The organism is Streptomyces sp. NPDC090741, from assembly GCF_044769045.1.
Taxonomy (GTDB): Bacteria; Actinomycetota; Actinomycetes; order Streptomycetales; family Streptomycetaceae; genus Streptomyces.
On record NZ_JBIVXF010000002.1, the window covers coordinates 281050 to 337526 of the forward strand.

General features: G+C 73.6%; 48 protein-coding genes (2 of these 48 only partly in view). 21 read left to right on the forward strand and 27 right to left on the reverse strand.

Annotated elements, in window-relative coordinates; genetic code table 11:
• The 5 genes from ACIQU4_RS06595 to ACIQU4_RS06615 all read right to left on the reverse strand — a co-directional run.
• Positions 1–995: the 5' portion of a N,N-dimethylformamidase beta subunit family domain-containing protein gene (locus ACIQU4_RS06595; RefSeq protein ID WP_403726660.1), read on the reverse strand. 616 nt of this gene lie to the left of the window's left edge; 995 of the gene's 1611 nt are visible here — the first part of the coding sequence; its start codon is at positions 993–995; its stop codon lies off the left edge, out of view.
• 29 nt (positions 996–1024) lie between these two features.
• Positions 1025–3418, reverse strand: coding sequence for a polysaccharide lyase 8 family protein (locus ACIQU4_RS06600; RefSeq protein ID WP_403726663.1), 2394 nt, complete (start codon positions 3416–3418; stop codon positions 1025–1027).
• An 87-nt stretch (positions 3419–3505) separates the two neighbouring features.
• A complete protein-coding gene (locus ACIQU4_RS06605) occupies positions 3506–4345 on the reverse strand; it encodes a sugar phosphate isomerase/epimerase family protein (RefSeq protein WP_403726666.1) in 840 nt (279 codons plus the stop codon).
• A complete protein-coding gene (locus ACIQU4_RS06610) occupies positions 4342–5520 on the reverse strand; it encodes a dihydrodipicolinate synthase family protein (protein ID WP_403726668.1) in 1179 nt (392 codons plus the stop codon). The genes ACIQU4_RS06605 and ACIQU4_RS06610 overlap by 4 nt, the downstream gene beginning before the upstream one ends.
• Positions 5517–6641, reverse strand: a complete 1125-nt coding sequence (locus tag ACIQU4_RS06615; RefSeq protein ID WP_403727706.1) for a Gfo/Idh/MocA family protein — start codon at positions 6639–6641, stop codon at positions 5517–5519. Before ACIQU4_RS06615 ends, ACIQU4_RS06610 begins: the two co-directional genes overlap by 4 nt.
• A 251-nt stretch (positions 6642–6892) precedes the next feature.
• Here ACIQU4_RS06615 and ACIQU4_RS06620 point away from each other — a divergent pair, with 251 nt between their 5' ends.
• Entirely contained in the window at positions 6893–7969 is a 1077-nt protein-coding gene (locus ACIQU4_RS06620; RefSeq protein ID WP_403726671.1) for a LacI family DNA-binding transcriptional regulator, read from the forward strand.
• Entirely contained in the window at positions 7966–8784 is an 819-nt protein-coding gene (locus ACIQU4_RS06625; RefSeq protein ID WP_403726674.1) for a sugar phosphate isomerase/epimerase family protein, read from the forward strand. Before ACIQU4_RS06620 ends, ACIQU4_RS06625 begins: the two co-directional genes overlap by 4 nt.
• On the opposite strand, the gene ACIQU4_RS06630 is transcribed toward ACIQU4_RS06625, so the two are convergent.
• From ACIQU4_RS06630 to ACIQU4_RS06650, 5 genes are all read right to left on the reverse strand, one after another.
• Positions 8772–9758 carry a hydroxyacid dehydrogenase gene (locus ACIQU4_RS06630; RefSeq protein WP_403727708.1) on the reverse strand — a complete coding sequence of 329 codons (987 nt, stop codon included), beginning with the start codon at positions 9756–9758 and terminating at the stop codon, positions 8772–8774. The two genes, ACIQU4_RS06625 and ACIQU4_RS06630, sit on opposite strands and share 13 nt — an antisense overlap.
• A 59-nt stretch (positions 9759–9817) precedes the next feature.
• The gene (locus ACIQU4_RS06635; RefSeq protein ID WP_403726677.1) at positions 9818–10777 is read right to left on the reverse strand and encodes a carbohydrate ABC transporter permease; all 960 of its coding nucleotides are present in this window, start codon (positions 10775–10777) and stop codon (positions 9818–9820) included.
• Positions 10774–11622: a carbohydrate ABC transporter permease gene (locus ACIQU4_RS06640; RefSeq protein WP_403727709.1), complete on the reverse strand. Its 849-nt coding sequence runs from the start codon at positions 11620–11622 to the stop codon at positions 10774–10776. The genes ACIQU4_RS06635 and ACIQU4_RS06640 overlap by 4 nt, the downstream gene beginning before the upstream one ends.
• A 59-nt stretch (positions 11623–11681) precedes the next feature.
• Positions 11682–13007: an ABC transporter substrate-binding protein gene (locus tag ACIQU4_RS06645; protein WP_403726680.1), complete on the reverse strand. Its 1326-nt coding sequence runs from the start codon at positions 13005–13007 to the stop codon at positions 11682–11684.
• 137 nt (positions 13008–13144) lie between these two features.
• The gene (locus ACIQU4_RS06650) at positions 13145–14290 is read right to left on the reverse strand and encodes a substrate-binding domain-containing protein (RefSeq protein WP_403726683.1); all 1146 of its coding nucleotides are present in this window, start codon (positions 14288–14290) and stop codon (positions 13145–13147) included.
• A 240-nt stretch (positions 14291–14530) separates the two neighbouring features.
• Here ACIQU4_RS06650 and ACIQU4_RS06655 point away from each other — a divergent pair, with 240 nt between their 5' ends.
• From ACIQU4_RS06655 to ACIQU4_RS06670, 4 genes are all read left to right on the forward strand, one after another.
• Positions 14531–16339, forward strand: coding sequence for a beta-galactosidase family protein (locus tag ACIQU4_RS06655; RefSeq protein WP_403726686.1), 1809 nt, complete (start codon positions 14531–14533; stop codon positions 16337–16339).
• Between the two features lie 136 nt (positions 16340–16475).
• Positions 16476–17516: a galactose-1-phosphate uridylyltransferase gene (galT, locus tag ACIQU4_RS06660; protein WP_403726689.1), complete on the forward strand. Its 1041-nt coding sequence runs from the start codon at positions 16476–16478 to the stop codon at positions 17514–17516.
• The gene (galK, locus tag ACIQU4_RS06665) at positions 17513–18670 is read left to right on the forward strand and encodes a galactokinase (RefSeq protein ID WP_403726692.1); all 1158 of its coding nucleotides are present in this window, start codon (positions 17513–17515) and stop codon (positions 18668–18670) included. The genes galT and galK overlap by 4 nt, the downstream gene beginning before the upstream one ends.
• Positions 18671–18766: 96 nt before the next feature.
• On the forward strand, positions 18767–19708 hold the full coding sequence (locus ACIQU4_RS06670; RefSeq protein ID WP_403726695.1) for an aldo/keto reductase: 942 nt from the start codon (positions 18767–18769) through the stop codon (positions 19706–19708).
• A 90-nt stretch (positions 19709–19798) separates the two neighbouring features.
• On the opposite strand, the gene ACIQU4_RS06675 is transcribed toward ACIQU4_RS06670, so the two are convergent.
• From ACIQU4_RS06675 to ACIQU4_RS06685, 3 genes are all read right to left on the reverse strand, one after another.
• Entirely contained in the window at positions 19799–20530 is a 732-nt protein-coding gene (locus tag ACIQU4_RS06675; protein ID WP_403726698.1) for a carbonic anhydrase, read from the reverse strand.
• 129 nt (positions 20531–20659) lie between these two features.
• Positions 20660–21526 carry an ABC transporter permease gene (locus ACIQU4_RS06680; protein ID WP_403726701.1) on the reverse strand — a complete coding sequence of 289 codons (867 nt, stop codon included), beginning with the start codon at positions 21524–21526 and terminating at the stop codon, positions 20660–20662.
• Positions 21523–24282, reverse strand: a complete 2760-nt coding sequence (locus tag ACIQU4_RS06685; RefSeq protein ID WP_403726704.1) for an alpha/beta fold hydrolase — start codon at positions 24280–24282, stop codon at positions 21523–21525. Before ACIQU4_RS06685 ends, ACIQU4_RS06680 begins: the two co-directional genes overlap by 4 nt.
• A gap of 152 nt (positions 24283–24434) precedes the next feature.
• Between ACIQU4_RS06685 and ACIQU4_RS06690 the strand changes: the two genes are divergently transcribed.
• The 5 genes from ACIQU4_RS06690 to ACIQU4_RS06710 all read left to right on the forward strand — a co-directional run bounded on the left by ACIQU4_RS06690 (position 24435) and on the right by ACIQU4_RS06710 (position 28545).
• Positions 24435–25961, forward strand: coding sequence for an ATP-dependent DNA ligase (locus ACIQU4_RS06690; RefSeq protein ID WP_403726707.1), 1527 nt, complete (start codon positions 24435–24437; stop codon positions 25959–25961).
• Between the two features lie 78 nt (positions 25962–26039).
• Entirely contained in the window at positions 26040–26771 is a 732-nt protein-coding gene (locus ACIQU4_RS06695; RefSeq protein ID WP_403726710.1) for a helix-turn-helix domain-containing protein, read from the forward strand.
• A 34-nt stretch (positions 26772–26805) separates the two neighbouring features.
• Positions 26806–26928: a DUF6126 family protein gene (locus ACIQU4_RS06700; protein WP_037835509.1), complete on the forward strand. Its 123-nt coding sequence runs from the start codon at positions 26806–26808 to the stop codon at positions 26926–26928.
• A 58-nt stretch (positions 26929–26986) separates the two neighbouring features.
• Positions 26987–28069 (forward strand): dihydrodipicolinate reductase, encoded by a 1083-nt coding sequence (locus ACIQU4_RS06705; protein ID WP_403726713.1) that lies wholly within the window; start codon positions 26987–26989, stop codon positions 28067–28069.
• Positions 28066–28545 (forward strand): carboxymuconolactone decarboxylase family protein, encoded by a 480-nt coding sequence (locus ACIQU4_RS06710; protein ID WP_403726715.1) that lies wholly within the window; start codon positions 28066–28068, stop codon positions 28543–28545. Before ACIQU4_RS06705 ends, ACIQU4_RS06710 begins: the two co-directional genes overlap by 4 nt.
• Before the next feature lie 109 nt (positions 28546–28654).
• On the opposite strand, the gene ACIQU4_RS06715 is transcribed toward ACIQU4_RS06710, so the two are convergent.
• The 3 genes from ACIQU4_RS06715 to ACIQU4_RS06725 form a co-directional block, all read right to left on the reverse strand.
• Positions 28655–30310 carry a GMC oxidoreductase gene (locus tag ACIQU4_RS06715; RefSeq protein ID WP_403726718.1) on the reverse strand — a complete coding sequence of 552 codons (1656 nt, stop codon included), beginning with the start codon at positions 30308–30310 and terminating at the stop codon, positions 28655–28657.
• A 91-nt stretch (positions 30311–30401) separates the two neighbouring features.
• Positions 30402–31025: a DUF6629 family protein gene (locus tag ACIQU4_RS06720; protein WP_403726720.1), complete on the reverse strand. Its 624-nt coding sequence runs from the start codon at positions 31023–31025 to the stop codon at positions 30402–30404.
• Between the two features lie 12 nt (positions 31026–31037).
• Positions 31038–32543, reverse strand: a complete 1506-nt coding sequence (locus ACIQU4_RS06725; RefSeq protein WP_403726723.1) for an MFS transporter — start codon at positions 32541–32543, stop codon at positions 31038–31040.
• Between the two features lie 98 nt (positions 32544–32641).
• Between ACIQU4_RS06725 and ACIQU4_RS06730 the strand changes: the two genes are divergently transcribed.
• The 5 genes from ACIQU4_RS06730 to ACIQU4_RS06750 all read left to right on the forward strand — a co-directional run bounded on the left by ACIQU4_RS06730 (position 32642) and on the right by ACIQU4_RS06750 (position 39648).
• The gene (locus ACIQU4_RS06730) at positions 32642–36274 is read left to right on the forward strand and encodes a S8 family serine peptidase (RefSeq protein WP_403726725.1); all 3633 of its coding nucleotides are present in this window, start codon (positions 32642–32644) and stop codon (positions 36272–36274) included.
• Between the two features lie 188 nt (positions 36275–36462).
• Positions 36463–37197: a hypothetical protein gene (locus tag ACIQU4_RS06735; protein WP_403726728.1), complete on the forward strand. Its 735-nt coding sequence runs from the start codon at positions 36463–36465 to the stop codon at positions 37195–37197.
• Between the two features lie 123 nt (positions 37198–37320).
• Positions 37321–38523: a cytochrome P450 gene (locus tag ACIQU4_RS06740; RefSeq protein WP_403726730.1), complete on the forward strand. Its 1203-nt coding sequence runs from the start codon at positions 37321–37323 to the stop codon at positions 38521–38523.
• Between the two features lie 82 nt (positions 38524–38605).
• Positions 38606–39418: a hypothetical protein gene (locus ACIQU4_RS06745; protein WP_403726733.1), complete on the forward strand. Its 813-nt coding sequence runs from the start codon at positions 38606–38608 to the stop codon at positions 39416–39418.
• On the forward strand, positions 39415–39648 hold the full coding sequence (locus ACIQU4_RS06750; RefSeq protein WP_403726735.1) for a hypothetical protein: 234 nt from the start codon (positions 39415–39417) through the stop codon (positions 39646–39648). The genes ACIQU4_RS06745 and ACIQU4_RS06750 overlap by 4 nt, the downstream gene beginning before the upstream one ends.
• Here the strand turns inward: ACIQU4_RS06750 and ACIQU4_RS06755 are convergent.
• Positions 39634–41031: a gluconate:H+ symporter gene (locus tag ACIQU4_RS06755; RefSeq protein ID WP_403726738.1), complete on the reverse strand. Its 1398-nt coding sequence runs from the start codon at positions 41029–41031 to the stop codon at positions 39634–39636. The genes ACIQU4_RS06750 and ACIQU4_RS06755 overlap by 15 nt on opposite strands.
• 12 nt (positions 41032–41043) lie before the next feature.
• Complete coding sequence (locus ACIQU4_RS06760; protein ID WP_403726741.1) at positions 41044–41619, reverse strand: gluconokinase; 576 nt, start codon at positions 41617–41619, stop codon at positions 41044–41046.
• Between the two features lie 106 nt (positions 41620–41725).
• On the opposite strand from ACIQU4_RS06760, the gene ACIQU4_RS06765 reads away from it, so the two are divergent.
• The gene (locus tag ACIQU4_RS06765) at positions 41726–42442 is read left to right on the forward strand and encodes a FadR/GntR family transcriptional regulator (protein ID WP_403726744.1); all 717 of its coding nucleotides are present in this window, start codon (positions 41726–41728) and stop codon (positions 42440–42442) included.
• A gap of 73 nt (positions 42443–42515) precedes the next feature.
• Here the strand turns inward: ACIQU4_RS06765 and ACIQU4_RS06770 are convergent, their stop codons facing one another.
• The 3 genes from ACIQU4_RS06770 to ACIQU4_RS06780 form a co-directional block, all read right to left on the reverse strand.
• Positions 42516–43451, reverse strand: a complete 936-nt coding sequence (locus ACIQU4_RS06770) for an NAD(P)-dependent oxidoreductase (RefSeq protein ID WP_403726746.1) — start codon at positions 43449–43451, stop codon at positions 42516–42518.
• 37 nt (positions 43452–43488) lie between these two features.
• Positions 43489–43872: a VOC family protein gene (locus ACIQU4_RS06775; RefSeq protein WP_403726748.1), complete on the reverse strand. Its 384-nt coding sequence runs from the start codon at positions 43870–43872 to the stop codon at positions 43489–43491.
• Positions 43873–43936: 64 nt separating this feature from the next.
• Positions 43937–45841 carry an ABC transporter ATP-binding protein gene (locus ACIQU4_RS06780; RefSeq protein ID WP_403726751.1) on the reverse strand — a complete coding sequence of 635 codons (1905 nt, stop codon included), beginning with the start codon at positions 45839–45841 and terminating at the stop codon, positions 43937–43939.
• Positions 45842–46059: 218 nt separating this feature from the next.
• Here ACIQU4_RS06780 and ACIQU4_RS06785 point away from each other — a divergent pair, with 218 nt between their 5' ends.
• The gene (locus ACIQU4_RS06785; RefSeq protein WP_403726754.1) at positions 46060–48087 is read left to right on the forward strand and encodes an AMP-binding protein; all 2028 of its coding nucleotides are present in this window, start codon (positions 46060–46062) and stop codon (positions 48085–48087) included.
• Here the strand turns inward: ACIQU4_RS06785 and ACIQU4_RS06790 are convergent.
• Positions 48012–49898: a GNAT family N-acetyltransferase gene (locus ACIQU4_RS06790; protein ID WP_403726756.1), complete on the reverse strand. Its 1887-nt coding sequence runs from the start codon at positions 49896–49898 to the stop codon at positions 48012–48014. The two genes, ACIQU4_RS06785 and ACIQU4_RS06790, sit on opposite strands and share 76 nt — an antisense overlap.
• A gap of 126 nt (positions 49899–50024) precedes the next feature.
• Here ACIQU4_RS06790 and ACIQU4_RS06795 point away from each other — a divergent pair, with 126 nt between their 5' ends.
• The gene (locus ACIQU4_RS06795) at positions 50025–50447 is read left to right on the forward strand and encodes a DUF350 domain-containing protein (protein ID WP_403726758.1); all 423 of its coding nucleotides are present in this window, start codon (positions 50025–50027) and stop codon (positions 50445–50447) included.
• A gap of 31 nt (positions 50448–50478) precedes the next feature.
• Here the strand turns inward: ACIQU4_RS06795 and ACIQU4_RS06800 are convergent, their stop codons facing one another.
• From ACIQU4_RS06800 to ACIQU4_RS06815, 4 genes are all read right to left on the reverse strand, one after another.
• The gene (locus tag ACIQU4_RS06800; protein WP_403726760.1) at positions 50479–51690 is read right to left on the reverse strand and encodes an acyltransferase; all 1212 of its coding nucleotides are present in this window, start codon (positions 51688–51690) and stop codon (positions 50479–50481) included.
• On the reverse strand, positions 51687–52730 hold the full coding sequence (locus ACIQU4_RS06805) for an alpha/beta hydrolase (RefSeq protein WP_403726763.1): 1044 nt from the start codon (positions 52728–52730) through the stop codon (positions 51687–51689). The genes ACIQU4_RS06800 and ACIQU4_RS06805 overlap by 4 nt, the downstream gene beginning before the upstream one ends.
• Positions 52731–52843: 113 nt before the next feature.
• Positions 52844–53524, reverse strand: coding sequence for a response regulator (locus ACIQU4_RS06810; protein WP_403726765.1), 681 nt, complete (start codon positions 53522–53524; stop codon positions 52844–52846).
• Entirely contained in the window at positions 53521–54873 is a 1353-nt protein-coding gene (locus tag ACIQU4_RS06815; protein ID WP_403726768.1) for a sensor histidine kinase, read from the reverse strand. The genes ACIQU4_RS06810 and ACIQU4_RS06815 overlap by 4 nt, the downstream gene beginning before the upstream one ends.
• Before the next feature lie 90 nt (positions 54874–54963).
• Between ACIQU4_RS06815 and ACIQU4_RS06820 the strand changes: the two genes are divergently transcribed.
• Positions 54964–55911: an AEC family transporter gene (locus ACIQU4_RS06820; RefSeq protein ID WP_403726771.1), complete on the forward strand. Its 948-nt coding sequence runs from the start codon at positions 54964–54966 to the stop codon at positions 55909–55911.
• A 72-nt stretch (positions 55912–55983) separates the two neighbouring features.
• On the forward strand, positions 55984–56379 hold the full coding sequence (locus ACIQU4_RS06825) for a hypothetical protein (RefSeq protein WP_403726774.1): 396 nt from the start codon (positions 55984–55986) through the stop codon (positions 56377–56379).
• Here the strand turns inward: ACIQU4_RS06825 and ACIQU4_RS06830 are convergent.
• A protein-coding gene (locus ACIQU4_RS06830) for a hypothetical protein (RefSeq protein WP_403726777.1) crosses the window boundary here: on the reverse strand, positions 56333–56477 show its 3' end. 776 nt of this gene lie beyond the right edge of the window; the window shows 145 of its 921 coding nt (coding positions 777–921); its start codon lies off the right edge, out of view; the stop codon is at positions 56333–56335. The genes ACIQU4_RS06825 and ACIQU4_RS06830 overlap by 47 nt on opposite strands.

Consider the following 56477-nt stretch of genomic DNA (forward strand, 5'->3'; position numbering starts at 1 on the left):
CAGCAGTTCGCGCCGAGGACCGCGATGTTGGTCCCGGCGTCCCGGGCGGCGGTGAAGTGGGCCCGCTGCTCGGGCGACCAGTACTCGTCGTGGCCGAGGGAGACCACCGCCGCGGCCCCTTCCAGCAGCCGCTTCTCCCGCGCCACGTCGGTGGTCGTCGCGTAGGCTAGGGGTATGCCGAGCCGCTCGGCGAGGGCGATCAGCGGGGCCTCGTACACGAGGAACAGGCCGGCGCCGTCGTCGTACTCGTACGGACGGTCGAAGGTGACCGAGAGGGAGCGCGAGGCGTAGCCGCCGCTGGGGCCGTCGTAGCTGCTGTAGCCGCCCCACCGGTTGTAGGCCTGCCAGGTCGCCACCGCGTTCACCACGACCGTACGGCCGGCGCTCCCCGCCGAGCGGACGGTGAGCGGGACGAAGCGCTGGCCCTCGCCGCCCTGTGCGTCGAGCCGCAGCAGGTAGCACCCCTCGGGCCAGTCCTTGGTGTCGACGGTGGTCGTACGGGGCCACCGGGTACGGACCATCCGGGTCGCGGCATCCACCGTGTGCTCGGGCTGACGCACGCCGGGCAGCGCCTCGGAACGCCAGACCAGCCGGGCCCGGGCGCCGCCGTACCAGCCCATCCGGTAGGCGGAGACGGTGAACCGGGGCGCCGTGGTGGACACGTGCAGGCCGAAGGACTCGCCGGGCAGGACGCCGACCTTGTCGGCGAAGCCCTCGATGGCCCGAGCCGCCCCGGCTCTGGTCACACGCCAATCGGCATGCCCCGGCTTGGCGTTCTCGGCCTTGACGTCGAAGCCGACAGGTCCGCCCTTCCCCGCTGCCCCGCTGGGCGCCGCCCCCTTGCCGTCACTCTTCCCGGCTGCCCCGCCGGCCGCTCCGTTCGCGCAGCCGGCCACGGCCCCGAGCCCGGCGGCGGTGGCCGCTCCCGTCGCGATCGCGAGGAACCGCCGCCTGCCCGCGCCGTCGCCGGCCCCGGCTATGTGCTCATGATCCATGAAGCGCACGCTATGTCACCCTTGACGCCTCACCCCATCCGGACCACCACCTGCTGGCCGGCGCCCGCCGCCGCGGTGAGGTTCCCGAAGTCGAGCCGCAACCGGGCGCCCGTGGCCTGCGAGACCAGGCTCGGCGGGCGGGACAGCACCGCGGCGACGGGGCGGTTCCACACCAGCGTCAGCGAGGTCAGAGCCCGGGCCGGGTCCGCTACGCAGACCGCGGCCGTGCCGTCCGCTCTCTCCCGGACCGTCACCGAACAGGGTGCTTCCGCCTCCAGCGGACCGGCCGATCCGGCCTGCCAGAAATTGACCCCGGTGAAGCCCAGTGAGGGCACCGAGACACCTTGAGCCGTCTCCGAGTTGGCGAGTACGGAGAGCCACCCCGCGGCGGCGGCTCTGGCCGCGGTCCGGGCCACCGTAGCCCCCGGCAGCACCTGGTGGACGTACCCGGCGCCGGCCGGGTCCTTGCCGTGGTCGTACCAGAGGGTGAGGTAGCGCCGGGTCAGGGCCGTGGCGGAGCCGCCCCGGTTGATCTCGCTCCACCGGCCGGTGCGCGCCTCCCGCAGCGCCTTGAACGAGCCCGGGCCCGATATCACGTACCCGCCGAAGCCCGCCAGATGAGCCCAGCCGGGGGAGGGGAAGGCCGCCGACCAGCCGAGGGCGGCCGGCTGGACGGTGGCGCCCACGGTGAGGGCATGGGTGCCGGCGGCGCCCAGATTGCGGTTGTCGATCATCGTCTCGACCGCGGTCCCGTCCGAGCAGCGGATCCCGGCCCCCAGGCAGACGATCGTGTCGTCGAGGAAGAACCAGGACTTGCGGGCCGTGAGCGTGCTGCCCAGGCCCCGCAGGTGCTGGCCCAGGGACGCGAACTCCCCGTCGGTCGTCCCGCCCACCCAAGCCGCGTCGGGCCGGGACGCCCCCCAGTCACCGCCCGCCCCGTCGGCGAGCACCTTCCGCGACACCGTGGTCCCCGGCAGCCTGTACGGGTCCACCGTGGGCCAGAAGGCGTCCGAGTACTGGCCGTTGCCGTACGTGGCCCCCCACCAGGAGAGCATTCCGCTCCCGGTGTGCCAGCCGCGCAGGTTCTCCCCGTTGCCCGTCTCGTAGTGGGCGATCCGTTTCGAGGCCATGGACAGCGAGGCCGCCCAGCCGGGCCGCCGGTGCGTGGCCCGGTCCATGGAAGCGAACACGCGGTGCCCGACCGGCTCGGGCACCGCCGTGACCGACGCGTCGGACTCGACCTGCGCCAGGCGGGCGAGCGAGGACAGGGCGAGTCCCGTGTCCGCGAGGGGACGGCTGTAGTGGGCCCGGGCCATCCAGCCCTTCACCAGCCCCCGCCAGCGCGCCCGCTCGACGGCGCTCGCACCCTCCGCGAGGAGCAGGATCGCGGCGAGCACGGCATGCCCCCGGGCATGGTCGTCCTGCTGCACCTGCCGAGGATCGGCGACCATCAGACCCCGGCTCACCGCCCGCCCCGACACGGCGTCCATGACCAGCCCGTTGAACAGGAACGGCGCCCAGGCCCGCTCCACCGCGTCGAAGGCGATCTGCGCCCCGGGGTCCGTGACCTCCCACGCAGTGCCCCTCAGAAGAGCGAAGAGCATGCCCAGCCCGCCGAGCAGCACCGCCCCGTACGTCCCCGTGTACGGCACCCAGGTGTGCTGGACGAACGACCCGTCCCGGTAGAGCCCGTCGCCCGAGGTGACGTACGGGAACACCGGCGCGAGCGCGTCCCGGGCCAGGGCGATCTTCGCCGAGTCCCCGCCGACCACCCCGCGCAGCGCCAGCACCCGGCACAGGTCGACCCGGTTCGCCCCCGTACCGGTCCCGGTGTACGAGCCGACGACCGAGTCCGGGACGAAGTGGTCCACGGCCGCGCAGGAGTCGGCGAGCCGGGCGGCCGGCAGCTCCTCGTACAGCAGCACGCACAGGTCCAGCAGGGCCTGCGGGGCGCCGATCTGCCAGCAGTACCAGTTGCCGTACCGCACCTGGCCGGCGTGGTAGGCGTCCGTGTGCAGATGGTCCAGCCCGGTCAGCAGGGCCGAGCGCAGCCCGGCATCCCCGGTGAGCCCGGTCCCGGGCCGGGCGTAGGCCTCGGCCATCGTCCGCAGCCGGTAGTAGCTCTGCATCATCATCTCGGGGTCGCTGCCGTACCCCAGGTCGGGCCAGAGCGAGCCGGCCGCCGGGACCATGGCGGAGCGCCACCCGCCGGCCAGGGCGCCGAGATCGGCGAGTCTCGACCGGAACGGCTCGGCCGCGGCAGGGATGTCACCGCCGAGGAAGAGACCGCGCCACACCGCCCGCATGGCGTCGTGGACCTCGTCCGCCGGCGCGGCCCCCGCCCGCACGGCGGGCGCTCCCAGCAGGAGCGCACCCCCGCCCGCGGCCGAGAGGAAGGCGCGCCGACTCCACACGTCTGTCATCGCATGCTCCTTGTCCGAACCCGTACCGGCCCCCGCCGGCCCGTCACTTGCCCCACTCGGAATACGTCATGCCCCATGCCACGCGCCTCAGGCCACGTGCTCGCGGTATCGGTCGATCACCTCCCGCAGCACCTCGGCACCGTCTCGCGCCCACAACCCCGGATGGAAGATCTCCACCTCCACCGGGCCCCGGTAGCCGGCCGAGTCGGCCAGCTCCCGGAACGCCCGCAGATCGATACAGCCGTCGCCCAACTGCCCCCGCCCCAGCAGGACTCCTATGGGGAGCGGGGTCACCCAGTCGGCCACCTGGACCGACACGATCCGCCCGCCCGCACCCGCCCGGCGCAGATCGGCCGGCAACCGCTCGTCCCACCACAGGTGGTAGGAGTCGACGACCACCCCCACCTGTTGCGCCGGGAACCGCTCGGCGATGTCCAGGGCCTGGCCGAGCGTGGAGACCACGCAGCGGTCCGAGGCGAACATCGGATGCAGGGGCTCGATCCCCAGCCGTATCCCGTGTGCGGCCGCCCACGGGGCGAGCTCGCCCAGAATGTCGACGATCCGCCGCCGCGCCCCCACCAGGTCCCGGTCGCCGTCGGGCAGGCCCCCCGAGACCAGGACCAGCACATCGGCACCCAGCTCGGCGGCCTCCTCCACGGCCCGGCGGTTGTCCTCGAGGGCCGCCGCCCGCCCCGCCGGATCGGCGGCGGTGAAGAACCCGCCGCGACACAGCGAGCTGACCCGCAGTCCGGCTCCGGCGACCAGCTTCGCCGTCTCGCGCAGCCCGAACTCCCGCACCGGATCCCGCCACAGCCCGACCGCGCCCACCCCGGCCGCGACGCACCCGTCGACCAGCTCGGGCATCGACCACTGCCGGACCGTCTCCTGGTTGAGGCTGAACCGGGCCGGGGCCGGCCCCCGGCTCATGACGCCACCCCGTACACCGCGAGGAGCTGCCGCATCCGCGACTCGGCGAGCTCCGGATCGGGAAACAGGCCCAGCAGATCGGCTTGTTCGTACGAGGTGGCCAGATGGGGCAGCGGCCGGGCCGACTGGAGCCCGCCCAGCATCGTGAAGTGCTCCTGGTACCCCGCGAGCCAGGCCAGCAGCACCACCCCCGTCTTGTAGTAGCGGGTCGGCTGGCCGAACAGGTGCCTGGACAGGGACACCGTCGGATCCAGCAGCCCGCGGAAACCGGCGGGGTCGTCCCGGTCCAGCGCGAGCCCGGCCCGGGCGGCCAGCGGGGCGATCGGGTCGAAGACGCCCAGCAGCGCATCGCTCGCCGGATCTCCGGGCCCCTCCCCGGCGATCAGCTCGGGATAGTGGTAGTCGTCGCCCGTGTAGCAGCGCACACCCGGCGGGAGTCTGCGCCGGATGTCCTTCTCCCGCTCCGCGTCCAGGAGCGAGACCTTGATCCCGTCCACCTTCTCCGGGCAGTCGGCGATGACCTTCAGGAACACCTCGGTGGCCGCGTCGAGATCCGCGTGCCCCCAGTAGCCCGCCAGCTCCGGATCGAACATCGGGCCCAGCCAGTGCAGGACGACCGGCCGGCCGCTCTGCCGCAGCAGCCTCCCGTACACCTCCAGATAGTCCTCCGGGTCGCGCGCCGCGGCCGCCAGGGCGCGGGAGGCCATCAGCACGGCCCCCGCCCCGCACTCCTCGACGTGCGCGAGCTGCTCCTCGTACGCGGCGGTGATCGCGGCCGGAGTGTGCTCGCCGCCCGGGGTGAGTTGGTCGGTGCCCGCTCCGCAGACGATCCGGCCACCCACCGCCCGGGCCTCTGCGGCCGACCGGCGGATCAGCTCCGCCGCAGCCGGCCAGTCCAGACCCATCCCGCGCTGCGCCGTGTCCATGGCCTCGGCCACCCCGAGGCCCTGTGCCCACAGCCGGTGCCGGAAGGCCAGCGTCGCCTCCCAGTCCACGGCCGGGCCGGCCTGGGAGGCCGAGCCGCCGGAGCAGGCGGCGAGCGGATCCGCCACCACGTGCGCCGCCGCATAGAACCTGCGGCTGCGTGCCGGACCGCAGACCAGCGGTGCGAGCGGATCGGTACAGGGCCGGTGCAGGCGGTATCCGCCGTCCGCAGCCGGGAGCCGGATGCTCACAGGACCACCTCCGGCACCGGCAGCCGCCGCCCTTCCACCGAGGACCGCAGCCCCAGCTCGGCGAGCTGCACCCCGCGCGCCCCGGCCAGCAGGTCCCACTGCCAGGGCTCGTCGAGCACGACGTGGCGCAGGAACAGCTCCCACTGGGCTTTGAAGCCGTTGTCGAACGGGCCGTTGTCCGGGACCTCCTGCCACTGGGCGCGGAAGGCCTCCGTCTGCGGCAGATCGGGATTCCAGACCGGCTTGGGCGTCGCTCCCCGGTGCTGGATGCGGCAGCCGCGCAGCCCGGCCACCGCCGACCCGTGCGTTCCATCCACCTGGAACTCCACCAGCTCGTCACGGTGGACCCGCACCGCCCAGGAGGAGTTGATCTGCGCGACGGCGCCGCCCTCCAGCTCGAAGACCCCGTACGCCGCGTCGTCCGCCGTCGCCTCGTACGGTTTGCCTTCCTCGTCCCAGCGGCGGCCGATGTGCGTACGGGCCAGGGCCTGCACCGTGCGGACCCGCCCGAACAGCTCGTGCAGCAGGTACTCCCAGTGCGGGAACATGTCGGCGACGATGCCCCCGCCGTCCTGCGCCCGGTAGTTCCAGGACGGCCGCTGGGCCGGCTGCCAGTCGCCCTCGAAGACCCAGTACCCGAACTCCCCGCGTACGGACAGGATCTCGCCGAAGAAGCCGCCTTCGATCAGCCGCTTCAGTTTCAGCAGCCCCGGCAGGAACAGCTTGTCCTGCACCACCCCGTGTTTGACCCCGGCCTCCGCGGCCAGGCGGGCCAGCTCCAGCGAGGAAGCGAAGCTCAGGGCCGTCGGCTTCTCGCAGTACACGTGCTTGCCCGCCGCCACGGCCTGCCGGACCGCGGCCTCGCGGGCGCCGGTGACCTGGGCGTCGAAGTAGATCTCGACCTCGGGGTCGGCGAGCACGGCCGCCAGGTCCGTGCTGACCCGCTCCAGCCCGTGGTCTTCGGCGATGGCCCGCAGAGCCGGCTCCCGGCGCCCGACCAGCACCGGCTCGGGCCACAGCACCCGGCCGTCGCCCAGGTCCAGCCCGCCCTGCTCGCGCAGGGCGAGCAGCGAGCGGACCAGATGCTGGCGGTATCCCATCCGCCCGGTCACGCCGTTCATGGCGATCTTGATCGTCCTGCGCTCCACGGTGTCCCCTCTTTCGTGCTCGTTGCCTTCTTGCTCGTTCGTGGCCTGGCGGAAAGCGCGAGGGAAAGTCCGATAGAAAGCGCTTTCACTCTCATCAGGCTAGGGCCGGGAACAGCGGCGGCGCAACACTCGTTCGAGTGATGGAAAGCGCTTTCTTAATCGGGGAGTATGGAGATCCACACCCGGATGAGACGATGACCCGGGATGAGCAGGAGGGGTGCAACATGGCGGTGACTCTCGCCGAAGTGGCGGCGCACGCGGGCGTATCGCCCGCGACGGTCTCGCGCGTGCTCAACGGCGGATACCCGGTGGCCGGCGGCACCCGGACCCGCGTGGAACAGGCCGTCGAAGAGCTCGGCTACGTGGCCAACGGCCCCGCGCGCGCCCTCGCGGCCGCCACCTCCGACCTGGTCGGCGTCCTCGTCCACGACGTGGCGGACAGTTTCTTCGGCATCCTCGCCGGATCCCTGCAGAGCGCGCTCGCCCCGACCGGCCACGGCGACCCCCGCCGCCTCGCCGTCGTCTGCAACACCGAGGGCGCCCCCGCGGCCGAGCTCGCCTACCTCACTCTGCTGGAGGGCCAGCGCGCCGGTGGGGTCGTCCTGACCGGCGGCGCCGTCGAGGAGCCCGGGCACACAGCCGCCCTCACCGCCCGCATCACCCGAATCGCGGATGCCGGTGCCCCCGTCGTCCTGTGCGGGCGGCCCCCGCTGCCCGTACCCCCCGCACTGCCCGTCGCCACCGTCATGTTCGACGACCGCGGCGGCGCCTTCCGCCTCGCCGAACACCTGCTGTCGCTCGGCCACCGGCGCATCGCGTACGTCGCCGGCCCGCCGGGTCTGAGCACCACCCGGGAGCGGCTCGGTGGCCACCGCGAGGCGCTGCGAGGGCATGATCCCGGCCTGCCGGAAGCCTGCGACCCGCTCACCGTGCACGCCGGATTCGAGCGCTCCGCGGGCTACGACGCCACGCGCGAGCTGCTGCGCCGCGGAGCCCCGTTCACCGCCGTCGCCGCGGCCAACGACACCGTCGCCACCGGAGTGGCCGCGGCCCTGCGCGAGGCCGGCCTGCGCATCCCCGGGGACGTCTCCGTCGCCGGCTTCGACGACCTCCCGGTCTGCGTGGACACCGCCCCCGCGCTCACCACCGTCCGCGTACCGCTGCGGGAGGCCGGCATACTCGCCGCACAGCTGGTCACCGGCCGCAGACCACTTCCGCCGGGTGGCGTCACGACCCTGCCCACCGAACTCATGGTGCGCGGCTCCACCGCGCCGCCCCCGCCCGAGGGGAGCCGTCCGTGAGGTACGCCTTCTCCACGCTCGGTCTGCCCGGGGCGCCGCTCGACCGCAGCGCCGCCCTCGCCGCCGCCCACGGCTACGACGCCCTCGAACTGCGCGCACACCCGGAGGAGCCCCTGCACCCCGACAGCCCGCCGGCGGACCGGGCGGCGGGCCTGCGCACCCTCGCCGCCGCCGGGATCGCGGTCCTCGGGGTCGCGGGCTACGCCCGGGTGGCCGCCCCCGGCGCCGACGAGCCGGTCCTGGCCGAACTGCACACCCTGGTCCGGCTCGCCGCCGACCTCGAAGCCCCCTATGTCCGGGTGTTCCCGGGAGGCGCCGAGCTGCCCGAGTCCGCCGCCGATGCCCGTGCCGTGCGCCGGCTGGCCGCCGCCGCACCGTTCGCCGAGCGGCACGGGGTACGGATCCTGCTGGAGACGCACGACTCGCACCGGACCGGAGCCGCCGCCGCGCGGGTGCTGGACCGGGTCGGGCACGGTGGCGCGGGCGCCCTGTGGGACGTACTGCACACCTGGCTCGGCGGCGAGTCCCCTGCGCAGTCGCGGCGGGCGCTGGAGCGGCATCTGGGCTACGTACAGGTGAAGGACGTGGCGTCGGCGCAGGAGCTCACCCCCCTCGGGCTCGGCGCCGGGGTGCTGCCGCTCGCCGAGGCCGTGGCCGCCGCACCGCCGGACGGCTGGCTCTGCTGGGAGTACGAGAAACGCTGGTACCCCGGCGCCGCCGAGCTGCCCGGTCAGCTCGCGCGGGGCCGGGAGTACCTGGAACAGTTGGTGGCGAGGGGAGCGGGAACGGGCGGAACGGGGGCTCAGGCCGAGTAGGCGAGCCGGCCGCGGTCGACGGCGTAGCGGAAGTCCAGCCCCAGGGCGTACCGCTCCAGTTCCTCGACCGCCGTCGCCGCGAGCCGGTCCAGCTCCCCGCCCAGCGAACCCGCCACGTGCGGGGTGAGCAGCACGTTCGGCAGGTTGTACAGCGGGGAGCCGGCGGGCAGCACCTCGGGCTCGGTGTGGTCGAGTACGGCGTGCAGCCGTCCCGCCACCAGTTCCTCGGTCAGCGCCGCGGTGTCGACGAGCGAGCCCCGCGCGGTGTTGACGAGGGTGGCCCCGTCCGGCATCAGCGCCAGCCGGGACGCGTCCAGCAGATGGCGGGTCCGGGGAAGCGCGGGGGCGTGCAGGCTCACCACATCGCTGCGGCACAGCAGTTCGTCGAGCGCGCAGGACTCACCGCCCAGCGCGGCGAGCTCGCCGGGGTCGGCGTACGGATCGTGGACCAGCACCCGCAGGTCGAAGGGGCGCAGCAGCTCCATCACGCGCCGGCCGATGAGCGAGGCGCCGACGATGCCGACGGTGCGCTGGTAGTTGCCGACGGCCGGGTAGCGGCGCAGCAGATCGATCGGGCCGCGCGCCGCCCGGTACGCGTGGGCGGATTCCAGGACCCGCTTGTTTGCGAACAGGATGGCGGCGAGCGTGTACTCGGCGACCGGTACGGCATTTGCGGCGGCCGCGCTGGATACCAGCAGCCCGCGCTCCCAGCAGGCCTCCGTGACATGGTGTTTGACGCTGCCCGCGGCATGCACCACGGCGCGCAGCCGCGGCATCCGCGCCAGCGCCTCGGCGTCGAGCGGCGGGCAGCCCCACCCCGTGAACAGCACCTCGGCGTCCGCGAGGCGGCGCCGGAGCTCGGGCTCCTCGTGCCCGAAGCCGGTCAGCAGCAGGTCGGTGTCCACGTCGGCGACCCGGACCAGCTCGGGCAGCATGCGGCCGCTGAGGACGGCGGCCCGGGTGCCGGCGCTCATGGCGAGAACGGTGGCGGGTCGGCGCCGGTCGCCGGCCGCGGCGGGGAGGAGGCGGTGGGTCACTTGACGGCTCCTGCGGTGAGACCCGAGCGCCAGAACCGCTGCAGGCCGAGGAAGGCCAGCACGAGCGGGACGACGGCGACGAGTGAACCGGTGATCACCAGGGGATAGAGCTCGGGCTGCTGGTAGACGCTGCGGTTCCACATGAACAGGCCCAGACTGACGGGGTAGAGCCGCTCGTCGTTCAGCATGGTCAGCGCGCCGTAGAAGTTGTTCCAGATGGCCGTGAAGGTGAACAGGAAGATCGTCACAAACCCCGGCCACAGCATCGGGAACGACACGTGCGCGAAGAGCCGCAGTTCACCCGCGCCGTCGACGCGGGCGGCGGCAAGCACCTCGTCGGGGACGTAGCCCTCGGCGAACACCCGGGCCAGGTAGACGCCGAAGGGGTTGACCAGGGCGGGCACCAGGTAGGCCCAGTACGTGTTCACGGCTCCGGCGGCCGAGGCCATCAGGTACAGCGGCAGCTGGAGCACGGTTGCGGGGACCAGGATCCCGGCGAGGACGAGGCCGAAGAGCTTCTCCTTGTGCCGGAACTCGTACGCGTGGAAGGCATAGCCGCAGGCCACGCTGATGAGGGCGGACAGGGTGGAGCCCACGACGGTGTAGAGGAGGCTGTTGGTGAGCCAGCGGCCGAAGATGCCGTCGTTGTACGTGAAGAGCTCGCCGAGGTTGCCGAGGAGGCTGAAGTCCCCCAGCGCGTAGGGGTCGGTGGCGAAGAGGTCCCGGCGGTTCTTGGTGGCGGCCAGGACCAGCCAGGCGAGGGGCATCAGGGTGTAGGCGGCGACGAGGAGGAGGACGGCGTTGACGGCGGTACGGGAGAGCAGGGCGCTGCCGCGCGTACTGCGGGCCGGGGCCGGGGCCGGGGCCGCGGGCGGGGTCGAGGCGGCGGGGACCGGGGCAGGACCCGGGCCCGGGGCCGCGCTCGCTGCCTCGGCAGCGGCGAGTGAGGCGGTCATGCGGACCTCCAGCGGTTGCCGAGCTTGGTGACGACGTACGAGGCGGCTGCGGCGGCCAGGGCGAGGAGCAGCGCGCTCGCGGCCGCCAGCCCGTAGTCGTGGCCCTTGAACGCGGCGCTGAAGATGTACATGGTCGGGGACCAGGACTCGCCCATCTCGGTGGCCCGGAGCTGGAGCAACTGCGGGGCGTCGAAGAGCTGGACGGCGCCGACGCAGGTGAACAGGACGGTCAGGACGAGGGTGGGCCGGATGCTCGGCACCTTCACCTGGAGTGCGGTGCGGACGGCTCCGGCACCGTCCATGGTGGCGGCCTCCAGGGTCTCGCGGGGGATGGCCTGGAGCCCGGCGAAGAAGATGATCATGTTGTAGCCCATCCACTGCCAGGCCGAGATGTTGACCACGGACAGCAGGGCCTCGTCGCGGCCGAAGAAGTTCCAGGAGATCCCGGCCGAGTCGAGGACGTCGAGCACGGGGCTGAGACCGGGTGTGTACAGGTAGAGCCAGACCATCGCGGCGATGAGGCCGGGGACGGCGTGCGGCAGGTAGAAGGCGATCTGGAAGAACCGCCGGGCGCGGGCGAGGGCGGAGTCCAGGAGCAGGGCGAGGGCAAGGGCGCCGCCGACCATGACGGGGATGTAGAGCAGGCAGTAGACGGCGACGTGGCGGAACGAGGCGAGGAAGAGGGGATCGGCCAGAGCTTTGGTGTAGTTCCCGATTCCGCTGAAGACCTGCTGGGCTCCACCGAATCCGAGGCCGGACCGCTCCTCGTGGAAGAGGCTGAGCCAGGCGGCGTACCCGATGGGGGCGACGGTCACGAGCGCGAAGAGGAGGAAGAAGGGCGCCATGAACCCGGCCGCCGCGCCGGTACCTCCGGCGGTACGGCGGGGGGAGTGGGTGCGGGGCATCAGCCGGCCAGGCCCAGGCCGGCGTCCTTGACGGCCTTCTCGGCGGCCGACTGGCCCTCGCTCAGGGCCTTGACCAGGTCCGGGCCGGTCGCGTTCTGCGCCGAGTTGACCTGGAGGTGGACCGGGCCCCAGGTCCAGCCGGGCACGATGGTCGCCGCGGCCGCGCCGGCCAGGCCGTACGGGTCCTGCCCCTCGAAGTACGTCGTGTCGAACAGCTTCGCGGCCTCGGCCCGCATCTCGGCATTGGCCGGCAGGGCGCTGCTCGGCGACTTGAGCGAGCTGAGCCGCGCCTTGATCGCCTCCGGGTCGGTGGTGACCCAGGTGATGAACTCCGCCGCTGCCTTGGTCTGCTTGCTGCCCTTCGGCACGATGTACGAGGTGCCGCCGTACATGCCGGTGGCGGGCTTGCCGTCCCAGGTCGGCAGCGGGGCGATGCCCCACTTCCCCTTGAGGTCGGGGTAGTTCGCGAGGAACGTGCCGGCCGTCCAGGCGGCGCCGATGACGGTCGCGACCTGCCCGGATGAACGTTCCTTCGCCTCACCCTCGCCCCACAGCGGGGTCTTCGAGGCCACCCCGGAGTCCATCAGGCCGTTCCAGTACTCCGCCACCTTCTTCGAGGCGGGATCGTTGATCGCGACCTTCCACTTCTCGCCCTCGGTCCCGTACCACCGTGCGCCCGCCTGCCAGGAGAGGCCGGCCAGCACCGCCGGGTCGCCGCCGCCGAAGTTCGTGATCTTCACGGACGGGTCGGCCCCGTGGATCTTCTCCGCGGCCGACTTGTACTCGTCCCACGTCTTCGGCACGGCCACCCCGTGCTTCTCGAAGATGTCCTTCCGGTAGAAGAGTTCGAGCGGGGTGACGTCGAACGGCACGGCCCACGTCTTGCCGCCCAGCTTCACCAGCGACTGGACCGCCTCCGGGAACTTCTCCGAGACGAGCTTCCCGGAAGTCCCGCTCAGGTCCTCCAGGTTGCCGCCGCTCGCGAACTCCGGGAGCGCCGAGTAGTCCATCGTCGCGATGTCCGGTGCGTTGCCGCCCTTGACCGCGTTGGCCAGCTTCGCCGCCCCGTCCGGCCCGCCCGGCACCGCCGAGAACTGCACCCGGATGTTCGGGTGCGTCTTGTTGAACGCGTCGGCCGTCTGCTGCGCACCCGCGGACGAGGACCAGTAGGTGACGGTGACCGGCTGCTCCGGCGAACCGCCGGCCGCCCCGCCCCCGCCCGGCTTCGCCTCCCCGCCGCACGCGGTGGCGAGCAGGGCCACGGAGGCGACCGAGGCGGTCAGGACGAGTCGGGGCATGCGGGAGGAACGGAGGCTGCGCGACATGGAGTGGCTCCTACGGACGACCGCGGACAGCGGCGGATGGGAGAACGCGGCCCATCTTTTGTGCGAACAGGCACACCGTCAAGAGCGAATGCGCAACTCGATCGAAATGATCGCCCGGGGGAGTCCCTTCCTGTTCCTTATGAGCGGATCGTCAGTCGGGGGAGCAGCTCCACGTGCTGCCGCGGACCGTCACCGGCACTGTCACCATCACTGGCACCCGGCGCCGTCAGTCGGTCCAGCAGCAGCCCCGCCGCCCGAGCCCCCACCTCGCGCTTGGCCGGTGCCACCGCGGAGAGCGGTACATCGGCAAGCTCCGCCACCTCGTCGTCGTACGTGATCACCGCGAGGTCCTCCGGCACCCGCACCCCGCGCGCCTGGAGCCGCGGGATCAGCATGATCGCGTCGGTGTCGCTGTGGATCAGCGCGGCGCTCACACCGCCCGCCGTCACCGCCTCGCACAAGTAGTCCAGCGTCCGCGCGAACAGGTCCGCGTCCGAGAGCGGGCCAGGTCCGGCCGGCGGCCACGGGGGCGCGGGCTCCAGGCCGAGCGCGGCCACCGCCGCCTCGTACCCGGCCCGCAGCCGCGGAGTCGTCGGCGTCGCACGGCTGGCCAGCGCGATCCGCCGGTGCCCCCGCTCCACCAGGTGCTGCACCGCCGTCGCCGCGCCGTGCGCATGGTCGGAGGCCACCCGGTCCAGCGCCGCCGCCGGATGGCCGGGCGGGGCCCACCGCTCCACCAGCACCGTCGGAACCGGCAGCTCCGCGGTCCACGCACCCTCGCCGGGGCCGGGCGAGCCGGCATCCCAGTTCGGGGTGAGCAGCAGCCCGTCCGCCCCGGTGGACAGCAGCCGGTCCGCCTGCGTCCGGTCCTCGCCCGGCAGATACCGGGTCAGGCCCACGGTCAGCCGCGCGCCGCGCGCCTCGACCACCTCGCGGGCTCCGCGTACGACATCGGCGTAGTAGTACTCCGTGGTCGGCACCACCATCCCGATCACCAGCCCCACGGCACCCGCCGAGGCCGCCGGCCGGTCCCCGGCCGGGGCCGCCACCGGAACCGCCGCCCGGGTGGCCGACGCGCCGCCGCCCGGCCGCACCGTCTCCACCCGGCTGATCACCCCGTGCATCCGGTGGATCTCGCCCCGGGCCGCCATCGCCTCGATGTCGCGCCGCAGGGTGACCGGCGAGACGCCCAGCTCCCGCGCCAGGTCCGCCACGCGCACACTGCCCCGCGCCCGGACGAGCGCGAGCACCTGCGCCTGGCGCTGGTCCACATGTGGTCTCAAGGTTTCCCTACCCCCTGGGGTCTTCCGACGGCATCCGTGTCTGCGTCCGTGTCTGCGTCCGCGCCTGCGTCCGCGCCTGCGTCCGTGCCTGCTTCCGTACTGCACGGCCATCATAGAGAACCGAACCGATCGATTCGATCGTTTCCGATCAACCGGTCATTGACGGCGCGCGCGCCGCGTTCATATATTCGGCGGCGTCCCGCACCTCACGGCATCACGACCTCTCTCGGGAGTCAGCGCATGCTCACGTACGACCAGGACGGATTCCGGCGCGCAGGGCGCCCCCACCGCATCGTCTCGGGGGCCCTGCACTACTTCCGGGTCCATCCGGACCTGTGGGAGGACCGGCTGCGGCGGCTGCGCGCCCTCGGTGCCAACACGGTCGACACGTACGTCCCCTGGAACTTCCACGAGAGCGCCCGGGGCAAGGCCGACTTCACCGGCCCGCGCGACCTCGGCCGCTTCCTGCGCACCGCCCAGGACCTCGGCCTCGACGCCATCGTCCGCCCCGGCCCGTACATCTGCGCCGAATGGGACTTCGGCGGCCTGCCCGCCCGGCTCCTCGCCGTCGACGGCCTCCACCTGCGCTGCTCGGACCCGCGCTTCGAGGCCGAGGTCGACGGCTGGTTCGACCTCGTCGCCCCCGAGCTGCTGCCGCTGCTCGCGAGCCGCGGCGGTCCGGTCGTCGCCGTCCAGATCGAGAACGAGTACGGCTCGTACGGCAACGACACCCGCTACCGCGCCCATGTGGAACGGGCCCTGGTCGAACGCGGTGTGGACTGCCTCCTGTTCACCGCCGACGGGCCCGAGGACGCCATGCTCCAGGGCGGCATGCTCCCCGGCCGGCTCGCCACCGCCACCTTCGGCGCGCGGCCCGCCGAACGCCTCGCCCACCTGCGCCGCTACCAGCGGTCCGGCCCGCTCGCCGCGATGGAGTTCTGGATCGGCTGGTTCGACCACTGGGGCGAGGACCACCACGTCCGCGCCGTCGAGGACGCGGCGCAGTCCCTCGACGAACTCCTTGCCACCGGCGCCTCCGTCAACCTCTACATGGCCCACGGCGGCACCAACTTCGGCTTCTGGGCCGGCGCCAACCACACCGGGTCCCGCCCCGGCGACCCCGGCTACCAGCCCGCGGTCACCAGCTACGACTACGACGCCCCCATCGGCGAGGCCGGCGAACTCACCCCCAAGTTCCACGCGTTCCGCGAGGTCATCGGCAAGTACCTGCCCCTGCCCGACGGCCCGCTGCCCGAGCCGCCACCCCGCATCACCCCGGCCCTCGCCGCCCCCGCCGGCACCGCCCCGCTCCTGGACCACCTCGACGTGCTCGGCGGGGAGCCCGCGCTGCGCCCCGCGCCCGAGTCCATGGAGAAACTGGGCCAGTCCCACGGGCTGATCCACTACCGCACCACCGTCACCGGGCCGCGCCCCGCGATGCCCGTCCGGATCGACGGCCTCGGCGACCGCGCGTACGTCTTCGCCGACGGCGAGCCCCTCGGCATCATCGACCGCAACCGGCCCGACGAGGGGCCCGACCTGGCCGTCGGCGAGGCCGGGGCCGTCCTCGACGTCCTCGTCAGGGCCCAGGGCCGGGTCAACTACGGCCCGCTCCTCGACGACCGCAAGGGCATCTGGCGCGGGGTCCGGCACGGCCACCAGCAGCTGTTCGAGTGGGAGATCCGGCCGCTCCCGCTCACGGATCTCAGCGGCCTCGGCTGGTCGTCGGAAACCGCGGAAACCGCGGAAACCCCGGAGGGCACGGGCCGCCCGGCCTTCCACCGCTTCACGCACGCCCTCCCCGGCGACCCCGCCGACGGATTCGTCGACGTCTCCGGCTGGGGCACCGGCCTCGTCTGGCTGAACGGCTTCCTCCTCGGCCACTACGACACCCCGCGCGGCCCGCAGCGCACCCTGTACGCCCCCGCGCCCCTCTGGCGGACCGGCCGGAACGAGTTCGTCCTCCTCGAACTGGAGCGCCCGGGCGCCGACCTGCCGCTGCGCGACCGCCCCGACCTCGGCCGCCCCACCGTCGTCACCCTCGAATGAATCCCGGTGAGTCCCGGTGAGTCCCGGTGAATCCGTTGAGTCCCGGTCCATCGCGGCAGAGCGCGGCGAAACCGCGGCGAAACCGCGGCGAGCCCCCGCGCACCTCCCCGACCTTTCCCTGAGAGAAGCTCTTCCCGTGAAGCGAACGAGCACCCGCCTGGCCGACGGCCGCGAGATCCTGTACTACGACGCCGACGACGGTGCGGCCCGCGCCGTCCCCGACACCCGCCCCCTCGACGCGTCCGCCACCTCCTCCGAGGTGCGCCGCGACCCGCTGCTCGGCGACGCCGTCGTCATCGCCTCCCACCGCCAGGGCCGCACCTACCACCCGCCCGCCGACGCCTGCCCGCTCTGCCCCTCCACCGAGGGGCGCGCGAGCGAGGTCCCGGCGACCGACTACGACGTGGTCGTCTTCGAGAACCGCTTCCCCTCCCTCGCCGGCGACACCGGCCGCTGCGAGGTCATCTGCTTCACCCCCCACCACCGGACCTCCTTCGCCGAGCTCGACGAGGAACGCGCCGCGCTCGTCCTGGCCGCATGGACCGACCGCACCGCCGAACTCTCCGCCCACGCCGGGGTCCGGCAGGTCTACTGCTTCGAGAACCGCGGCGCCGAGATCGGCGTGACCCTCGCGCACCCGCACGGCCAGATCTACGCCTTCCCCTTCACCACCCCGCGCACCACCCGCATGCTCGCCACCGTCGCCGCCCACCGCGCCCGCACCGGCGGCAACCTCTTCGAGGAGGTGCTCGCCGCCGAACGCGCCGAGCGCACCAGGGTCGTCCTCGAAGGGGAGCACTGGACGGCCTTCGTGCCGTACGCCGCGCGCTGGCCGTACGAGGTCCACCTCTACCCGCACCGCCGCACCCCCGACCTGACCACCCTGGACGAAGCGGCCCGGGCCGAGTTCCCCGGCCTCTACCTGGAGCTGCTGCGCCGCTTCGACCGGCTCTTCGGGACGCCCGCGCCCACCCCGTACATCTCCGCCTGGCACCAGGCGCCGGTCTCCGGCGAGGGCCGGGCCGACTTCGCGCTCCACCTGGAGCTCTTCACGGTCCGCCGCACCGCTGACAAGCTCAAGTACCTGGCGGGTACCGAATCCGGGATGGAGGCCTACATGAACGACGTCCGGCCCGAGGACGCGGCCGCGCGGCTGCGGGAGGTGGCGAGCCGATGAGCCGGTCCGCGGACGGATTCCAGCGGCTGTACGGGTCCCCGCCCGAGGGGGTCTGGGCGGCGCCGGGCCGGGTCAACCTGATCGGCGAACACACCGACTACAACGACGGCTTCGCCCTGCCCTTCGCCCTCCCGCACCGCACCGAGGTGGCGGCGGCCCGCCGCCCCGACCGGACGCTGCGGGTCCACTCCGCCGACGTCCCGTCCGGCGTCGTCACCCTCCACCTGGACCGCCTCGACCCGGCTCGCCCGCCCGAGGGCCCGGAGAGCTGGGCCGCCTACCCCGCCGGAGCCGCCTGGGCGCTGCTGGACGCGGGCCTGCCCGTCGGCGGCGCGGACCTGCACATCCGCTCCGACGTGCCCACCGGAGCCGGACTCTCCTCGTCCGCAGCCCTGGAGGTGGCCGCCGCCCTGGCGCTCACCGAGCTGTACGGGATCCCGCTCAACCGGCCCGAACTGGCCGCGCTCGCCCGCCGCGCCGAGAACGCCTACGTGGGCGTGCCCTGCGGGGTGATGGACCAGATGGCCTCGGCCTGCGCCACCGAGGGCCACGCCCTCCACCTCGACACCCGCACCCTCGAACAGCAGCACATCCCCTTCGACTGCGCGGCAGCCGGACTGCGCCTCCTGGTCATCGACACCCGCGTCAAACACGACCTCGGCGACGGGGCGTACGCCCAGCGCCTGGCCTCCTGCCACGGCGCGGCCGCCGCGCTCGGTCTGCCCGCCCTGCGCGACCTCCCGTACGAGGACCTGGACCGGGCCCTGGCCCGCCTCGACGATCCGGTCCGGCGCCGACGGGTCCGGCACGTCGTCACCGAGAACGAGCGGGTCGTACGGGTGGAGGAACTGCTGCGCGCCGGACGGCTGCGCGAGACGGGCCCGCTGCTGACCGAGGGCCATGCCTCGCTGCGCGACGACTACGAGGTCTCCTGCCCGGAGCTCGACCTGGCCGTCGCCACCGCCAACGCGGCGGGCGCGTACGGGGCCCGGATGACGGGCGGCGGCTTCGGCGGCTCGGCCCTGGCCCTGATCGACGCGGAGGCCGAGGAGGCCGTGACCCGGGCGGTCACCGAGGCCTTCGTCGCGGCCGGATTCAAGCCGCCGCGCGTGACGGCGGCGGCCCCGGCCGCCGGGGCCCAACGCATTTTCTGACGGGTGGTCGGCCGACTGCTTCGAGCCCGGTGGACGCGGGCGGGGCCATGGGCAAGACTCTCGTCGATCTCTTCTGACGTTGGAGGAACGAAACGCATGCGCTACATCCCGCTGGGCAGTTCAGGTCTCCAGGTCTCCGCCGTCGGTCTCGGCTGCAACAACTTCGGCGGCCGCCTCGACGCCCATGCCACGCGCGCCGTCGTCGACGCAGCCCTCGACGCGGGGATCACCCTCCTCGACACGGCCGACATCTACGGCGGGCGCGGCGGCTCCGAGCGCCACCTCGGACAGGCCCTCAAGGGCCGCCGCGATCAGGTCGTCCTCGCCACCAAGTTCGGCTATGCGGGCATGTCCATGGAGTACGGGCCCGCCGCCGGATCCCGCGGCGGCCGCGCGTACGTCCGGCGGGCCGTCGAGGAGTCCCTGCGCCGCCTGGACACCGACCACATCGACCTCTACCAGCTCCACAGCCCCGACCCGGTGACCCCCGTCGCCGAGACCCTGGCCGCGCTCACCGAGCTCGTCACCGAGGGCAAGATCCGCTACATCGGCCACTCCAACTTCAGCGGCTGGCAGCTCGCCGAAGCCGCCCACGTCGCCCGGGAAACCGGCGCGGTGCCCTTCGTGTCTGCGCAGAACGAATGGTCGCTGCTCCAGCGGTCCGCCGAGCAGGAGCTGGTTCCGGCGGCCGTGCACTACGGCCTCGGGGTGCTCCCGTACTTCCCCCTCGCCAACGGCCTGCTGACCGGCAAGATCCGCCGGGGCGCCGCCGTCCCGGCCGGCTCCCGGCTGGAGGGCCGCGACGGCTACGTCACCGAGGAGCGGCTCGACACGGTAGAGGCGCTGGCCGGCGTCGCCGACAAGCACGGCCGCAGCATCCTCGAACTCGCCATCGGCTGGCTCTCCGCCCGGCCCGGCTGCTCCTCCGTCATCGCGGGCGCCACCTCCCCCGAGCAGGTGCGGGCCAACGCGGCCGTCGCCGACCGCCCCCTGGAGCCCGAACTGCTGGCGGAGATCGACGCGATCGCGGGGGCATGAGCCGAGCCGTGAGCCGAGCCGTGACCCGAGCCGTGAGCCGAGCCGCGAGTCGCGCCTGAGCCGGGCGCTGAGCCGGGCGCTGAGCCGGGCTCAGGCGGGCGCACCCGTCAGGACCTCCACCTTTCCGGTGACCAGCGAGTAGTAGGCGCCGACCACGCCGAGGGCGCCCTTCTCCACGAGGGGCCCCAGGTCGGCGTTGGCCCGCAGATCGTCCGCGGTCACCTTGATCTGGTGGTGGGTCATCGTGTCGACGGGGTCGGCGCCGGGGTTCTTCGCCGTCAGCTCGTACGCCGGCACCATCGCCTTCGCGAGCGCCTCCAGGTTGCCGGGCAGCGGCTTGCCCGCCTTCAGCGACTTGTACGCGGCCTCGACCGCCCCGCAGCGCTGGTGGCCGAGCACGACGACCAGCGGAGTCCCGCCCGTCATGGGCCCGTACTCGACCGAGCCGGTCACCACCGGGCCGACCGCCTGCCCGCCCGTGCGCAGCACGTACAGGTCGCCGAGCCCGGTGTCGAAGATCAGCTCGGGCGCCACCCGGGAGTCGATGCACGAGAGGACCACTCCGAAGGGGTCCTGTGCCTCGGCGACCAGCTCGCGCCGCTCCGGATCCCGGTCGGGGTGGTCGAGGTTGCCGCTCACCCAGCGTTTGTTGCCCTCCATCAGGCGGGCGAACGCGGCCTGCGGGGTGGCCGGCCGCGGCTGCGGGGCGGCGGTCGTCACCTTCGGGCGAGGGGCGGACGAGCACCCCGAGAGGGCGACGGCGACGGCCGCGAGCCCTCCGGTCAGCACGGCCCTGCGAGCCGGAAGTCCTGCTGTGTGCATCGGTCGTACCCCTCGCTGCCGCGCAGACGCATCCGTACGTCGTGACGACCGCGATTGTTCAGCGTGCCGGGTGCGACCGGACGGCAGGCGCACACGCCCGCCGCCCCGAATGGCACAGACGGCCCAGGCTCAGGACACGATGTCCTTGCGGGAGAAACCGCGGAACGCGAGCGCGAACAGCACCAGCGCGTACGACACCGACACCGCGGTCCCCTTGATCATCCCGCCCCACTCCAGCTGCGGCTGCAGCGCGTCCGCCCACGCGAACTGCCAGTGCGCGGGCAGGAACTCCCGCCAGGAGCCGAGGGCCGTCACCGCGTCCAGCACGTTGCCGACGATCGTCAGGCCGACCGCCCCGCCCACCGCGCCCAGCGGTGCGTCCGTCCGCGTCGACAGCCAGAACGCCAGCCCGGCCGTGACCAGCTGCGACACGAAGACGAACGTCACCACCAGCGCGAGGCGCGGCACGCTCTCCCCTGCCGCCAGCGAGCCGCCCGTCGGCAGCTTCAGCGGTCCCCAGCCGTACGCGGCCGTGCCCGCCGCCAGCGCCACCACCGGCAGCAGCACCATCGCCGCCAGGCTGAAGCCCAGGGCCACCACCAGCTTGCTCCACAGCAGCCGGGCCCGCGGCACCGGCGAGGCGAGCAGGTAGCGCAGCGAGGACCAGCTCGCCTCCGAGGCCACGGTGTCCCCGCAGAACAGGGCCACCGGCACCACCAGCAGGAAGCCGGCGGACACGAACAGACAGGTGGCCGCGAAGTTCGCGCCCGAGGCCGTGGCCGTGTCGATGAGCGTGATCCGACCGTCCCCGCCGCCCCGGCCGCCGTCCTGCCCGCCGCCCACCGCGAACGCGATGATCATGACGAACGGCAGCGCGGCCAGCACCCCGCCCATCACCAGCGTCCGGCGCCGGCGCCACTGCCGCAGCGCCTCCACGCGCAGCGGCAGCGTACGGCTCGGCCGGTAGCCGGGGGCCACCTCCGTCACGGCGCTCATGCCGCACCTCCGATCAGCGTGAGGAACGCGTCCTCCAGCCGGCGGTGCGGACCCACTGCGGAGACCGGCACCTCCAGCCGTACCAGCTCGGCGATCAGCCCGGAGGCCGTCGCGCCCTCCAGCCGTACGAGCAGCCCGTCATCGGCGGCCGTCACCGCACCCACTCCCTCCAGCGCGGCCACCTTCGCCACGGTCCCTTCGTCCACCGGCCCGGCCAGCGCCACCAGCAGCGTGTCCCCGCCGCCCGTGATCTCCGCGACCTCGCCCGCCCGTACCAGCCGTCCGCGGTCCATGACCACCAGGTGCGTGCACGACTGCTCGACCTCCGACAGCAGATGGCTGGAGACGATGACCGTCCGCCCGCCCGCCGCGTACCGGATCATCACGTCCCGCATCTCCCGGATCTGCGGCGGGTCCAGACCGTTCGTCGGCTCGTCGAGGATCAGCAGGTCCGGCATCCCGAGCATGGCCTGCGCGATCGCCAGGCGCTGCCGCATGCCCTGCGAGTACGTGCGCACCGCGCGCTCCAGCGCGTCGCCGAGCCCGGCGATCTCCAGAGCCTCCGCCAGGTGCGCGTCCTCGGCCGGACGCCCGGTGGCCTGCCAGTACAGCTCCAGGTTGGCCCGCCCCGACAGGTGCGGCAGGAAGCCGGCCCCCTCGACGAACGCCCCGACGCGCGACAGCACCGGCGCCCCCGCCCGTACCGCGTGCCCGAACACCCTGATCTCGCCCGCGTCCGGCGAGATGAGGCCCATCAGCATCCGCAGCGTGGTGGTCTTCCCGGCGCCGTTGGGCCCGAGCAGGCCCAGGACCTGCCCCTTCTCAACCCGGAACGACAGATCCCGCACCGCGTACCGGTCCTGTGCCCCGGCGTACCGTTTCGTCAGACCCGTGATCTCCAGTGGTACGTCGGCCAGCGCCGGGTCGGGCTGCGCTACCTGGCCCCGCGCCCCCGCACTCTCCCGACCGGTCCTCCGGATCCCCAGCAGCGCCGCCGCCAGCAGCGCCGCACCCAGCGGCAGCCCCCAGGTCCACGCGGGCAGAGCCGCCGAGGCCGTCCGCACCCCGTCGGCCACCGGCACGGCCAGGGTGCCCCGCAAGGCGACCGTGTACGTGGCCGGCGCGACCGGAGACGCGTAGCCGAGGTCGGTGGCGGCGACGACCAGCCGCAGCCGGTGCCCGGCCTCCACGGCATGGTCGACGGCGGGTAGCCGCAGCTCCACCGTGGCGCCCTGCTGCGCGTTCTCCACCCGCACCGGGGCGACCAGCTGACTCGGCAGCACCTGCTGGCGCCCATCGGGCCCGACGTCGTACACCTTGCCGAACAGGACGGCCGAACCGTCGGCTGCCGTCGACCTCACGTCCAGGGTGACGGTCGGGGTCCCGGTGACCCGTACCTCCCCGGTCAGCGGCTCCGACTCGAACCGGGCGTTCTGCCCGGGGAAGTCCAGCGACAGCCCGGCCCCGACGGCGGCGAGCTGCCCGCCGATCCCGGGCAGGGAGGACAGCGCGGGCGGGGCGCCGCCCGCCGGATTGGCGAAGCCCTGCTCCCGCCCGCTCAGGGCGAACTCCCGGGGAGCGGAGGTCAACCCCGGATAGCGCTCGCCGCTCGCGCCGCGCAGCCGGACCGCCCCGTCGGTGGAATCGATGCCTCCGGAGCGCGAGACGCGGAAGGCCGGCCCGGTGTCCACGCCCTGTTCGTCCTTGAGGTAGCGGTCGAACCAGGCGGCCACCCGGTCCTCGACCCGGCCCGACTCGCGCACGCCGCCGTCGTGCCCGCCTGCCGCCCAGTCCACCGAGACCGGCGCGCCGTTCGCCGCGATCGCCTTCGCCATCGCGTCGGCCTGGTCCAGCGGGAACAGGGAATCGTCCTGGCCCTGCACGATCAGGGTCGGCACCTTGATCCGGTCCCCGACCGCCGACGGACTGCGCCGCTCCAGCAGGGCGCGGGCCTCGGCATCGGGCTTCCCGGCCACGGCGACCCGTTCGTACATGGCGCACAGCTCGGGCTGGAACCGCCCGCAGGCGGTGGCAGTGGCGGTGTCGGAGGGAGCGGTGTCGGAGGGAGCGGGGACGGCCGCCGCGCCGGGGCCGCCCGCCGGCAGCGCCCCGGGCTGCATCCCGTCGGCCGAACCGGTGGTGAAGAACAGCCCTGCCCACAGCTTCTTGAACACGCCCTGCGGGAAGAGGGAGTCCGCGAGGTTCCAGTACGTGATCTGCGGGGCGATCGCGTCGACCCGCCGGTCGTATCCGGCGGCGAGCAGCGAGATCGCCCCGCCGTACGAGGCCCCCGCGACGCCGACGCGCGGATCGCCGTCCGCGTCGAGCCGCACCTCGGGCTGGAGCGCGAGCCAGTCGACGAGCCGGGACACGTCCTTGACCTCGTGCTCGGGATCGTTCAACCCGATCTGCCCGCCGGAGCGGCCGAAGCCGCGCGCCGACCAGGTCAGGACGGCGTACCCGTCCCGGGCCAGCCGCTCGGCCTGCGCGCGGACGTCGTCCTTGCTGCCGCCGAACCCGTGCCCGAGCAGCACGGCGGGCCGCTTCTCCCCGCCGCCGGCCGTGAAGTACGAGGTGTCGATGGCCGCTCCGGGCATCTCCACCACGCGGTCCTGGCGGTGCACGGCGGGCGCCTCGCCGGACGCGGCGGCGGTCCACGTACCGGCCCCCGCGACGACGGCGAGCGCGGCGGCCCCCGCGAGCAGACGGGTGCGGCGGCGCCGTGGCAGCCGGAGCTTCGGCAGTCGGGGCTTCATACGGGAACCCTAGACGCCGGGCCGCGGGCCCTTGAGCACCCCCAGGCGGAACCGCCCACCTCCTGGAGGAGTACCCGGGCGGCCCGGCATACCGCACCCGCGGTACCCCGAGCCGACCTGCGGCGTACGCCGAGCGGCGGGAGGATGACGGCATGCTGCTCGCCGAGGTCGCGCGCGTGTCCCGGGAGGTCGCCGAGACCTCCGCCCGCTCCCGCAAGACCGCGCTGCTCGCGGAGGTGTTCGCCGCCGCGCCGCCCGAGGAGGCCGGCCTGGTCGTCTCGTACCTCTCCGGGCGCCTCCCGCAGGGACGGCCGGGCATCGGCTGGCGGACTCTCGGCCGGGAGGTCGAGCCCGCCGCCGGGCCCACCCTCACCGTCACAGCCGTCGACACGGCGGTGACCGAGCTCGCCGCCGCCCGGGGCACGGGCGCGCAGGCCGAGCGGCGCCGGATCCTCGACGCCCTGCTCGGCGCGGCGACCGGGCCCGAGCAGCGGTTCCTGCGCAGCCTGCTCTCCGGCGAGGTCCGCCAGGGCGCCCTCGACGCGGTCGCGCTGGAAGGGGTCGCCGCGGCCGCCGGGGTGCCCGCCGCCGAACTGCGCCGCGCCGCGATGCTCGACGGCTCGCTGCCCCGGGTGGCCGCGGCGGTGCTGGCCGACGGCGCGGCGGCCCTGCGCGGGGTCACCCTGCGCGTCGGGCGGCCCGTACAGCCGATGCTGGCGAACACCGCAAAGTCGGTGGCCGGGGCCCTGGCCGCGCTCGGGCCCTGCGCGGTGGAGGAGAAGCTCGACGGGATCCGGGTGCAGGTGCACCGGGACGGGGACGACGTACGGGTGTACACGCGCTCCCTGGACGACATCACCGGCCGGCTGCCGGAGGTGGCGCAGCTCGCGCGGGCGCTGCCGGGGGAGCGGTTCATCCTCGACGGCGAGGTCATCGGGCAGGCGCCGGACGGCCGACCGGTGCCCTTCCAGGAGGTCGCGAGCCGGGTCGGATCCCGGGTCGACGTCGAGGCCGCCCGGCGGACGCTGCCCGTCGTCCCGTACTTCTTCGACGTCCTGGCGACGGGGGACGCGGTGCTCCTCGACCTCCCGGTGCGCGAGCGGTACGCGGCGCTCGCCGCCCTCGTGCCGGAGGATTCCCGGGTCCGCCGGCTCGTCGTCGAGGACGCGCAGGAGCAGGCGGCGGCCGCCGAGGAGTTCTGGGCCGAGACCCTGCGCCGCGGCCACGAGGGGGTCATGGTCAAGGCCCTCGACTCGACCTACGCGGCCGGGCGGCGCGGCAAACACTGGCTCAAGGTGAAACCGGTGCACACCCTCGACCTGGTGGTGCTCGCCGTCGAACGGGGCCACGGCAGGCGCACCGGGCAGCTGTCGAACCTGCACCTCGGGGCACGGGCCGCCGACGGCTCGTTCGCCATGCTCGGCAAGACCTTCAAGGGGCTCACCGACGAGATGCTGCGCTGGCAGACGGAGCGGCTGCGTGAGCTGGCGGTGGAGGACGACGGCTTCACCGTGCGGGTACGGCCCGAGCTGGTCGTCGAGATCGCGTACGACGGCCTCCAGCGCTCCCCGCGCTACCCGGCCGGGGTCGCGCTGCGCTTCGCGCGGGTGCTGCGGCACCGCCCGGACAAGAGCGCGGACGAGGCGGACACGGTCGAGACGGTGCTCGGCGGCGGATGAGGCGGGGGAACCGACAGGGATTTTGCCTCAGAGGCAAGGGAAATTGCCAGGGAGGCAGGATTCTGGCTCAATCGGGGCATGACATCCGGTCCTGCCCCCGGCCCCGAAGGGCCCGAGCGTCCCGACGAACCGGTCGGCCCCGACGCCGGCCCCGACCTCAGCTCCGACCTCGGCTCCGGCGCCGGCTCCGGCTCCGGCTCCGGCGCCGAAGAGCTTCCCTCCGTGGCACCGCAGCTGCGTGACCTGCGACGCCGCTCCGGGCTCACCCTGGAGGCCGCCGCCGCGCGGGCCAGGCTCTCGCCCGCGCACCTGTCCCGGCTGGAGACCGGGCGGCGCCAGCCCTCGCTGCCGCTGCTGCTCGGACTCGCCCGCACCTACGGTACGACGGTCTCGGAACTGCTCGGCGAGAGCCCCGCCGTCGCCGATCCCATCGTACGGGCGGGCGGTCCGGGCGCCCGCGAGGCCGACGGGTGGACGTACTGGCAGGCCGGCGGCTCCGGCCGCGGGATGCAGGCGCTGCGCGTGCACGTCCCTTACGGCCGCAGCCAGGGCGACCTGGTCCGCGTACATCCCGGTGAGGAATGGCTGTACGTCCTCAAGGGACGGCTGCGGCTGCACCTGGCCGAGGCCGAGTACCTGCTGGAGCCCGGGGACAGCGCGCACTTCGACTCCCTCACCCCGCACCGGATCGGCGCGGCCACCCAGGGCGGAGCCGACCTGCTGTTCGTCCACACCCTGCTGCAGAGCAGCCTCGCCGGGCTGTGCCTCGGCGGCGGCGGTGCCTCCGGCGCGCCCGCACATCACCGTTAGCCCCTCGAACCCCTCCCAGCGCAGGAGTCCCACCATGAAACTCCAGTCCAAGTTCCCGCGCGGTCTGGTGATTCGGCTGGTCGCCTACTTGTTCGTCGGCCACCTCTTCGCCTTCTTCGTCTACCTCCTCTTCGTCCTGGGCGGCCAGAACCAGTAACCGAAGGCCGGGGTCCGCGACTCTGGAAACGTGCAGGTCCTGTCGCTACCCTCCGCGCATGATTTCCACGGTTGTCTGGGGTACCGGCAACGTCGGCCGTTTGGCCATCCGTGCCGTAGAGGCCCATCCGGCGCTGAAACTGGCCGCCGTCATCGTCCACCATCCCGACAAAATCGGCCGCGACGCGGGCCGGCTCGGTGAACTCGACCACGACACCGGGGTCCTGGCCACCGACGACGTCGAAGCGGTCCTCGCCGCCCGGCCGCAGGCCGTCGTCTACGCGGCCTCCGGCGACACCCGCCCCGACGACGCGCTGGCCGACATCACCCGGGCCGTCCGGTCCGGCGCGGTCGTCGTCAGCCCCGCCCTCTACCCGCTCTACGACCACCGCAACGCCCCGCCCGAGTTCCGCGATCCGGTGGCCGCCGCGGTCGCGGAGGGCGGTGGCTCGCTGTTCGCCTCCGGCGTCGACCCCGGCTGGGGCAACGACGTACTCCCGCTCCTGCTCAGCGGGCTCGGCAGCACCATCGACGCCATCCGCTGCCAGGAGATATTCGACTACTCCACCTACGACCAGCCCGACTCGGTCCGCTACCTCGTCGGCATGGGCCAGCCCATGGACTTCGAGCCGATGATGCTCATGCCGTCCGTCCCCACCATGGTGTGGGGCGGGCAGATCCGCATGATGGCCCGGGCCCTGGGCGTCGAACTGGACGAGATCCGCGAGACCGTGGACCGCCGCGCCCTCGACACCACCGTCACCACCCGCACCATGGGCGAGTTCGCGGCCGGCACCCAGGGCGCCATCCGCTTCGAGGTGCAGGGCATCGTCGAGGGCGAACCCCGCCTCGTCATCGAGCACGTCACCCGCATCCACGCCTCCTGCGCCCCCGACTGGCCGTCGCCGCCCGACGGCGGCGACGGCGCCCACCGCGTGATCATCGAGGGCCGCCCGCACATCGAGGTCACCGTCGAGGCCACCGACGAGGGCGAGAACCGCTCGGCGGGTGGCAACGCCACCGCCGTCGGCCGCCTGGTCGGCGCCATCGACTGGCTGGTGGAGGCCGAACCGGGCCTCTACGACGCCCTCGACGTCCCCCTGCGCCCCGCCATCGGCAAGCTCGGAAGGAAACAGCCATGAGGATCGACATACCCGAAGGCCAGCACCCGATCGAGTACGTGTGGGGCGACATGGTCCCCGGGATCGGGATGGCCGCCGCGAACTTCTCCCTGTCGGTGTACGCCCACACCACCCTGGGCCTGCGCGAGTTCGAGGCCGCACGCCTGCGCGTCGCGCAGATCAACGGCTGCGTGTTCTGCCTCGACTGGCGGACCGAGCGGGACGGGGAGAAGGTCGAGGAGGAGTTCTCGGACGCCGTGACCGACTGGCGCACCACGGACCGCTTCGACGAACGGACCCGCCTGGCGGCGGAGTACGCGGAGCGCTACACGCTCGACCACCACAACCTCGACGAGGAGTTCTGGGAGCGGATGACCGCGCACTACAGCCAACTGGAGGTCGTGGAGCTGACGATGAGCATCGGGTCCTGGCTGGCCTTCGGCCGGCTCAACCACGTGCTCGGCCTCGACAGCGTGTGCGTACTGCCGGGGCACTGACGCCGGTCGGGGCAACGGGTCCGGGGCCGGTCGGTGTATCCGACGGCCCCGGTTCTGTGTGCAGCTCCGCTGATCCGCGGATCCGCTGATCCGCTGATCTGCGGACCGCCTACAGGTCGGTGGCGATGATCTTCTCGATGTTGCGCTCGGCGAGCGCCGTGATCGTGACGAACGGGTTGACGCTGGTGTTGCCGGGGATCAGCGCGCCGTCGATCACGTACAGGCCGGTGTAGCCGTGCAGGCGGCCGTAGTTGTCGGTGGCCTTGTTCAGGACCGCGCCGCCGAGCGGGTGGTAGGTGAGGTGGTCGCCCCAGATCTTGTTGGTGCCGAACAGGTCCGTCCGGTAGATCGTCCCCTCCTTCGAGTTGATCTTGTCGAAGATGCTCTTGGCCATGTCGATGGACGGCTGCTTCCACGCCGTCTGCCAGTTCAGCTCGACGTTCCCCGAGGCCGCGTTGTACGTGAACTCGGCGCGGTTCGGGTTCTTGGTGATCGACAGGTAGAAGGAGGCGTACGTCTCGATCCCCGTCGGCAGCGGTGCCACCTCGGCGAACGCCCCGCCCGCGTCCCAGTTGTCGATGCCGCCGCACGGGATGGAGGCCTGGACCTTGCCGGTGGGGTCCCACAGGTGGTTGGCCCGGCCGCACATGACGTTGCCGTTGTCGCCCCAGCCCTTGCCGATCTCGCCGTTCAGGGCGGGCAGCGCGCCGGTGGCCTTGAGCCTCACGAGCAGCTTGCTGGTGCCGACGCTGCCGGCCGCGAAGAACACCTTGTCGGCGACCACGGTCTTGGTGGCGGTGCTGGCGCCGGTGGTGTTGATCTGGTCGATGACGACGGTGTAGCCGCCGCCCGACGCGGGGGAGACGGAAGTGACCTTGTGCAGCGGGGAGACGGTGACCTTGCCGGTGGCCCTGGCCTGCGCGAGATAGGTCTTCTGCAGCGACTTCTTGCCGTAGTTGTTGCCGTAGAGGATCTCCCCGGCGACCGCGGACTTCGGGGCGGTCCCGGCCGCCTCCTGTTTCATGTAGTCCCAGTCGTACACGTCCGGTACGAAGACGAACGGGAAGCCGGAGCGCTGGGCGTGCTTGCGGCCGACGCGGGCGAACTGGTAGCAGTCGACGGTGTCGAACCAGGCCGGGTCGACCAGGCCGACCCCGAGTCCGGTGTTGGCCCGCGGGTAGTAGGTGCTGTACATCTCCTCCGCGTCCACCGACGGGAGGATGGCGCCGAAGTTCGCGCGCCTCGGGGTGACCGCCATACCGCCGTTGACCAGGGAGCCGCCGCCGACGCCGCGGCCCTGGTAGACGATGATGCCGCCCATCTCCTCGGCGTCCAGGATCCCGGTGTAGCGGGGGATGTCCTTGTCGATCGGGAAGCCGAGGAAGTTGCTCAGGGGCTGCTTGGTCCTGGTCCGCAGCCAGTAGGAGCGCTGGTCGGGTGTGGTCGTGTTGCAGAAGATCTTGCCGTCCGGGCCCGGGGTGTCCCAGGCCATGCCCATCTCGATCATGTGGACGTCGACGCCGGCCTGGGCGAGCCGCAGGGCGGCGACGGAGCCGCCGTAGCCGGTGCCGATCACCAGGGCCGGGACGTGCGCGCCGTTGTCGATGGGGCCGGCGGCCGCTGCCGCCGAGGCGGCGGCCTGCGCCTGGGCCGGGGTGATCTGACCGGCGAGGGCCGCGGCTCCCAGAATGGAACTTGTTCCAGCTATGAATCCACGGCGTGAGATTCCATTGGAGCCGGATTTGTGCAGGCCTTTGTCACTCATGTGACGTTCCTCACTCTCGACGGAATGGGAACGAGTTCTACTGCCGGGCGCATGGGAAGTCACTACATACGTCTAGGTAACTTTCGGCCTGTCACGTCACAGAGGTGCCGGACCGGGGGCGCCGGACCCACCCCAGGACCAGCAGCGAGGCGACCGCCGCGAAGGCGCACCAGGTGGAGGCGAATTCCAGCCGCCACAGCGCTGAGCAGGCCAATGCCCCGACGGCGAGCACCGCGCCGAGGAGCCGCAGCCGCCGGTCGCCGGACAGCAGCAGGGCGCCCAGCGTGGCGAAGAGGTAGCCCGCGAGGACGAGCGGCATCCACGGAACCTTCACGCCGTAGCCGAGGGTGTGGCCCCGGATCTCGGCGACGGCCGGCCGGGTCGCGAGGCAGTACGAGAGCACGGCGGCGGTGGCGAGCCCGACGACCGCCGGCCCCCACAGGCGGCGCCGGTCCACCGGAGCGGCCGCGAGCAGGACCCCGAGCGGCACCCATACCGGCAGTACCGGCAGGGCGATCGCCACCCAGGCCGTGGTGGCCGGGCCGCAGCCGCCGCCCGCGCGCCATACGGCCGCCTCCACCAGCTGGTGGGCACCCAGCAGCAACGGCAGCGCGGCGACGGGCAGATCGCGGGCCCGCCGTACGCGCGCCACGCACACGATCCCGACGGCGGTGACGACCGCACCCGCCGTCAGATCGCCGTGGCGTTCCAGCACATGGCGCGCCGGTCAGGGCTTCGCCGTCCTCGGGGGTTCGAGCGGCGGGGAGGTCGTCGCGCAGAAGGTGTGGCACTCCGGGTGGCACCCCGCACCCGGCACGGGGTTGCGTACGGTGGTCCAGGCCACGACGGCGCCCGCCACCAGCAGCCCCGCGCACCACAGCATGGCCCGCCCGAACGCGGCGTCGAACTCGGACGCCGAGCGGTACGCGTCCGGCCCCATGCCGGCCAGCAGCGGCAGCGCCGCCACCGCCAGCAGTCCGGCCGCCCGCGCGGCCGCGTTGTTGATGCCGCTGGCCAGGCCCGCCCGCCCGGGGTCCACCGAGGACAGCACCGTCGCCGTCAGCGGAGCCACCAGGGCCACCATGCCCATGCCCATCACGATCAGTGCCGGCAGCACGTCCCGTACGTACGAGGCGTCCGGCCCCACCCGCAGCATCAGCAGCAGTGCGGCCGCGCACAGCAGCGGCCCCACCGTGAGCGGGATCCGCGGCCCGATCTTCTCTCCGAGCGCCCCCGACCGGGCCGAAAGCAGCAGCATCAGCACGGTCGTCGGCAGCAGCGCCGCCCCCGCGCCCAGCGCCGAGTAGCCGGAGACCACCTGGAGCTGGAGCACGACGAGGAAGAAGAACCCGCTGAAGGCCGCGTACACGAAGAAGGTGACCACGTTGACGGCGGTGAACTGCCGGGAGGCGAAGATGTCGGGCGGCAGCATCGGATCGGTCCGGTGCCGCTCGACGTAGATGAACACGGCGGCCAGCAGCACGCCCCCGACGGCCGAGGCGATCACCAGCGGGGACCCGGAACGGGCCTCGATCAGCGCGTACGTCACCAGGGCGAGGGCCGCGGCCCCCAGGACCGCGCCGAGCACGTCGAACCGTCCGTGCGCGTGCGGATCGCGTGATTCCGGTACGTGCCGCAGGGCGATCGGCACGCACACCGCGGCCACCGGCACGTTCAGCAGGAACACCCAGCGCCAGCCGGGCCCGTCCACCAGCCAGCCGCCGAGGAACGGCCCCACGGCCGCGCCCACCCCGCCGAACCCCGACCACAGCCCGACGGCCCGGGCCCGGTCCCCGGGGGCGATCGATCCCTGGATCAGCGCGAGCGAACCGGGGGTCAGCAGTGCACCGCCCACGCCCTGGAGGGCTCGCGCAGCCACCAGCACCCCGGCGTTGGGCGCGATCCCGCACAGCAGCGAGGCACCTGCGAACCACACCACCCCGAGGACGAAGATCCTGCGCCGCCCGAAGCGGTCCCCGAGCGCTCCGCCGACCAGGATCAGCCCGGCCAGGGTGAGCATGTACGCGTTGACCGTCCACTGGAGGACGGCCAGGTCGGCGCCCAGATCCACCCCGATGGTGGGCAGGGCGACGTTGACGACGGTCGAGTCCAGCAGGGCCATGGTCGACCCGAGCACGGTGGCCAGCACGATCCAGCGGCCACGGGCGGTCGCGAGCGGCACACCGGGCCCGGCCGGAACGTGCTCTTCCGTACCCGGCACTGGATCGGTCATGTCTTCAGGCTGGCCCGCCGGGGCGGCATCGGCCACCCCAGGCGCGCAGGGTACGGCCCATTAGGCCCTCTTGTAATGTCCATGACCCCTCCTTCACCATGACCGCGCACGTCGCGCACGCCCTTCCCGCACAACCTGCACACGGCGTCCGAGGAGGACCACACGTGGCCCAACGCAACAGGCGACGATCGTTACGCGCGGCGCTCGCCGCTCTCACCACGGCCCTGCTCCTGCCCGCGGGGGCGGGCGTGGCGGCGGCCGCGCCGGAACCCGGCCCCACCCCCGGAGCGGCCGAGCGCAAGATCGAGCCGAAACTCCGCACCCAGCTCGACGACGCGGGCAAGGCCGTCTTCTGGGTCTACCTGGACAGCGCCGCCGACCTCACGGCGGCGGGGCGGCAGAAGACGCGCGCCGCGAAAGCTGAAACGGTTCTGCACGCCAAGCAGGAACACGCCGCGCGCAGCCAGGCCGAGGTGATCAAGGCCCTGGACGGCGCCAAGGCCGAGTACACCTCGTACTGGATCGTGAACGCCGTCCGCGTCGTCGGCAGCCAGAAACTCGCCGGCACCCTCGCGCAGCGCCCCGAGGTCTCCCGGATCGACGCCGACGACAAGGTCACCCTCCCCAAGCCCGCCGAGGGCAAACGGGAGAAGTCCGCCGCCGACGCCGTCGAGTGGAACATCGACCGCATCAAGGCCCCACAGGTCTGGGACCAGCTCGGCGTGCGCGGAGAGGGCATCGTCGTCGCCAACATCGACAGCGGCGTCGACTACACGCATCCGGCCGTGAACGGCCAGTACCGCGGCAAGAACGCCGACGGGTCGTACGACCACAACTACAACTGGTTCGATCCGGCCGGCGTCTGCCCCACCGCGGCCCCCTGCGACAACAACGACCACGGCACCCACACCATGGGCACCATGGTCGGTGACGACGGCGGCGCCAACAAGATCGGCGTGGCCCCCGGGGCCAAGTGGATCGCCGCCAAGGGCTGCGAGACCAACTCCTGCTCCGAGGCCTCCCTCCTCGCCGCCGGCCAGTGGATCGTCGCCCCGACCGACCTGAACGGCCAGAACCCGCGCCCCGACCTCGCCCCGCACGTCGTCAACAACTCCTGGGGCAGCGCCACGCACGACGACTGGTACCAGCAGATCGTCGACGCCTGGCGCGCCGCCGGCATCTTCCCCGCCTTCTCCAACGGGAACTCCGGCCCCGGCTGCGCCACCAGCGGTTCGCCCGGCGACTACGCGAGCTCCTACAGCTCCGGAGCCTTCGACATCAACGGCACGATCGCGCCGTTCTCCTCGCGCGGCGCGGGCCCCGGCGGCATCGTCAAACCGAACATCGCGGCACCCGGCGTGAACGTCCGCTCCTCCGTCCCCGGCGGCGGGTACGAGGCCTTCTCCGGCACCTCCATGGCCTCACCGCACACCGCGGCAACCGTCGCCCTGCTCTGGTCCGCCGCCCCCGCCCTCGAAGGCGACATCGCGCAGACCGAGCAGCTGCTGAACGGCACCGCCCAGGACACCGACAACGGCCAGTGCGGTGGCAACGCCGCCGACAACAACGTGTTCGGCGAGGGCAAGCTCGACGCGTTCGCCGCCGTCTCGGGCGCCCCGCGCGGCGCCATCGGCGCCGTCTCCGGCACCGTCCGCTCCGCCGGCGCGCCGCTCGCGGGCGCCAAGGTCACCGCCGCCGGGCCGATCGGCCGTACGACGACCACCGCGGCCGACGGCACCTACACGTTCCGCTCCCTGTCGGTCGGCGACTACACGCTGACCGTCTCCAAGTTCGGCTACGGCCAGCAGGCCTCGACGGCGACGGTGACCGAGAACGCCACCGCCACCGGCGACTTCACCCTCACCCAGGCCCCCTCCGGCAAGCTCACCGGCACGGTCACCTCGGCCGCCGGACCCGCCGCGGGCGCCACCGTCACCGTCACGGACACCCCCGTGACCGCGACCGCCGACGAACAGGGCCGCTTCGAGGTCACCCTGCCGCACGGCACGTACGAGGTACGGGCCGCGCACTCCTCCCGCTGCGTCACCGGCGGCAGCGCCCAGACCACCGTCGCCGGCGACACGACGGTCGCGCTCACGCTGCCCGAGCGCACGGACGGCTACGGCTACGCCTGCGCCACCCCGGGCGGCCGCCCGTACGCGGCGGGGGACCGGCAGCTCGCGCTGACCGGCGACAACACCACCGAGCGCGTCGACCTGCCGTTCCCGGTCCCGATGTACGGCAAGACGTACGGCCAGGCCTGGATCGGGACCAACGGCACGGTCAGCTTCGGCGGCAACAACACCGGTGACATCAACGGGGACCTCCCGAGCACGGCCACGCCCAACGCGGCGCTCTACCCGTTCTGGGACGACCTGGTCGTCGGCGCGGCCGGCAGCGGCTCGGGCGTCTTCACCGGCGTCACCGGCACCGCACCGCACCGGACGTACGTGATCGAGTGGCGCGAGGTGTCCCACTGGTCGGCGCAGGCCGACAAGTTCTCGTTCTCGGCGGCGATCGGCGAGGACGGCACCGTCGTCTACACGTACAAGGGGACGGGCGGCACCGGCATCAAGGGCGGCTCAACGGCCACGGTCGGCGTGGAGAACGCGACGGGCACCGACGCCTTCAAGTACTCCTTCAACCAGGCCGTCATCACCGACGGGCTCGCCATCGCCTTCAAGACCACCAAGAGCGGCGTGGTCGCGGGCCGGGTGCTCGACGCGAACGACGGCAAGGGTGTCGCGGGGGCCACGGTAAGCGTCGGCGCCGGCGCCGACGCCGTCACGGCGACCACCGCGGCGGACGGCGGCTACCTCCTGCAGGCCCGCTCCGGCAAGAACTCCGTCACGATCCTGGCCGACTGGTACACGGGGGTGACCAACGCCCTCACCGTGGAGCAGGGCGGCGTCACCGCCCTGAACGAGTCGCTGCGCACGGCGCGGGTCACCGCGTCCCAGCCCTCCCTGGAGCTCGTCCTCCCGGCGGGCCAGAAACGCACCCGCACCCTCGAACTCACCAACTCGGGCACCCTCGATTCGCAGTTCACCGTGGCCGAGGACGCGGCCTGGCTGACGGCCACCCCCGATGCCGGGAACCTGGCGATCGGAGGCAGGGCCACCGTGAACCTGGCCGTCGACACCACGGGTCTGGCCGCGGGCTCGGTCCTCACGGCGAACCTGCGGATCAGCTCGGTGAGCGGCCGCAGCCCGGTCCTCACCGTCCCGGTCAAGGTCGTGGTCCCGCGCTACCAGGTGGCCCTGGACGCGGGCTCCGACTCCGCGGCCACGGACACGCTCGGGGACGGCTGGTCCCCGGACCGCAAGTACACGGCCGGCTCCTACGGCTACCAGGGCAGCTCCTCGGTGCACTCCACCGGGCGCACGATCGCGGGTACGGCCGAGCAGAAGCTGTTCCGCAACGCCCGTGAGGGTATGTACGAGTACCGCTTCGACAACGTCCCGAACGGCACGTACACCGTGGAGCTCGGCTTCGCGGAGCTGTCGTCGACGAAGCCGAACAAGCGGGTCTTCGACGTGATGGCCGAGGGCACGCAGGTGCTGCCCTCGCTGGACATCGCGCTGGAGGCGGGCACGTACACGGCCCTGACCCGGACGTACACGGTCACGGTCACGGACGGTGTGCTCAACGTCCGCTTCGTCGCGCACGGCGGGTACGGCAAGCCGCTGCTGAACTCGCTCCGGGTGACGGACCGCCCGGACAAGAGCTGACGGGCACCGGCGGATAGCGGGGGGCGGGCCGCCGAAGGGCGGCCCGCCCCTTGCCCGTGCGGCCATCGCGGGAACGATGTGGCATCCGGACCATGCGGCGGGCATTCGGGTGGCCCGGGGGAAGTCCGCGCCGACTCGGGGGCGGTGTGGCCGGGCCGGGGGGCCGGCGGTGGTTAGCGTGGGGGACCATGACGCTGCAGAGCGACCGGGCCGACGCGGCCGAGCCGACCGGTGTGATCGGGGAACGGATCACGGCCCTGCTGCAGGCCGCGGACCCCGGGGCGGTGTGGGGAGTCGGGGGAGCGGACGGGGTCCGTGCCGGGTCGGCGGACGAGGGCTCTGTCCTCGACGTCGACGGGCTGATGCCCGCGCTCGCCCTGTGGCCCGTGATCGGGAGCCTCGTCGCCGAAGAGGCACTACGGCTGCACACCCCCCTCACGGCATACGGGGTCGAAGCCGCCGCGGGGACCACCACACACCACCTCCTGAGCCACTCCACCGGCCCCACGGCCCACACCGCCCTCACCCGTCTCGCCGAGCACCTCACCGGCAGCCCCCTCGCCGAGCTCGCCGCCACCCGGATCTGGCACCCTCTCGGCATGACCGGCACCGGCTTCGCCGACGGCGTCCTGCACGCGCCCCCGGCCGACCTCGTCCGCTTCCTGAGCCACCTCCTCTCCCCGGCGGAGCACCCCCTCACCCGCGCATGGATCACCGAGTCCCTCCGCATCCGCACCGGCGAGCTGACCCCGGCCCGCGGCCTCCTCTGGCACCCGGCCCCGCACGGCACCTGGTCCTACGGCGACACCCCGACGCTCTGGCTCTCCCCCCGCCTCCACCGCTGGGCACTCCTCCTCCCCACCCACCCCCCGGGCCCCCTCCGCACAACCTTCCGCGAAGCGGCCTTCGCGTCGATTCCGTAGCGGCCGCGGCCTGAGTTCCGGATCCACCCCGGTTGTGCTCGGGGCGCGGGGGTGGCTCGGGGGACGTACGGTGAGGGCGATGTCACCGACCGTTGGTTTCCGGCCGCGCGCGGAGGTACCCGGATGCGCACGCTTCACGAGGCCGCCCCGGACGTCCTGCCGGAGGACATCGCCCCGGTGGCCGGATCGCAGGGAGGTGGTGCGGCCATGACCGGTCCCGGTACGACCCAGTCCGCCGTCTCACGCGGACAGCAGGCACGGGCCGGCCGCGCAGGGGCCGTCCGGTTCGCGGCGGGCCGGGCCCTTCCGCTCCTCGTCCGCGGCCGCGGCCCGGGCGGCGCCCGTCCGGCCTTCTCCGCCGACGCGCTGCGCGCCCTGCGGGCCCGCCACGGCGGCGCCCCCGTGCTCGTGCGCGGGCTGTCCGGAGCCGTACTCGTCCTGCTCGACCGGCAGGAACTCCGGCAGTTCTACGAAGCCGAACCCGCCGCCGTACTGTCGCCCGGCGCCGGCGGAGTCCGCTCCTGCGCCGCCGTCCGCACCGTCATCGCAGAAGAGGCCCGGCACCTGACCGCCGCCGCCACCCTCGACCTGGCCCGCGCCCGGCACACCATGGCCCGCGCCGCCCGCCGGATCGTGCTCGGCGACGGCGCGGCCGCGGGGGACGAGCAGTTCACCGGCCTGCTCGGCCGGCTCCGCCGCCGCAGTCGGGAGCGCGCCGCAGGCGGCGACGGGCACACCCTGTTCGGCCACTGTGCCGCGTACGCCGACCGCGAGGAACAGGTCCTGCGGGCCATGGACGCCATCCCCGCCACGATGCTGCGCACCCTGCTCCTGCTCGGCACCCACACCGCCGAGCAGGACGCCGCCGCCACCGAAGCCGCCGGACGCGGCGCCGCCGAGGAGTTGCCCCGGCTACGGGCCTGCGTACGGGAGTGCCTGCGCCTGTACCCGGTGGTGCCGGACCTGATCCGCGTCACCCGTACCGAGACCGAGTGGCGGGGCGTACGCCACCCCGCCGGCACCACCGTCCTGCTGCCCGCCCACTTCCACCAGCGCGACCCCGAGCAGGTGCCCGCCGCGCACGTCTTCGTACCGGGCCGCTGGAAGACCCCCGGCGCGGACGAGGACATCCGGATGGCCCCGTTCGGCCACGGCCCGGGCCGCTGCCCGGGCGACCGGCTGGGCCTGCTGATCACCACCGCGCTGTGCGCCGAGGTCCTGCGCCGCCGCCGTATCACGGCCACCCGGCCGGTACTCGACCCGCACGGACCGCTGCCCCTGGCACTGGACCCGCGCGGCATCCGGCTCACCCTCACCCGCCGCTGACAGCACCCGCGGCTGACAGCACCCGTCGCCGACACCACCCGTCGCCGACGCCACCTCCCCACCGACATCCCGCGAGGATTCCATGTCCGACGCCGCGACCTCCGCGCCCACCGACCCGGACGCCGAGCTGCTCGACGCCCTGTGCCGCGAGCTCGCCGAGGCCGCCGACGCCGTCGGCGAAGCCGCCCGGCACGCCTCCGAACTGGCCCTCGGCACCCGGCTCCCGGCCGCCGCCCTGGGGCGCCGCCGCGCCCGCTCCCGGCACGGCTGGCGCACCCTCCTGCGCACCCTCACCGACCCGGCGGGCCTGGGCTGGGCACCGCGCGGCAGGGGTGTGGCGGGGGCCGGCTGGTTCGCCGGGATCCTCGCCGGCCGCGAGAGCCTCGCCGTCAGCCTCGCCGTCTGCGGACTCAAGGCCCGGATCCGGGCGGCGAGCGCGGACCGGCCCGACCTGCTGGACGACCCCGACTGCGCGGCGATCCTCCGGGCCGTGGACGAGGACCGGCAGGCGGCGGCCGTCCGGGTGTTCCGCCGGCTCATGCGGGACCGGGGCGCCGAGCGGGCGTTCGCGCTGCTGTCCCCGTCCTTCGCCGACCTGTTCGCCTGGAACGCCCTGACCGACGCGAACCCCTTCAACGACCACGCCGGCTGGCAGGTGGCCACCGGCCGGGCCGTGCCCGCGCAGCCGCTGCTCGGACTGGGCGCCGCCGTCCGGGCGTTCTTCGACCGGGACCGCGACCGGAACCGCGACCGGAACCGGGACCAGAGCCGGGACCAGAGCCGGGATCAGGGGCAACCCCCGGTCCCGACCGCCCCGCACAAAGGCTGCGTCCACACCGTCGGCCTCCTCGGCACCGGCGGCATCCTCCTCGTCCAGCCCTGGCGCAGCCGATGAGCCCCGCCACCCGGCTCCGGCCCGGTCCGCCGGACCCGGCCGACGGCCTGCGCGGCCACTCCGCCGCCCTGCGCGCCCATGCGCTCCGGCTGCACGCGGCAGCCGAAGCGCTGGACTGGCAGGGCCCGCAGGGCGACGCGTTCCGCGCCGAGGTCTCCGCCCTGGCCGACCGCTGCGCCACCGCCGCGAAGGGCCTCGCCGTGGCGGCCGCGCAGCTAGAGGACGAGTGACAGCAGCAGGACGAAGCCCAGGCCGACCACCGAGATGATGGTCTCCATCACCGACCAGGTCTTGACCGTCTGTCCGACCGTCATCCCGAAGTACTCCTTGACCAGCCAGAACCCGGCGTCGTTTACGTGGCTGAAGAACAGCGAGCCCGACCCGATCGCCAGCACCAGCAGCGCCGTCTCCGTGGTGGACATGCCCGCGGCGAGCGGAGCCACCAGCCCGGCCGCCGAGATCGTGGCGACCGTCGCCGAGCCCGTGGCGAGCCGAATGGCCACGGCGATCAGCCAAGCCAGTAGCAGGGCCGGGATCGACCAGCCCTTCGAAAGGTCCAGGATCATCCGGCCGACGCCCGCGTCGATCAGGGTCTGCTTGAAGCCACCGCCCGCGCCCACGATGAGCAGGATGCCCGCGATCGGGGCCAGCGACTTCTCCACCGTCGACGCGAGCCGTTCCTTCGTGAACCCGGCCGCCCGGCCGAGGGTGAACATGCCCACGAGCACCGCCGCGAGCAGCGCGATCAGCGGGGAACCCGCGACGTCCGTGACCCGCTGCAGACCGTTCTGCGGATCGTCGACAACGATGTCAACAAGCGCCTTGACCAGCATCAGCGCCACCGGCAGCAGCACGGTGAAGACCGTCGCCCCGAACCGCGGACGGTGGTCCGGCTCGGCCGAGGGCCGCTGCGGGATCATCTGCTCGGGCGCCGGGATGTCCACCCAGCGGGCCGCGTACCGGGAGAACAGCGGCCCGGCGATGATCACCGTCGGGATCGCGACCACCACGCCGAGCGCGAGCGTCACGCCGAGGTTCGCGTGCAGCGCGTCGATGGCAACGAGCGGGCCGGGGTGCGGCGGGATCAGCCCGTGCATCACGGACAGACCGGCCAGCGCCGGGATGCCGATCCGCATCAGCGAGTAGTTGCCGCGCTTGGCCACCAGCAGCACCACCGGGATCAGCAGCACGATGCCGACCTCGAAGAAGAGCGGCAGCCCGATCACCGAGGCGATCAGCACCATGGCCCAGGGCATCGCCCGGCCCTTGGCCTTCGCGAGGATGGTGTCGACGATCTCGTCCGCGCCGCCCGAGTCCGCGAGCAGCCGGCCGAGGATCGCGCCGAGCGCGATCAGTACGCCGACCCCCGCGACCGTGGCGCCGAGCCCGGCCGTGAAACTGACGATGGTCTTGTCCAGCGGGGCGCCCGCGAACACCCCGAGGGCGAGCGAGCCGATCGTCAGCGCCAGGAAGGCGTGCAGCTTGAGGCGGGTGATGAGCAGGACGATGACGGCGATACCCGCGAGGACGGCCACGCCCAGCTGGGTGTTCCCGGCCGAGGTGATCGGGGCGGGCGCGGCCGCTGCCAGTATCTCGACGCTGAGACCTGTCACAGTGGGGGTTCCTTAGCTTTCTCGGGAGGGAGTGGCGGTCGGGCAGACGCCAGGCAGCGCGGACAGCGCGGCCAGGGCCCGTTCGGTGATCTCCTCGGGTGATCCGGACACGTCGACGACGACGCCGAGTTCGTCCTGCTGGAGCGGCTCCAGCGTGGCGAACTGCGAGTCCAGCAGCGCGGTCGGCATGAAGTGGCCCGTGCGCGCGGCCATGCGCCGTTCGATCAGCGGGCGTTCGCCGGTCAGGTGCACGAACACCGCGTCGGGCGCGGCGGCGCGCAGCCGGTCGCGGTACGCGCGCTTGAGCGCCGACGAGGCCACCACCGCGCCCCGCCCGGCCGGCCGGCCGCTGATCCAGGCGCCGATGGCGTCGAGCCAGGGCCGCCGGTCGGCGTCGTCCAGCGGAATGCCGGCGGACATCTTGGCGACATTGGCCGCCGGGTGGAACGCGTCGCCCTCCACGTACGGGAGGCCGAGCGCGTCCGCGAGCAGCCTGCCCACGGTCGTCTTGCCCGTGCCGGCCACGCCCATCACCACCAGCACGCGCTGGGTGCCGCTCACTTCGTACCTCGCTGTCTTCGTCGACATCGGTTCGTGCGCCCTCACTGAAGCCCATTAAGTAGTACTTATTCAAGAGTCTGACGGCAAAACATCACATCTTTTGTCCATCGAGAGGTCGCCGTACGCTTACGCCATGACCACCGAAGGCCAGGGACTCCACTCCCACGTGCTGGACACCCTCGGCCTCGCGATCACCGCGGGCGAGCACCCGCCGGGCAGCGTCCTGCGCACCGACGAGATCGCGGAGCGCTTCGACGCCTCGCGCACCGTGGTCCGCGAGGTCGTGCGCGTCCTGGAGTCCATGCAACTGGTCGAGTCACGCCGCCGGGTCGGCGTCACCGTGCGCCCCGCCGAGGAGTGGAACGTCTACGACCCGCGCGTCATCCGCTGGCGCCTCGCCGGCGCCGACCGCCCCCGCCAGCTGCGCTCCCTGACCGTGCTGCGCTCCGCGATCGAGCCGGTCGCGGCAGGCCTCGCCGCCGCCCGGGCCACCCCCGGCCAGTGCGCCGCGCTCACCGAGGCCGCCCTCGGCATGGTCAGCACCTCGCGCGGCCACCAGCTCGACGCGTACCTGCGCCACGACATCGACTTCCACCGGATCGTGCTGAACGCCTCCGGCAACGAGATGTTCGCCCGGCTCGGCGACGTCGTCGCCGAGGTCCTGACCGGCCGTACGCAGCACGCGGTGATGTTCCCCGACCCCGACCCGGCCGCCGTCACCCTCCACGTCCAGGTCGCCGAGGCCGTACGGGAGGGCGACGGGGCCCGCGCCGAGTCGCTGACCCGGCAGATCGCGGTGGGCGCCCTGGAGGAACTCGACGTCCTCGCCCCGGCGCCCACCTCCCCCTGACCGACCTCTGGAGCGCGCCTAAAGCGCGTTCCGGCAAACCGGGTTCAACCGCAGCGCGTTCACGACACGTTCCCTACGCCACGGGCGCGTTCTCGAAGCCGGCGAAGTAGGCGGCGGCCATGTCCTCCTCGGCGTGGCCCCCCGCCGAGGCGCGCTGCATGCGGGCTGCCGTGGCCCGGGCCAGGTCGACCGCGACACCCGCCCCGTCCGCCGCCTCCGCGATCAGCGCGGTGTCCTTCGCGGCGCCGTGCACCGTGAAGCTGGGCGCGAAGTCCCGCTCCAGGACGGCCTTCATCTTCGTCTGGAGGTACGGGTTGTCCATAGGGCCGCCGGTCACCGCCTGCGCGAACAGGCCCGGGTCCACCCCCAGCCCCTCCGCCAGTGCGAGGGCCTCGCCGACCGCCGCCGTCAACGTGATCGCGTACCCGACCGTGGTCAGCTTCAGCCGGGTCGCGGCCCCCGCCTCGGCCCCGGCCCACAGCGTCTTGGCGCCCACCGCGTCGAACACCGGGTCCAGCCGCGGATCCGCCGGCCCGGAGGCCAGTACGACCAGCGTCCCCGCCTCGGCGGGCTGGCGGGTGCCCTGCACCGGGGCGTCCACGAACACCAGGCCGTGCTCGCGGGCGAAGCCGGCCAGTTCGTCGAGCGCGACCACGCCGACCGTGCTCATCTGCGCCCACACCTGCCCCGGGCGCAGTCCCGGCACGGCGGCGGCCATCGCCTGCGCCACGGCGGCGCCGTCCGTCAGCATGGTCAGTACCACGTCGGCCCCGGCGACCGCCTCGGCCGGGGTGTCCACGACCACCGCGCCTTCCGCGGCCAGCGGTTCGGCCTTGTCCCGGGTCCGGTTCCACACCCTCAGCCCGAGCCCGGCCCGCAGCAGGTTCCGTGCCATCCCCGAGCCCATGATCCCGGTGCCCAGCAGTGCGACAGTGTTCACGGCGTCACTTCCCTTCCGGATACGTCCAGTCCGTCCAGTCTCGGCGCCGCACCCCGCCCGGCGGGTCATCCCACGCCCGGCGCACCGGGCGCGGCCCGTCGTGACTCTAGCCTTCGGCCGCCGTGGCGCGCGGGGTCGTCTGCTGGACCGCCCAGCCGTTGCCGTCCGGGTCGGAGAAGTAGACGAACGAGCCCCACGGCATGTCCTGGATCTCCGTCACCTCGATGCCCCGGCCGCGCAGGTCCTCGTACGCCTCCTCGATGTCGCTGACGACGACCTGCATGTTGTCCAGCGACCCCGGGGCCATCCGGGTGAGCCCCTTGCCCAGGGCGATCGAGCAGGCCGACCCCGGCGGGGTCAGCTGCACGAAGCGGATGTCCTCGCTCACGGTCACGTCGTGGTCGGCGTGGAATCCGACCCGCTCGTAGAAGGCCTTGGCCCGGTCGACGTCGGTGACGGGGACGGCGACCAGCTCCAGCTTGATGTCCATCGGTGCTCCACGTGCTCCACGGCCGGTGCCCGGCGGCGGCCCGCCGCGCGCGGGCCTCCCGGCATCATGCTCCCGCAGCCGGTACGGCGCCGCCCGGAGCGGCGGTGTCCGCCGCCGCGAACTGGGTCCGGTACAGCTCCTCGTACCGACCGCCCGCGGCCAGCAGCTCCGGGTGCGTACCGCGCTCCACGATCCGGCCGTCCTCGACCACCAGGATCAGGTCGGCCGCCTGCACGGTCGACAGCCGGTGCGCGATCACCACCGCGGTCCGGCCCGCCAGGGCCTCTCCCAGGGCCTCCTGCACCGCCGCCTCCGAGGTGGAGTCCAGGTGCGCCGTCGCCTCGTCCAGGATCACCACCCGCTGCCGGGCCAGCAACAGCCGCGCGATGGTGAGCCGCTGGCGCTCGCCGCCCGAGAGGCGGTAGCCGCGCTCGCCGACCACCGTGTCCAGGCCGTCCGGCAGCGAGGCGACCAGCCCGTCCAGCCGCGAGCGGCGCAGGGCCTCCCAGATCTCCTCCTCGCTCGCCCCCGGCCGGGCCAGCAGCAGATTGGACCGCACCGACTCGTGGAACAGGTGCCCGTCCTGGGTGACCATGCCGAGCGTCTGCCGGATCGAGTCGGCCGTGAGGTCCCGTACGTCCACCCCGCCCAGGCGGACGGCGCCCGCGTCGGCGTCGTACAGCCGCGGCAGCAGCTGCGCGATGGTCGACTTGCCGGCGCCGGACGAGCCGACGAGCGCGACCATCTGCCCGGGCTCGGCTCGGAACGACACCTCGTGCAGGACCTGCGTACCGCCCCGGGCGTCGAGGACCGCGACCTCCTCCAGGGAGGCGAGCGAGACCTTGTCGGGGGAGGGGTAGCCGAAGGAGACCCGGTCGAACTCCACGGCCACCGGCCCCTCCGGCACCCGGCCTGCGTCCGGCTTCTGGGCGATCAGCGGCTTCAGGTCGAGGATCTCGAAGACCCGCTCGAAGCTCACCAGGGCGCTCATCACCTCGACGCGGGCGCCGGCGAGCGAGGTCAGCGGGGCGTACAGCCGGGTCAGCAGCAGGGCGAGGGCGACGACGCTCCCGGCGTCCAGGGTCCCGCGCAGGGCGTAGTACCCGCCGAGGCCGTAGACGAGCGCGAGCGCGAGGGCCGAGACGAGGGTGAGCGCGGTGATGAACGCGGACTGGGCCATCGCCGTACGGATCCCGATGTCCCGTACGCGCGCCGCCCGCGCCGCGAACTCGGCGGACTCGTCGGCGGGCCGCCCGAAGAGCTTGACGAGGGTGGCGCCGGGGGCGGAGAAACGCTCCGTCATCTGCGTGCCCATCGCCGCGTTCAGGGTCGACGCCTCCCGCTGCATGGCGGCCATCCGCGCCCCCGTGCGGCGGGCCGGGAGCACGAACACCGGCAGCAGGACGAGGGCCAGCAGGGTGATCTGCCAGGAGATGCTCAGCATCACTGCGAGCGTCAGCAGCAGGGTCACCGTATTGGCGACCACCCCGGACAGGGTGTTGCTGAACGCCCGCTGGGCGCCGATCACGTCGTTGTTGAGCCGGCTGACGAGCGCGCCGGTGCGGGTCCGGGTGAAGAAGGCGACCGGCATCCGCTGTACGTGGTCGAAGACGGCCGTCCGAAGGTCCAGGATCAGCCCCTCGCCGAGGGTGGCCGACAGCTTGCGGGTGAGCAGCCCGAGCGCCGCCTCCACCACCGCGATCACGGCGATGAGCAGGGCGAGCCGGGTGACCGTACCGCTGTCCTTGCCGTCCACGATGGAGGTGACCACCCGGCTGGCGAGCACCGGGGTGGCGACCGCGAGCAGCGCGGTCACCACGCTGAGCAGCAGGAAGAGGGTGAGCCCGCGGCGGTGCGGGCGGGCGAATGCGGCGACCCGGTGCAGGCTCGCCCGGGAGAGCGGGCGCCGGTCCTGCTGGGCGTTCATCGCGCTGTGCAGCGATGTCCAGGCGGTGACTTCCATGTCCATGCGGGGAACGTTAAGACCTCAACCAAACTTGAGGTCAAGGGATTGGCCGGATCGATACCGAACCCCCGCTCCTGCGAGGGACGTTCAGCATCCTGCGGACTGTCGGTGGGGGGTGCCATCATCGGGGAATGACCCAGGGATCGACGCAGGGATCGACGCAGGGATCGACACAGGAACCAGGGTCCGATCGCTCCGGTCGGACGACCGCCGACACCGCCTTGCGCCTGTTCGAGCAACAGGCGCGGGACACCCCGCGGGGCTACGCCGTCATCGCCGGCGCGGACAGCCTCACCTACGGGCAGCTGGACGTCCGCGCCAACCAGCTGGCGCACCACCTCATGGCCGACGGACTGCCGCCCGGCGCCGTCGTGGCCATCGGGACCGCCCGCCGGACCGAGATCGTCGTCGCCCTCCTGGCCGTCCTCAAGGCCGGCGGGGCCTACGCCGTCATCGACGTCGAGGTACCGCTCACCGGGCAGCGGCAGCTCGCCGCCCTCACTCCGTACGTCCTGCTCACAGACGCCGCGCACCACGCCCGACTGGACGACGGCAGCGGGCTGCGGGTGATCCGCCTCGGCGCGGAGGCGGCCGCGATATCCGGCCGGCCCACCGAAGCGCCGCAGCGCCCCGAGCCGGGTTCGACGGCCGCCGTCCTGTTCACCGGAGCGGCGTCCCCGCGCGCCGTGCCCGTCGGCCACGCCCGGCTGCTCGCCGCCCACGAGGGCTGGGCCAAGGTCATCCGGCCGGTCCCCGAGGACCGCCACCTGATCACCCACGGCCCGGACCTCACCCCGTTCGCCGCCGGCTGGACCCGGGCCCTGTGCTCGGGCGGCGCCCTCGTCGTGCCCGAGCGCACGCCCTGGACGCCCGAGGGGATCCGCCGGGCGGTAGAGAGCGAGCAGGTCAGCGTGGTGCACACCGACCCGGCGGGCGCGGCCCGGCTGCTCATGCACGCCGCCGGGTCCCCCTCCGGACCCGGCGCGGGATCCGCGGCCGGCGCGCGCGGCCGCCGCGCATCCGACCCGGCCCTGCGGTCGTTGCGGCTGGTCACGGTCACCGGCGACCGGCTCTTCCTCGACGAGCAGGACGCTCTGCAGTCCAGGCTCCGGGCCGGCGCCCGGCTGCTCAACGTGTACGGGCTCACCGAGGCGGCCGGCGCCGGCACCTGGTTCGAACTTCCCCAGCTGCCCGGCCCGTTGGACGACCCCGAGCAGCTCTCCCTGATCGGCGCCCCCTTCCCCGGCTGCCGCGCGGACGCCCGCGACGGGGAGCTGCGCCTCACCCCGCCCGACGGCGGTGACGCGATCCCCACCGGCGACCTCGTGGAGCTCCGCCACGACGGGCTGCTGGAGTTCCGCGGCCGGATCCGGGACCGGATCACCACGGCCGACGGCGCGTTCGACCCGCACGCCGTCGAAGCCGTCATCCGGAGCCACCCGGACGTCGGCGCCGCGCTGGTGGCCGAGGTCCCGGAGGGCGGAAGCGGTGCGCGCCGGCTGGTCGCCCACGTGGCACCGCCCGCCGACGCGCAGTCCTGGCCCCCGGCGGTCGACCTGCCCGAGGGCGGGCAGCTCCGCGAACACCTCGCGGGAAAGCTGCCCCGGGCGCAGATACCGCAGGCCGTGATCCGGCTGCGCACCCTGCCCCGCAACCGCGCGGGCCAGGAGAACCGGGAGGCCCTGCCCCAGCCCGTGCTCACGGCGAAGCCCGGCCGGGGCGGCGCCGCGGGGGGCTCCGGAAAGTACACGGCCGCCGGCGCCGGGACCCCCACACCGCTCGGGCTCGTCGGTTGCGGCGTACCGTTCCTGGTCGGCACCGGCCTGCTCTTCTTCGTCCTCTCGAAGATCTTCTGGCCGGGCTCGACCGACCTGAGCGGTGTGCCGGGCCCGTGGGCGTTCCTCTTCTTCGTGCTCTACCTGTTCGAGGGGGCCGCGTTCGCCGCCGGGCTGGTCTTCCTCTTCGGGGGCCGCGCCCTGATGCTGCGCCACGGCCCCGGCCAGAGCCCCGGCTTCACCACGGCCGCGCATCTGGCTGTGGTCTACCTGCTCATCTCCTGGTGGCCGCAGGACAACTTCTACCGGCTCGCGGCCAAGCACGACTGGCCGGTCCAGGCCGCCCTCGTCTACGTCTTCAACATCCCGCTGATGATCGCGGCCGTCGTCATCGCCTTCTACGTCACCCGGAAGCCGCCTTCGCCCTTCGACTTCGAGGAGGCCGACGCCCCCGGGGGCTCCTCCGCCCGCTGATCTTCGGCGAACGCCGCTCCCACGGCGAGCGCCTCCGCCCGTACCAGTGCCTCGGCCGCGTCCAGCACGTCTGTGCTGTGCGCGGCCAGCAGCACGCCCAGCCAGGGCGCCGGGTCGAAGGCGCCCGTCGGGATCGCGGGCAGGAACACCGCCCCGAGCTCCGCGCAGCCCCGCTCCAGCGTCTCGCACAGCTCGTCGAGCGCGGCCCCGGGCAGCCTGGCCCCCAGCCCCACCCGGTCCGCGATCCGTACGAAATGCCCGGCGCCGCGCAGCGCGTCGAGCCGGGCCGCCACCATGAAGGCGATCGACGGCCCGGTGAGCCGCAGGTTCGTCTCCGTCGGCGCCAGCCGCCCCGCCCCGTCGGCGACGAAGTCCACGTCGAACCAGCCGCGGTAGCCGGCGGCGGACAGCTCCCGGCCCACCGCCTCCCCGAACGCGAGCAGCGGTTCCTCCGCCCACGCGGGCACCACCCCGGGCCCCACCGTCGCCCCGCGGTACCCGGCGCCCGCCACGTCCATCACCGCGCCGCCCACCTCGTGCACCCGGCCCGCCTCGTCCACGAACCCGTCGTACGTCAGATCCCGCGGCTCGTCCGGCCCGGCCGGGCCGGACACGTACTCCTCCACCAGCAGGGGCCCGCGCGGGAGGGCGCGCAGCACCGCGCGGGCGCCGCCCGCGGCCCGGACCCGGTCGGGCGTCACCACGGTGGTGCCCGAACCGCCGACACCGTGCTCCGATTTCAGCACCGTGCTCTCGCCCGCCTCCGCCCGGGCGGCCAGCAGCCTGGCCGCGGCCCGCCGGGTGGGGGCCGGCCACTGCCCGGGGAGCAGGATGCGGGGGTGGCCGCCGCCCGCCAGGATCCGCCCGAACAGGCCGTGCGCCGCCGACTTGGACTCGTACCGCAGCTCGCGGGGCCGCCACCGCAGCCCGGCCAGCCGCGCGAAGGCCGCCGTCCGCCCCCACGGTACGAGGGGCAGCCCGGCCGAGGTCAGCCGTCCGGCCAGCGCCGGCCGGGCCCGTACGGCATCCGACAGCCCGGCATCCGACAGCCCGGCATCCGGCGGCAGCCCGGGGCCGCCGTCCGCCAGGCCGTCGTAGACCTCCACCCCCTCCCATTCCAGGAGGCGCCCGACCCGCTCGATCCAGCCCGGCGGCACCGCCCCGGGCAGCACCAGCGCCACCGGCCACGGACTGTAGAACGCCGCCAGGCAGGCGTAGTGGTGCGCGGCCCGCTGCTCGCGGTCCAGGGACGCATCGGCGAACTGGGTGTTGTACTCGGCGACATTGCCCACGTGCACGGCAGGTCCGCCGCCCGTCCAGGCCCGCGCCCAGTCGGCGAGCGGCGCGGGCGCCGCCTCGAACCGCACCAGACCGGCGGGCGGTACGTCCTCGCCACCGGCCGCGCGGGATTCCGGCGAACCCAGCGCGCCCATCGCCCGGTAGAACCCCGCCGCATACGGATCGGCGTCGATCAGCAGCCTGCGGAACCCCAGTTCGGCGGCCCGGCGCAGCGCGTCCCGGTACAGCCGCCGCCCCACGCCCCGTCCGATGGCCTCCGGATCCACGAACAGCAGTCCCAGCCGGGCCACCGGCGGCGCGCCCTCCAGGGAGGCGAGCCCCAGCACCCGGCCGCCGGCCGCGTCCTCTGCCACCACGATCCGGCGGCCCTCCACCTCCCCGGCCGGGATCCGCAGTTCCGGCGCGCACGAGGCCAGGAACGCGGCGTCGTAACCCCAGTACGCCTTGGAACGGAGCACGAGGGCGGTGAGCTCCTCCGCCTCACCGGGCCACGCCGCTCTGAGCTTTACCATTCCCTGACCTCCCCATGGCCTGCCGCGAGACCGTGCGATAGATTCGGCCACCCTGAGCCCCCCTGACGGGAGGTGTCCCGTCATGTACGGCAGGTCCTTCCTACCCCCGCGCAGAACGGCTTCCCAATGAGCGACATCATCAACGGACTTGGCCGCACCAGCGCCTACGGGGCCCTCGGCCTGGTCCTGCTGATCCTCGGCATCGTCCTCGTGGACGTGCTGACGCCCGGGAAGCTCCCGAAGCAGATCTGGGAGGAGCGCAACCGGAACGCGGCCGTCATGCTGAGCTCCGCGCTCCTGGGCGTCGCCGGGATCGTCTTCACCTCGATCTGGACCACGTACGACGACTTCGGCAAGGGACTGCTGTCCACCGCCGCGTTCGGGCTGCTCGGCCTGGTCCTGATGGGCCTCGCCTTCCTGGTGCTGGACTGGGTGACCCCCGGCAAGCTCGGCGCGATCGTCGTCGACCCGGAGCCGCACCCGGCGGTCTGGGTCACGGCCTCCTGCAACCTGGCGGTGGCCGCCATCGTCGCCGCCTCGATCGCCTGACCCGCCCGCCCGTCGCGCGCTGCGACCGGTGCTACGCCAGACCCAGCGCGAACACCGCGAACCCGGCCGCCAGCACCCCCGCGAGCGTGCGCCGCACCGCCGTCGCCCCCCTCCACGGCTCCTCGAACCGGCGGGCGTACCGGGCGATGCCCACCAGCAGCACCGCGAACACGGGCATCCACGCCAGCCGCGCCGCGATCCAGACCGGACTGTCCGGCGCCGTCGTCAGACCCGTCAGCCCGCCCGCGAACGAACCGGGCACGGCCGCCGCCAGCATGGCCGTCTGGTGCCAGCACAGGATCGTCATCGCGCACAGGTTGATCACGACCACCGGGGCCCACAGCGCCGGCCGGGCGAGCAGCTTCGCCAGCCGGTCGCGCAGCAGCATCGCCGCCCCCGACTGCGCCGCGGCCAGGGCCAGCACCAGCAGCGACGGCGGGTGCGAATTGGTCCGCGCCTCGCCCGGTACGCCCACCATCGACGCCGGGTAGTGGAACACCGCCAGCAGCGCCGCGAACAGTACGGTCCCGCCCGCCAGCAGCAGCCAGGCCCCGCGCCGCCCGATCCGCCCCTCACCCCAGGAGACGCCCAGCTGGTACGCGAACAGCCAGCCCGGCAGGATGTTCACCACCGCCAGCCAGGACGGCACGGAGTCGGCGAGCGGCCCGTACCGAAGGAAGTCCACCACCGCGACCGAGGCGAGCAGCGGGGCCGCAGCCCAGCCGCCGAGCCGGTGCGCCGCACGTACGCAGTACGGGGTCAGTGCGGTGACCACCACGTACACCCCGACGAACCACAGCGGCTGGATGACCAGCGTGGCCCCCGTCCGCAGCGTGGCCTCCGGCACCCCCGCCGCGTAGAGCACCGGCGCGGCCAGCGCCCACACCGCCGTGACCCCGAGAACCGGCCGCCCCAGCCGGGCGATCCGGCCCTTCAGCCAGGCCCCGGCGGACCCGGTGCGACGGTGGTACGAGAGCACCGAGGCGTAGCCGCCGACGAGGAAGAAGATGCCGAGCATCTGGAGCACCCAGCTGGCGGGGGCCAGAGCGCCGAACGCGGAGAGCGGGCTGGCGTTGTGCAGGCCGCCCTCCGCGTCGCGGGTCAATCCGCCGAGCAGCCAGTGCCCGGTCGGCACGGCCAGCAGGGCGAGGGCGCGCAGCCCGTCGACGGCCCGGTCGCGGTGGGCGGGGGTCTGCCGCTCGATCCGGTCGGCGGCCTTCCCGAGCCGGGTCAGCGTGCTCATCGGACCTCTCCCTTCGCGATCGCGGCGAAGGCCGCCAGGGACTGGGTGCCGGGTACGAGGTAGCCGGTGTGGCCGTGCACGTCGGCGGCCGGCACCTTGCGGGCGCCGAAGGCGGCGGAGGTCGGGTCGGCGCCGTGGCCGATCCCCGCGAACTCCACGTTCGGCACGTCGCCGATCCAGTCGGAGGGTCCCCGGGCCGCCCAGACACGGGCGCGGGTGTGCAGGTCGGCTGCGGTGTCGGCGCGCATGCCGGGGGAGCCGAACACGACGATGTCGCCGGCGTCCGTACGCCCGGCCGCGAGGCCCCCGACCACCGAGCCGTAGCTGTGGCAGAACAGCACCGGGTCGGGTGCGCCGACCGCGTCGAGCCCCGCCGTGAACCGGACCAGCCGGTCCGCGCCCGCCTCGGCGAGCCGCCCGGAGGCCGCGTCCAGACCGACCCCGACGGGAGTGGTGTAGCCGGTCCAGGCCACCACCGCGGTGTCCGCGCCGGCCGCGGCGCGCAGCGACCGGGCCATCCCGGCGGGCCCGGTGTTCGGCGCGCGCTTCGCGTCGTACGTGGTGGCGTCGCTGTCCGAGCCCGGCACGATCACCGAGACGTGCGCGGCCCGCCCCAGATCCCCGAACACCTCGACGACCTGGCCGCGCCCGCGCGGATCGAAGGCGAGGATCTGCCGCCCCGGCGAGGCGAGCGAGGCGTAGCGCGCCTCGCCGGTCGCGAGGACGGCCAGCCGGTTGGCCTCGTACCTGAGGGTGAGGGGGGCACCGTCGAGGTTGCCCACCACCAGCGGGTGGTGGCGTACGAGCTCCCGGCGCCCGGCGTCGTCCAGCCCGGCGAAGAACCGGGCCACGTCGTGCGGCGAGGCGCTCGCCGGGTCGGGCAGCGACCGGCCGGACGCGGTGTCGGCCCGCCAGGCGGCGGTGCCGGGCGGCGGTGCGGTGACCGCCTGCTGGCTGTCGCCCGAGGCCCAGCCCGCGGTCCCCCCGACCACGGCCACGGCCAGTGCGGCGGTGGCCAGGGTCCTTCCGAAGCGGCGCATGCCCCTTCTCCTCTCCTCGCGATGAGGAGGAAGGTAGGAAGAAGGTGTCCCGCCGGACGTCGGACCGTGGAGCCAAGTCGGATGTCATACCCCGGTAGGGGGTGGAGGAGAACTCAGTCCGAGTCGCCCGGCCGCACCAGCCCCGCCTCGTACGCGAAGATCACCGCCTGGGCCCGGTCCCGCAGGTCCAGCTTGGCCAGCACCCGCCCGATGTGCGTCTTCACCGTCTGCTCGGCCAGCACCAGGTGCCCGGCGATCTCCTGGTTCGACAGCCCGCGCGCGATCAGCTCCAGTACCTCGGTCTCCCGCGGGGTCAGCCCCTTCAGCCGCAGCGACGGGTCCTTGCGCGGGGCCGGCCGCTGCTGGACGAAGTCCGCGATCAGCCGCCGGGTGACCGAGGGCGCGAGCAGCGCCTCGCCCGACGCGACCACCCGGACCGCCGCGATCAGATCGGCCGGCGGGGCGTCCTTCAGCAGGAACCCCGAGGCGCCCGCGCGCAGCGCCTCGTACACGTAGTCGTCGATGTCGAAGGTGGTCAGCATCAGCACCTTCGGCCGGTGGACCACCCCCGGCGGCGGGCTGAGCAGTTCCCGGGCCGCCGTCAGCCCGTCCATCTCCGGCATGCGCACGTCCATCAGCACCACGTCGGGATGCGCGGTGCGCGAGACCTGCACCCCCTGCCGCCCGTCGGGGGCCTCGCCCACCACGTCGATGTCGGCCTGCGCCGACAGCAGGGCGGCGAACCCCGCCCGCACCATGGCCTGGTCGTCGACGATGATCACACGGATGGTCAACTGGCGTCCTCGGTCGGGTCGTTCATAGGTTCCTTCAGGGGCAGGCGGGCCGCGACCCGGAAGCCGCCGTCGGGCAGCGGCCCGGTGTCCAGCGTCCCGCCCGTCAACCGTACGCGCTCCTGCATGCCGACCAGACCGTGTCCCGTGCCCGAACTGCCCAGCTCCACCACGGCGTCCCGGGCCGCCGGGCCGTTCACCACGAGCACGAGGACCTCCTCGGCGTCGTGCGTCACCGAGACCCGGGTCCCGGCACCCGGAGCGTGCCGCACCACGTTCGCCAGGGCCTCCTGCACGATCCGGTACGCCGACAGGTCCACGGCCGGCGGCGCCGCCCGCTCCGCCCCCGCCGCGAGCGACAACTCCACCGGCTGCCCGGCCCGTACGGTCGCCTCCACCAGCTGCTGGATCCGGCCGATCCCCGGCTGCGGGGCCGGCGCACCCGCACCGTCAGGCGTTCCGTCCCCGCCGTTCGCCCGGTCGCTGCGCAGCACCGTCAGCAGCCGCCGCATCTCGCCCAGCGACTCGCGCGCACTGGCCGCGATCGCCGCGAACTCCTCCTGCACCGGCTCCGGCATGCCGGGCAGCCGGTACGGCGCGGAGTCCGCCTGCACGGTGATCACCGACATGTGGTGGGCCACCACGTCGTGCAGCTCCCGGGCGATCCGCGCCCGTTCCTCCAGCAGGGTCCGCCGGGCCCGCTCGGCCTCGCTGATGCTCTCCTGCTCGGCGATCCGCTGCTGCGCGTCGCCGAACCCGCGCAGCGCCCCCGTCACGGCGAGGAAGCTCCCGCTCAGCACGGAGAGCAGCGCGACCGTGGTGATCACCCCGTCGGGCGCGAAGAAGCCGAGCACCACCCCGACGGCGCCCGTCACCAGCCACACCCCGATCAGCGTCCGGATCGACTCGCGCAGCCCCAGGCACACCATCAGCACCAGGTAGCCGACGATGCACATCGGGGTCCACGGCCAGGCGTGCCCGGCCACCTTGTCGGCGTGCGTCAGCACCACCGCCCCGGCCGTGTCCGCGACCAGGATCAGCGCCCACGCGGGCAGCGGCCGCGTCACCGCCAGCAGCAGCGGCACGGTCTGGGCCACGCCCAGCGCCCCCGCCCAGCCGCCGCCCGCCTTGTAGTCGTTGGTCAGCACGGCGATGGTCGCCGGCAGCAGCGCCACCACGAAGACGCCGACGACCACGTACGGCAGCATCCGCTGCCAGGCCTTCGGCGCCTGCGCGAACAGCGGCTCCGCCGCCCGGGCCGGCGTGCGCAGCACCACCGTGAACCGCATCGGCGCCGGGGACCCCTTCGCGGGGGCCGGCGTACGGGGGCGGGCTTCGTCGCGATCGCTCATGATCGGCCAGCCTATGCTCCACAGGAGCTCCAGGAAGGCAGGAGTACGCTGCTCACGGTCGATCACGGGGTCACAGGGGAGCCGGTACGCATGGGCACGGCAGCAGCACTAGAGAAGCTCGTACCGGTGCTGCTGGCCTTCGGCGGAGGTGTACTGCTCGCCCGCCGCAAGACCGTCCCGGCCGAGGCCTCCAAGGCCTTCGCCGACTACGCCTTCCTCTTCGCCGTCCCCTGCTACCTCTTCGGCAACATCTACGGCAGCGACCTCGGTGCCCTGTTCAACTGGCACGCGATCGGCGCCTACGCCGCGGCCGCCGCCCTCGCCGTACTCGTCATAGCCTTCGCCTCGGGCGCCCGCGGCATACGGGATCCCCGCGACGTGGCGCTGCGCGTGATGGCCGGAGTCCAGGTGAACACCGCCTACTTCGCCGTCCCCGTGTTCATCACCTTCTTCGGGACGGCCGCACCGATCTTCCCCGTCCTGCTCTTCCAGGTCTGCGTGCTCTCCCTCGTCGTCATCTCCATCATGGAGCTGGGCCGCGCCGGCCCCGCCTCGGGCGGTCCCGGGCAGCGGCTCTCGCGGGCCGTCGGCGCCTCGCTCGCCACCCCGGTGGTCCTGGCCTGCAACGCCGGGATCGTGCTCAACCTCCTCTCGGTGCACCTCCCGAAGGTGGTCCTGGACGGGGCTTCCTTCGTCGGCGACAGCGCCTCGCCGATCGCCCTGTTCGCCCTCGGCCTGCACCTCGGTGGCGTGGGGCTGGACGTCCGGGGCACCTCCCGCGAGGAGATGGCCCTCATCGCCTTCAAGTGCCTGGCCTTCCCGCTGCTGGCCTGGACGGTGTGCGGGGTGCTGTTCGGCGTACGGGGGGAGTGGCTGACGTACCTCGTCCTGATCGCCGCGATGCCCACCCCGCAGAACCTGTTCGTCTTCGCCCAGCGCTACGACGTGGGCGTGGACCTCTCCGCCTCACTGGTGATCAAGAGTTCGATGGTCTCCCTGCTGCTGCTCCCGCTCTGGCTGCAGACGGTGGCGGGCTGACGGAGCCGAAGACGGAGCCGAACCGGCGGCCCGCCGCTCGTTCCCCGCGGGGGCTTCGGTCGTTGACCCGGCATGGAGCTGCTGCCGACCATCGCGGCGCCGGGCGTCGGTGAACGGGCCGACGCCGCGGCCGATGCCGCCTGCCACCTCTACGACGCCGTCGCCCCCTGGAGCTCCGCCGAGCCCGGCGGGTGGAGCCGTACGGCGGCCGAGGACGCCGCCGAGACCATCGAGACCACCGCGCACGCGCTCGCGTACGCCCATCCGCGCGCCGAGGTCCTCCTGGCCCCGGTCCACGCCGCCCTCGCCGACCTGCGCCGCCAGCTCGGGCTGCCGCCCGCCGACCAGCTGTCCGCCGACGGGACCCCGGCGAGCCCGCGCACGGTGGGCAACCCCCGGCGCACCCGCTGGGTGCGGGTGCTCACGCCGCCTTCGCCCCGGCAACAGCCTGCTCGTACAACTTCTTGACCTCCGGACCGAAGTACGAGCTGTACGAGGTGTCGGCGGTGTCCCCGCCCGTCTTCCAGCCGCCGATGACCCCGACGACGTCCCCGGTCTCGGTCACC

Excerpts from the sequence above, each read along its gene's own strand:
- ACIQU4_RS06600 (WP_403726663.1), bottom strand. The coding sequence starts at position 3,418 with ATGACAGACGTGTGGAGTCGGCGCGCCTTCCTCTCGGCCGCGGGCGGG.
- ACIQU4_RS06605 (WP_403726666.1), bottom strand. The coding sequence starts at position 4,345 with ATGAGCCGGGGGCCGGCCCCGGCCCGGTTCAGCCTCAACCAGGAGACG.
- ACIQU4_RS06615 (WP_403727706.1), bottom strand. The coding sequence starts at position 6,641 with ATGAACGGCGTGACCGGGCGGATGGGATACCGCCAGCATCTGGTCCGC.
- ACIQU4_RS06620 (WP_403726671.1), top strand. The coding sequence starts at position 6,893 with ATGGCGGTGACTCTCGCCGAAGTGGCGGCGCACGCGGGCGTATCGCCC.
- ACIQU4_RS06630 (WP_403727708.1), bottom strand. The coding sequence starts at position 9,758 with ATGAGCGCCGGCACCCGGGCCGCCGTCCTCAGCGGCCGCATGCTGCCC.
- ACIQU4_RS06635 (WP_403726677.1), bottom strand. The coding sequence starts at position 10,777 with ATGACCGCCTCACTCGCCGCTGCCGAGGCAGCGAGCGCGGCCCCGGGC.
- ACIQU4_RS06640 (WP_403727709.1), bottom strand. The coding sequence starts at position 11,622 with ATGGCGCCCTTCTTCCTCCTCTTCGCGCTCGTGACCGTCGCCCCCATC.
- ACIQU4_RS06645 (WP_403726680.1), bottom strand. The coding sequence starts at position 13,007 with ATGTCGCGCAGCCTCCGTTCCTCCCGCATGCCCCGACTCGTCCTGACC.
- ACIQU4_RS06655 (WP_403726686.1), top strand. The coding sequence starts at position 14,531 with ATGCTCACGTACGACCAGGACGGATTCCGGCGCGCAGGGCGCCCCCAC.
- galK (WP_403726692.1), top strand. The coding sequence starts at position 17,513 with ATGAGCCGGTCCGCGGACGGATTCCAGCGGCTGTACGGGTCCCCGCCC.
- ACIQU4_RS06670 (WP_403726695.1), top strand. The coding sequence starts at position 18,767 with ATGCGCTACATCCCGCTGGGCAGTTCAGGTCTCCAGGTCTCCGCCGTC.
- ACIQU4_RS06675 (WP_403726698.1), bottom strand. The coding sequence starts at position 20,530 with ATGCACACAGCAGGACTTCCGGCTCGCAGGGCCGTGCTGACCGGAGGG.
- ACIQU4_RS06680 (WP_403726701.1), bottom strand. The coding sequence starts at position 21,526 with ATGAGCGCCGTGACGGAGGTGGCCCCCGGCTACCGGCCGAGCCGTACG.
- ACIQU4_RS06685 (WP_403726704.1), bottom strand. The coding sequence starts at position 24,282 with ATGAAGCCCCGACTGCCGAAGCTCCGGCTGCCACGGCGCCGCCGCACC.
- ACIQU4_RS06690 (WP_403726707.1), top strand. The coding sequence starts at position 24,435 with ATGCTGCTCGCCGAGGTCGCGCGCGTGTCCCGGGAGGTCGCCGAGACC.
- ACIQU4_RS06695 (WP_403726710.1), top strand. The coding sequence starts at position 26,040 with ATGACATCCGGTCCTGCCCCCGGCCCCGAAGGGCCCGAGCGTCCCGAC.
- ACIQU4_RS06700 (WP_037835509.1), top strand. The coding sequence starts at position 26,806 with ATGAAACTCCAGTCCAAGTTCCCGCGCGGTCTGGTGATTCGGCTGGTC.
- ACIQU4_RS06705 (WP_403726713.1), top strand. The coding sequence starts at position 26,987 with ATGATTTCCACGGTTGTCTGGGGTACCGGCAACGTCGGCCGTTTGGCC.
- ACIQU4_RS06710 (WP_403726715.1), top strand. The coding sequence starts at position 28,066 with ATGAGGATCGACATACCCGAAGGCCAGCACCCGATCGAGTACGTGTGG.
- ACIQU4_RS06715 (WP_403726718.1), bottom strand. The coding sequence starts at position 30,310 with ATGAGTGACAAAGGCCTGCACAAATCCGGCTCCAATGGAATCTCACGC.
- ACIQU4_RS06725 (WP_403726723.1), bottom strand. The coding sequence starts at position 32,543 with ATGACCGATCCAGTGCCGGGTACGGAAGAGCACGTTCCGGCCGGGCCC.
- ACIQU4_RS06730 (WP_403726725.1), top strand. The coding sequence starts at position 32,642 with ATGACCGCGCACGTCGCGCACGCCCTTCCCGCACAACCTGCACACGGC.
- ACIQU4_RS06735 (WP_403726728.1), top strand. The coding sequence starts at position 36,463 with ATGACGCTGCAGAGCGACCGGGCCGACGCGGCCGAGCCGACCGGTGTG.
- ACIQU4_RS06740 (WP_403726730.1), top strand. The coding sequence starts at position 37,321 with ATGCGCACGCTTCACGAGGCCGCCCCGGACGTCCTGCCGGAGGACATC.
- ACIQU4_RS06745 (WP_403726733.1), top strand. The coding sequence starts at position 38,606 with ATGTCCGACGCCGCGACCTCCGCGCCCACCGACCCGGACGCCGAGCTG.
- ACIQU4_RS06750 (WP_403726735.1), top strand. The coding sequence starts at position 39,415 with ATGAGCCCCGCCACCCGGCTCCGGCCCGGTCCGCCGGACCCGGCCGAC.
- ACIQU4_RS06760 (WP_403726741.1), bottom strand. The coding sequence starts at position 41,619 with ATGTCGACGAAGACAGCGAGGTACGAAGTGAGCGGCACCCAGCGCGTG.
- ACIQU4_RS06765 (WP_403726744.1), top strand. The coding sequence starts at position 41,726 with ATGACCACCGAAGGCCAGGGACTCCACTCCCACGTGCTGGACACCCTC.
- ACIQU4_RS06770 (WP_403726746.1), bottom strand. The coding sequence starts at position 43,451 with ATGACCCGCCGGGCGGGGTGCGGCGCCGAGACTGGACGGACTGGACGT.
- ACIQU4_RS06775 (WP_403726748.1), bottom strand. The coding sequence starts at position 43,872 with ATGGACATCAAGCTGGAGCTGGTCGCCGTCCCCGTCACCGACGTCGAC.
- ACIQU4_RS06780 (WP_403726751.1), bottom strand. The coding sequence starts at position 45,841 with ATGGACATGGAAGTCACCGCCTGGACATCGCTGCACAGCGCGATGAAC.
- ACIQU4_RS06790 (WP_403726756.1), bottom strand. The coding sequence starts at position 49,898 with ATGGTAAAGCTCAGAGCGGCGTGGCCCGGTGAGGCGGAGGAGCTCACC.
- ACIQU4_RS06795 (WP_403726758.1), top strand. The coding sequence starts at position 50,025 with ATGAGCGACATCATCAACGGACTTGGCCGCACCAGCGCCTACGGGGCC.
- ACIQU4_RS06800 (WP_403726760.1), bottom strand. The coding sequence starts at position 51,690 with ATGAGCACGCTGACCCGGCTCGGGAAGGCCGCCGACCGGATCGAGCGG.
- ACIQU4_RS06805 (WP_403726763.1), bottom strand. The coding sequence starts at position 52,730 with ATGCGCCGCTTCGGAAGGACCCTGGCCACCGCCGCACTGGCCGTGGCC.
- ACIQU4_RS06815 (WP_403726768.1), bottom strand. The coding sequence starts at position 54,873 with ATGAGCGATCGCGACGAAGCCCGCCCCCGTACGCCGGCCCCCGCGAAG.
- ACIQU4_RS06820 (WP_403726771.1), top strand. The coding sequence starts at position 54,964 with ATGGGCACGGCAGCAGCACTAGAGAAGCTCGTACCGGTGCTGCTGGCC.
- ACIQU4_RS06825 (WP_403726774.1), top strand. The coding sequence starts at position 55,984 with ATGGAGCTGCTGCCGACCATCGCGGCGCCGGGCGTCGGTGAACGGGCC.